At 41.1% G+C, this 53686-nt stretch carries 58 protein-coding genes and 2 pseudogenes (1 of these 60 only partly in view); 43 read left to right on the forward strand and 17 right to left on the reverse strand.

Annotation, left to right across the window (positions count from 1 at the left end; all coding sequences use genetic code 11):
- Window positions 1–304, forward strand: the final stretch of a protein-coding gene (locus ACO1D1_RS10350; RefSeq protein WP_423335874.1) for a TIGR01457 family HAD-type hydrolase. 461 nt of this gene lie to the left of the window's left edge; only the last 304 of its 765 coding nucleotides appear in the window; its start codon lies beyond the left edge, outside the window; it ends in the stop codon at window positions 302–304.
- 35 nt (window positions 305–339) lie between these two features.
- Here ACO1D1_RS10350 and ACO1D1_RS10355 read toward each other — a convergent pair whose 3' ends face one another.
- On the reverse strand, window positions 340–846 hold the full coding sequence (locus tag ACO1D1_RS10355) for a phosphatidylglycerophosphatase A family protein (RefSeq protein ID WP_149871469.1): 507 nt from the start codon (window positions 844–846) through the stop codon (window positions 340–342).
- 202 nt (window positions 847–1048) lie between these two features.
- On the opposite strand from ACO1D1_RS10355, the gene ACO1D1_RS10360 reads away from it, so the two are divergent.
- Together ACO1D1_RS10360 and ACO1D1_RS10365 are read left to right on the forward strand one after the other, a co-directional pair.
- Window positions 1049–1588, forward strand: a complete 540-nt coding sequence (locus ACO1D1_RS10360) for a hypothetical protein (protein WP_423335875.1) — start codon at window positions 1049–1051, stop codon at window positions 1586–1588.
- Between the two features lie 88 nt (window positions 1589–1676).
- Window positions 1677–2063 carry a hypothetical protein gene (locus tag ACO1D1_RS10365; RefSeq protein ID WP_423335876.1) on the forward strand — a complete coding sequence of 129 codons (387 nt, stop codon included), beginning with the start codon at window positions 1677–1679 and terminating at the stop codon, window positions 2061–2063.
- A 91-nt stretch (window positions 2064–2154) separates the two neighbouring features.
- Here the strand turns inward: ACO1D1_RS10365 and ACO1D1_RS10370 are convergent, their stop codons facing one another.
- The gene (locus tag ACO1D1_RS10370) at window positions 2155–2391 is read right to left on the reverse strand and encodes a NifU family protein (protein ID WP_149871467.1); all 237 of its coding nucleotides are present in this window, start codon (window positions 2389–2391) and stop codon (window positions 2155–2157) included.
- A 142-nt stretch (window positions 2392–2533) separates the two neighbouring features.
- On the opposite strand from ACO1D1_RS10370, the gene ACO1D1_RS10375 reads away from it, so the two are divergent.
- Window positions 2534–2860 carry a YuzD family protein gene (locus ACO1D1_RS10375; protein WP_423335877.1) on the forward strand — a complete coding sequence of 109 codons (327 nt, stop codon included), beginning with the start codon at window positions 2534–2536 and terminating at the stop codon, window positions 2858–2860.
- Between the two features lie 38 nt (window positions 2861–2898).
- Here ACO1D1_RS10375 and ACO1D1_RS10380 read toward each other — a convergent pair whose 3' ends face one another.
- Window positions 2899–3966, reverse strand: a complete 1068-nt coding sequence (locus tag ACO1D1_RS10380; protein WP_423335878.1) for an NAD(P)/FAD-dependent oxidoreductase — start codon at window positions 3964–3966, stop codon at window positions 2899–2901.
- Window positions 3967–4175: 209 nt separating this feature from the next.
- On the opposite strand from ACO1D1_RS10380, the gene ACO1D1_RS10385 reads away from it, so the two are divergent.
- Together ACO1D1_RS10385 and erpA are read left to right on the forward strand one after the other, a co-directional pair.
- Complete coding sequence (locus ACO1D1_RS10385) at window positions 4176–4415, forward strand: YuzB family protein (protein WP_149871464.1); 240 nt, start codon at window positions 4176–4178, stop codon at window positions 4413–4415.
- Between the two features lie 185 nt (window positions 4416–4600).
- Window positions 4601–4966, forward strand: a complete 366-nt coding sequence (erpA, locus tag ACO1D1_RS10390; RefSeq protein ID WP_423335914.1) for an iron-sulfur cluster insertion protein ErpA — start codon at window positions 4601–4603, stop codon at window positions 4964–4966.
- A gap of 42 nt (window positions 4967–5008) precedes the next feature.
- Here the strand turns inward: erpA and ACO1D1_RS10395 are convergent, their stop codons facing one another.
- Window positions 5009–6007, reverse strand: a complete 999-nt coding sequence (locus ACO1D1_RS10395) for an NAD(P)/FAD-dependent oxidoreductase (RefSeq protein ID WP_423335879.1) — start codon at window positions 6005–6007, stop codon at window positions 5009–5011.
- Window positions 6008–6478: 471 nt separating this feature from the next.
- Between ACO1D1_RS10395 and ACO1D1_RS10400 the strand changes: the two genes are divergently transcribed.
- The 10 genes from ACO1D1_RS10400 to kapD all read left to right on the forward strand — a co-directional run bounded on the left by ACO1D1_RS10400 (window position 6479) and on the right by kapD (window position 13504).
- Window positions 6479–7696: an NAD(P)/FAD-dependent oxidoreductase gene (locus tag ACO1D1_RS10400; RefSeq protein ID WP_423335915.1), complete on the forward strand. Its 1218-nt coding sequence runs from the start codon at window positions 6479–6481 to the stop codon at window positions 7694–7696.
- Between the two features lie 83 nt (window positions 7697–7779).
- Window positions 7780–8271: an NUDIX domain-containing protein gene (locus ACO1D1_RS10405; RefSeq protein ID WP_423335880.1), complete on the forward strand. Its 492-nt coding sequence runs from the start codon at window positions 7780–7782 to the stop codon at window positions 8269–8271.
- 157 nt (window positions 8272–8428) lie between these two features.
- Window positions 8429–8554 carry a YuiA family protein gene (locus tag ACO1D1_RS10410; RefSeq protein WP_423335881.1) on the forward strand — a complete coding sequence of 42 codons (126 nt, stop codon included), beginning with the start codon at window positions 8429–8431 and terminating at the stop codon, window positions 8552–8554.
- Between the two features lie 107 nt (window positions 8555–8661).
- On the forward strand, window positions 8662–8985 hold the full coding sequence (locus tag ACO1D1_RS10415) for a YuiB family protein (protein WP_423335882.1): 324 nt from the start codon (window positions 8662–8664) through the stop codon (window positions 8983–8985).
- A gap of 96 nt (window positions 8986–9081) precedes the next feature.
- Window positions 9082–9693, forward strand: a complete 612-nt coding sequence (locus ACO1D1_RS10420; RefSeq protein WP_149871459.1) for a 3D domain-containing protein — start codon at window positions 9082–9084, stop codon at window positions 9691–9693.
- A 74-nt stretch (window positions 9694–9767) separates the two neighbouring features.
- Window positions 9768–10151: a DUF309 domain-containing protein gene (locus tag ACO1D1_RS10425; protein WP_423335883.1), complete on the forward strand. Its 384-nt coding sequence runs from the start codon at window positions 9768–9770 to the stop codon at window positions 10149–10151.
- A gap of 62 nt (window positions 10152–10213) precedes the next feature.
- Window positions 10214–11725 carry a leucyl aminopeptidase gene (locus tag ACO1D1_RS10430; protein ID WP_423335884.1) on the forward strand — a complete coding sequence of 504 codons (1512 nt, stop codon included), beginning with the start codon at window positions 10214–10216 and terminating at the stop codon, window positions 11723–11725.
- Window positions 11726–11955: 230 nt separating this feature from the next.
- Window positions 11956–12198 (forward strand): hypothetical protein, encoded by a 243-nt coding sequence (locus ACO1D1_RS10435; RefSeq protein ID WP_423335885.1) that lies wholly within the window; start codon window positions 11956–11958, stop codon window positions 12196–12198.
- Window positions 12199–12307: 109 nt separating this feature from the next.
- Window positions 12308–12691 (forward strand): hotdog fold thioesterase, encoded by a 384-nt coding sequence (locus ACO1D1_RS10440; RefSeq protein WP_149871456.1) that lies wholly within the window; start codon window positions 12308–12310, stop codon window positions 12689–12691.
- Between the two features lie 189 nt (window positions 12692–12880).
- Window positions 12881–13504, forward strand: a complete 624-nt coding sequence (gene kapD, locus ACO1D1_RS10445; RefSeq protein WP_423335886.1) for a 3'-5' exonuclease KapD — start codon at window positions 12881–12883, stop codon at window positions 13502–13504.
- 39 nt (window positions 13505–13543) lie between these two features.
- Here the strand turns inward: kapD and ACO1D1_RS10450 are convergent, their stop codons facing one another.
- Complete coding sequence (locus tag ACO1D1_RS10450; protein ID WP_423335887.1) at window positions 13544–13924, reverse strand: kinase-associated lipoprotein B; 381 nt, start codon at window positions 13922–13924, stop codon at window positions 13544–13546.
- 126 nt (window positions 13925–14050) lie between these two features.
- Between ACO1D1_RS10450 and ACO1D1_RS10455 the strand changes: the two genes are divergently transcribed.
- The 5 genes and pseudogenes from ACO1D1_RS10455 (at window position 14051) to ACO1D1_RS10475 (ending at window position 17656) form a co-directional block, all read left to right on the forward strand.
- A complete protein-coding gene (locus ACO1D1_RS10455) occupies window positions 14051–14800 on the forward strand; it encodes a peptidylprolyl isomerase (RefSeq protein ID WP_423335888.1) in 750 nt (249 codons plus the stop codon).
- 93 nt (window positions 14801–14893) lie between these two features.
- Window positions 14894–15103: a hypothetical protein gene (locus ACO1D1_RS10460; protein WP_423335916.1), complete on the forward strand. Its 210-nt coding sequence runs from the start codon at window positions 14894–14896 to the stop codon at window positions 15101–15103.
- Window positions 15104–15303: 200 nt separating this feature from the next.
- A pseudogene (locus ACO1D1_RS10465) lies at window positions 15304–15856 on the forward strand (superoxide dismutase family protein).
- Window positions 15857–15993: 137 nt separating this feature from the next.
- Window positions 15994–16344: a hypothetical protein gene (locus tag ACO1D1_RS10470; protein ID WP_423335889.1), complete on the forward strand. Its 351-nt coding sequence runs from the start codon at window positions 15994–15996 to the stop codon at window positions 16342–16344.
- A gap of 127 nt (window positions 16345–16471) precedes the next feature.
- On the forward strand, window positions 16472–17656 hold the full coding sequence (locus tag ACO1D1_RS10475) for an alanyl-tRNA editing protein (protein ID WP_423335890.1): 1185 nt from the start codon (window positions 16472–16474) through the stop codon (window positions 17654–17656).
- A gap of 64 nt (window positions 17657–17720) precedes the next feature.
- Here the strand turns inward: ACO1D1_RS10475 and ACO1D1_RS10480 are convergent, their stop codons facing one another.
- Window positions 17721–18884, reverse strand: a complete 1164-nt coding sequence (locus tag ACO1D1_RS10480; protein WP_423335891.1) for a MalY/PatB family protein — start codon at window positions 18882–18884, stop codon at window positions 17721–17723.
- 88 nt (window positions 18885–18972) lie between these two features.
- Here ACO1D1_RS10480 and ACO1D1_RS10485 point away from each other — a divergent pair, with 88 nt between their 5' ends.
- Complete coding sequence (locus tag ACO1D1_RS10485) at window positions 18973–19236, forward strand: DUF1871 family protein (RefSeq protein ID WP_423335892.1); 264 nt, start codon at window positions 18973–18975, stop codon at window positions 19234–19236.
- 175 nt (window positions 19237–19411) lie between these two features.
- Here ACO1D1_RS10485 and ACO1D1_RS10490 read toward each other — a convergent pair whose 3' ends face one another.
- Window positions 19412–19639 carry a helix-turn-helix domain-containing protein gene (locus ACO1D1_RS10490; protein WP_423335893.1) on the reverse strand — a complete coding sequence of 76 codons (228 nt, stop codon included), beginning with the start codon at window positions 19637–19639 and terminating at the stop codon, window positions 19412–19414.
- A gap of 222 nt (window positions 19640–19861) precedes the next feature.
- Between ACO1D1_RS10490 and yugI the strand changes: the two genes are divergently transcribed.
- From yugI to ACO1D1_RS10515, 5 genes are all read left to right on the forward strand, one after another.
- Window positions 19862–20263: a S1 domain-containing post-transcriptional regulator GSP13 gene (gene yugI / locus ACO1D1_RS10495; RefSeq protein WP_149871446.1), complete on the forward strand. Its 402-nt coding sequence runs from the start codon at window positions 19862–19864 to the stop codon at window positions 20261–20263.
- Between the two features lie 139 nt (window positions 20264–20402).
- Window positions 20403–21602 (forward strand): ornithine--oxo-acid transaminase, encoded by a 1200-nt coding sequence (locus tag ACO1D1_RS10500; protein ID WP_423335894.1) that lies wholly within the window; start codon window positions 20403–20405, stop codon window positions 21600–21602.
- A gap of 27 nt (window positions 21603–21629) precedes the next feature.
- Complete coding sequence (locus tag ACO1D1_RS10505) at window positions 21630–22901, forward strand: Glu/Leu/Phe/Val family dehydrogenase (RefSeq protein ID WP_149871444.1); 1272 nt, start codon at window positions 21630–21632, stop codon at window positions 22899–22901.
- Between the two features lie 92 nt (window positions 22902–22993).
- A complete protein-coding gene (locus ACO1D1_RS10510; protein ID WP_149871443.1) occupies window positions 22994–24157 on the forward strand; it encodes an iron-containing alcohol dehydrogenase in 1164 nt (387 codons plus the stop codon).
- Window positions 24158–24269: 112 nt separating this feature from the next.
- Complete coding sequence (locus ACO1D1_RS10515) at window positions 24270–25619, forward strand: glucose-6-phosphate isomerase (protein ID WP_149871442.1); 1350 nt, start codon at window positions 24270–24272, stop codon at window positions 25617–25619.
- A 41-nt stretch (window positions 25620–25660) separates the two neighbouring features.
- Here the strand turns inward: ACO1D1_RS10515 and ACO1D1_RS10520 are convergent, their stop codons facing one another.
- Window positions 25661–26647, reverse strand: a complete 987-nt coding sequence (locus ACO1D1_RS10520; RefSeq protein ID WP_423335895.1) for a potassium channel family protein — start codon at window positions 26645–26647, stop codon at window positions 25661–25663.
- Window positions 26648–26837: 190 nt separating this feature from the next.
- On the opposite strand from ACO1D1_RS10520, the pseudogene ACO1D1_RS10525 reads away from it, so the two are divergent.
- From ACO1D1_RS10525 to ACO1D1_RS10535, 3 genes and pseudogenes are all read left to right on the forward strand, one after another.
- Window positions 26838–28515: pseudogene (locus ACO1D1_RS10525) on the forward strand (DUF6044 family protein).
- Window positions 28516–28532: 17 nt separating this feature from the next.
- Complete coding sequence (locus ACO1D1_RS10530; protein ID WP_423335896.1) at window positions 28533–29573, forward strand: glycosyltransferase family 2 protein; 1041 nt, start codon at window positions 28533–28535, stop codon at window positions 29571–29573.
- Window positions 29574–29681: 108 nt separating this feature from the next.
- Window positions 29682–30308: a LysE family translocator gene (locus ACO1D1_RS10535; RefSeq protein WP_423335897.1), complete on the forward strand. Its 627-nt coding sequence runs from the start codon at window positions 29682–29684 to the stop codon at window positions 30306–30308.
- Window positions 30309–30378: 70 nt separating this feature from the next.
- On the opposite strand, the gene ACO1D1_RS10540 is transcribed toward ACO1D1_RS10535, so the two are convergent.
- Both ACO1D1_RS10540 and ACO1D1_RS10545 read right to left on the reverse strand, forming a co-directional pair.
- Window positions 30379–31731 carry an amino acid permease gene (locus ACO1D1_RS10540; RefSeq protein WP_423335898.1) on the reverse strand — a complete coding sequence of 451 codons (1353 nt, stop codon included), beginning with the start codon at window positions 31729–31731 and terminating at the stop codon, window positions 30379–30381.
- Window positions 31732–31799: 68 nt separating this feature from the next.
- Window positions 31800–31982: a hypothetical protein gene (locus tag ACO1D1_RS10545; protein WP_423335899.1), complete on the reverse strand. Its 183-nt coding sequence runs from the start codon at window positions 31980–31982 to the stop codon at window positions 31800–31802.
- A gap of 197 nt (window positions 31983–32179) precedes the next feature.
- Between ACO1D1_RS10545 and ACO1D1_RS10550 the strand changes: the two genes are divergently transcribed.
- Entirely contained in the window at window positions 32180–32938 is a 759-nt protein-coding gene (locus ACO1D1_RS10550) for a yteA family sporulation protein (RefSeq protein WP_423335900.1), read from the forward strand.
- 50 nt (window positions 32939–32988) lie between these two features.
- On the opposite strand, the gene ACO1D1_RS10555 is transcribed toward ACO1D1_RS10550, so the two are convergent.
- Window positions 32989–33177 carry a YozQ family protein gene (locus ACO1D1_RS10555; protein WP_149871434.1) on the reverse strand — a complete coding sequence of 63 codons (189 nt, stop codon included), beginning with the start codon at window positions 33175–33177 and terminating at the stop codon, window positions 32989–32991.
- A gap of 89 nt (window positions 33178–33266) precedes the next feature.
- Between ACO1D1_RS10555 and ACO1D1_RS10560 the strand changes: the two genes are divergently transcribed.
- The 6 genes from ACO1D1_RS10560 to ACO1D1_RS10585 all read left to right on the forward strand — a co-directional run bounded on the left by ACO1D1_RS10560 (window position 33267) and on the right by ACO1D1_RS10585 (window position 37962).
- Complete coding sequence (locus ACO1D1_RS10560) at window positions 33267–33404, forward strand: hypothetical protein (protein WP_423335901.1); 138 nt, start codon at window positions 33267–33269, stop codon at window positions 33402–33404.
- A 67-nt stretch (window positions 33405–33471) separates the two neighbouring features.
- A complete protein-coding gene (locus ACO1D1_RS10565; protein WP_423335902.1) occupies window positions 33472–34377 on the forward strand; it encodes a cation diffusion facilitator family transporter in 906 nt (301 codons plus the stop codon).
- A gap of 221 nt (window positions 34378–34598) precedes the next feature.
- Entirely contained in the window at window positions 34599–35537 is a 939-nt protein-coding gene (locus ACO1D1_RS10570; RefSeq protein WP_423335903.1) for a magnesium transporter CorA family protein, read from the forward strand.
- 481 nt (window positions 35538–36018) lie between these two features.
- Window positions 36019–37239, forward strand: coding sequence for a helix-turn-helix domain-containing protein (locus tag ACO1D1_RS10575; protein WP_423335904.1), 1221 nt, complete (start codon window positions 36019–36021; stop codon window positions 37237–37239).
- 14 nt (window positions 37240–37253) lie between these two features.
- Window positions 37254–37397, forward strand: coding sequence for a hypothetical protein (locus ACO1D1_RS10580; RefSeq protein WP_423335905.1), 144 nt, complete (start codon window positions 37254–37256; stop codon window positions 37395–37397).
- 169 nt (window positions 37398–37566) lie between these two features.
- Window positions 37567–37962 (forward strand): cytosolic protein, encoded by a 396-nt coding sequence (locus ACO1D1_RS10585; RefSeq protein WP_423335906.1) that lies wholly within the window; start codon window positions 37567–37569, stop codon window positions 37960–37962.
- Window positions 37963–38186: 224 nt separating this feature from the next.
- On the opposite strand, the gene ACO1D1_RS10590 is transcribed toward ACO1D1_RS10585, so the two are convergent.
- Window positions 38187–39701: an MDR family MFS transporter gene (locus ACO1D1_RS10590; RefSeq protein ID WP_423335907.1), complete on the reverse strand. Its 1515-nt coding sequence runs from the start codon at window positions 39699–39701 to the stop codon at window positions 38187–38189.
- Between the two features lie 194 nt (window positions 39702–39895).
- The gene (locus tag ACO1D1_RS10595) at window positions 39896–40459 is read right to left on the reverse strand and encodes an FAD-dependent oxidoreductase (protein WP_149871427.1); all 564 of its coding nucleotides are present in this window, start codon (window positions 40457–40459) and stop codon (window positions 39896–39898) included.
- 295 nt (window positions 40460–40754) lie between these two features.
- Between ACO1D1_RS10595 and ACO1D1_RS10600 the strand changes: the two genes are divergently transcribed.
- The 6 genes from ACO1D1_RS10600 to ACO1D1_RS10625 all read left to right on the forward strand — a co-directional run bounded on the left by ACO1D1_RS10600 (window position 40755) and on the right by ACO1D1_RS10625 (window position 46775).
- Window positions 40755–42341 carry an ABC transporter substrate-binding protein gene (locus ACO1D1_RS10600; RefSeq protein ID WP_149871426.1) on the forward strand — a complete coding sequence of 529 codons (1587 nt, stop codon included), beginning with the start codon at window positions 40755–40757 and terminating at the stop codon, window positions 42339–42341.
- Window positions 42342–42500: 159 nt separating this feature from the next.
- Entirely contained in the window at window positions 42501–43457 is a 957-nt protein-coding gene (locus ACO1D1_RS10605; protein WP_149871425.1) for an ABC transporter permease, read from the forward strand.
- 3 nt (window positions 43458–43460) lie between these two features.
- Entirely contained in the window at window positions 43461–44315 is an 855-nt protein-coding gene (locus ACO1D1_RS10610) for an ABC transporter permease (RefSeq protein ID WP_149871424.1), read from the forward strand.
- 17 nt (window positions 44316–44332) lie between these two features.
- The gene (locus ACO1D1_RS10615) at window positions 44333–45325 is read left to right on the forward strand and encodes an ABC transporter ATP-binding protein (protein ID WP_149871423.1); all 993 of its coding nucleotides are present in this window, start codon (window positions 44333–44335) and stop codon (window positions 45323–45325) included.
- The gene (locus tag ACO1D1_RS10620; protein ID WP_317845670.1) at window positions 45318–46298 is read left to right on the forward strand and encodes an oligopeptide/dipeptide ABC transporter ATP-binding protein; all 981 of its coding nucleotides are present in this window, start codon (window positions 45318–45320) and stop codon (window positions 46296–46298) included. The genes ACO1D1_RS10615 and ACO1D1_RS10620 overlap by 8 nt, the downstream gene beginning before the upstream one ends.
- Before the next feature lie 12 nt (window positions 46299–46310).
- The gene (locus ACO1D1_RS10625; protein ID WP_149871422.1) at window positions 46311–46775 is read left to right on the forward strand and encodes a hypothetical protein; all 465 of its coding nucleotides are present in this window, start codon (window positions 46311–46313) and stop codon (window positions 46773–46775) included.
- A gap of 63 nt (window positions 46776–46838) precedes the next feature.
- Here ACO1D1_RS10625 and ACO1D1_RS10630 read toward each other — a convergent pair whose 3' ends face one another.
- The 4 genes from ACO1D1_RS10630 to ACO1D1_RS10645 all read right to left on the reverse strand — a co-directional run bounded on the left by ACO1D1_RS10630 (window position 46839) and on the right by ACO1D1_RS10645 (window position 53587).
- Window positions 46839–48050, reverse strand: coding sequence for an MFS transporter (locus tag ACO1D1_RS10630; RefSeq protein WP_149871421.1), 1212 nt, complete (start codon window positions 48048–48050; stop codon window positions 46839–46841).
- Between the two features lie 16 nt (window positions 48051–48066).
- Entirely contained in the window at window positions 48067–48480 is a 414-nt protein-coding gene (locus ACO1D1_RS10635) for a MarR family winged helix-turn-helix transcriptional regulator (RefSeq protein WP_149871420.1), read from the reverse strand.
- 174 nt (window positions 48481–48654) lie between these two features.
- Window positions 48655–52104, reverse strand: a complete 3450-nt coding sequence (gene metH / locus ACO1D1_RS10640) for a methionine synthase (protein ID WP_149871419.1) — start codon at window positions 52102–52104, stop codon at window positions 48655–48657.
- A complete protein-coding gene (locus ACO1D1_RS10645) occupies window positions 52082–53587 on the reverse strand; it encodes a bifunctional homocysteine S-methyltransferase/methylenetetrahydrofolate reductase (RefSeq protein ID WP_423335908.1) in 1506 nt (501 codons plus the stop codon). Before ACO1D1_RS10645 ends, metH begins: the two co-directional genes overlap by 23 nt.
- Between the last annotated feature and the right edge of the window lie 99 nt (window positions 53588–53686).

Below are 53686 nucleotides of genomic sequence, written 5' to 3' on the forward strand. Positions count from 1 at the left end.
GAGGGGACTGCTTCCGGGCAATGGATCGCTGACATCCGTGATTACGGTTTCCACACAGACAAAACCGATTTTCATCGGCAAGCCTGAATCGATTATTATGGAACAAGCCCTAAAGGTATTAGGGATCGCGAAAGAAGAAACCCTGATGGTTGGCGATAACTATGATACCGATATTGCAGCAGGAATGAATGCCGGAATGGACACGCTCCTTGTCCATACAGGGGTAACCACGAAGGAATTGCTTGCCGGCTACGGCCGTAAGCCAACCTATGCTATTGATACTTTGGATCAATGGGAATGTTAAAAAGGATGGAAATCTCCATCCTTTTTTGACTTCCTTTATTCCTTCTCTGCACGGGATGCTCGATGTGCCAGCCTGCTGGAAGCAGCGGCGGCGATTGCCCCGACAATATCATCTAAAAAGGTATGACATTCACCTGTTGATTTATCATTTAAATGTGCCAAAATTCCAGGCTTCAGTTTATCAATGTATCCATAATTAGTAAACCCGATGGAACCGTAAACATTCACAATCGAAAAGGCGAGGATCTCATCAACGCCATAAAGGCTTTCATCAGTTCCAATAATCGATTGTAATGGTTCTTCGAGCATTCCTTTTTCGGCGAGCATATCAAGCTGGATTCCAGTTATTATGGCATTTTGTACTTCACGTTTGGAAAGGACTCGTTCCACGTTAGCTAAGCAATCTTCCATCTTTAAATTTTCATGATATTTTTCCTGTAAAAAGAAGACTAAATCGGCCATGTCCTGTACTTCTACGCCTCTTTCTTTCAGCCATCTGCGTGCGGTTTCTTCGGTTAGATCTAGTTTTTTGTCGTCTGCCATCATTAATCACCTTTTCTTTAGTTTTCCACTATATATATACTTCATTTCCATATTATATGCAATTATTATGTAAAAGAGTAATTCAAATCCTTACCTATATTTTTCCGAATTCTTAATCGTAAAAAAACAGGGAAGACAACAAGTTTTTCCATGCTGTTACATATACATGAGTTAAAAAGAGGTACAAAGACGGGGTGGTAAGATGCTTCAGAAAATGCTTGAAAACCAATATGGAATTACTGTGGAGGAATACGTAAAATTAGATGCCTATGATGCACTGAGAGGGAATGGCTGGCTCTATTTAATTTCGAATCCGGCTGGCAAGGAAGAAGCAGATATTTCCGAACTAGAGAAAATTGCTGAGCATTTACGGAATTATGGAGATCCAAACGTGCCTATTTTTTTACCGTCGAAGGAAGGCCAGTTAATTACAACATGGGAACAAAATAAATATTGTGTATTAGCAAGCCGGCAAATCGAAGAGGGGCGAAAAATAAAATTGGGCCGGAAACTGGCGAAATTCCATGAACGCGGCCGGAGGGTTCCTTTTCAAATCGAAAGGTCAAGCCGGATTGGGGAATGGAAGTCCTTGTGGGAAAAGCGTCTTGAGCAAATGGAAAGGGTGTGGAATGGTCTATTGTTTCAAACACCGGAAGATGAATTTGAACGCATGTTTATCGACTCTTTCCCATATTATCTTGGATTAACAGAGAATGCGATCCAATATTTAGTTCGATTCTGAGCTTGATGATGAACCTGCTGAGACAGATAGCGGTACGGTTTGCCATGAGCGTTTTACCAATAAAACGTGGGGCCCTCATAATCAGTACATGATAAAAAATCCGTTTGACTGGGTATTTGACCATCGAAGCCGTGACTTAGCCGAGTGGACTAGGGAGCGGTATTTTCGCAATATCCAAACATATGATATGGAATTAAGACAGTTTTTTGAGGAATACCAAAGCGTTGCGCCGTTATCTTCCTTTTCTTGGCGCTTACTGTATTCCCGTTTAGTCTTTCCATTGCACTATTTCGATTGTATTGAAAGTTATTATATAACGCGTTCCGAGCAGGAAAAGAAGGTATTAGAAGAGAGGCTAAGTAAAATATTGCGGCAATCAAGTGAGTATGAACGATTTTTAGCAGGATTCTTCCAAATTTCAGGAGCGCCGATTAAACGGTTAAACTTGCCCCAGCTCGAATGGCTTTTTCAATAAGAAAAGCGGAAGCGGCCTGGTCAGCGGCGTATGGACTGAAGCGCATATAAATAAAGCGATTGCCAACTTCGGCAATCGCTATTTCCATTTATTAAAATACTTGTTCTACTTCAACGACGCCGGGTACTTCTTCTAAAAGTGCTCTTTCAATGCCGGCTTTTAAAGTGATCGTTGAGCTCGGGCAGCTGCCGCACGCACCTAGCAAGCGGAGCTTAACAATGCCATCCTCTACATCAACTAATTCGCAATCCCCGCCATCGCGAAGAAGAAATGGACGTAATTTATCTAATACTTCTTGAACTTGCTCAAACATTTCTTGTTCTTCCATGTTAATCGACTCCTTTCCTACTTATATTATAATGTCAACCGTGCTAAAAATCCATTCTCAGAAATTAGGAAAATAAAGATTTACAGACATTAGCCTATTATTTATAGTAAAATGAAAAGAAAAACGACGGGAATGGTTTTTTATGAGTATGAATGAAGTGGAAATTGTTCTTTACGGGGCAGAAACCTTATGTCCAAGCTGTATAAATCTGCCTTCCTCCAAAGAGACCTTTGAATGGCTGGAAGCAGCTATTGCCAGGAAGTTCCCCGATCAACCGTTTAAAATGAGCTATGTGGATATTTATCAGCCTTTAGCCGAAAGAGAAAAAGAAATTTTTGCCAAAAGAGTCATTGAAGAAGATATGTTTTACCCGGTTGTTGTCATAAAGGAAAAGATTGTTGGTGAGGGCAACCCAAGGTTAAAAACGATTTTTGCAGAACTAGAGAAATATGGATATAAAGCGATTTAAAGAAAAGGAGCATTCCACTGACGGAATGCTCCTTTTTGTCATCCATTATGAAACTTGTACATCCATAGGATCCCAGACTTTATAAGGCGGGCGACACGTCCTGTAATGGCGTGGTCTGCCATCATTCCGAAGCCTTGCTTTTTTCCAAGAGAGCCAAGGATGCCTTTTAATTTGATCGGCGGGAAACTTTCCGGCAATGGTTCACCATTCCAGCGCTTTTTCAAGACTTCGACCACTTGTTCCGCTTGTCCTTCCGCAAGCTGGGCACTTGGTGCATGTGGTGAGCTTGCGCAGTCTCCGACGATAAACACATGTTCATCCGCTGGCAGGTGATGATGGTTCGTAACGATCAGTCGTCCCGAACGATCCTTTTCCCCATCCATTTCACGGGCGATTTTATTTGCTTGAATTCCTGCCGTCCAAACAATTACATCACAATCAATCGGTTCATCATGATTGTATAACCTTTTTTCTTCCACCTTAGTAATATTGGAATTATTAATAATCTCAACATTATTTCTGACAAACCAATTTTCAACATATTTACTTAACCGCTCCGGAAACGCTGAGAGAATATGTTTTCCGCGATCAAATAATTTAATGTTTAGGTCTTCACGGCTTTCACTTAATTCGCTCGCAAGCTCCACTCCACTTAAACCGGCACCGACAATCCCGACAACAGAACCAGGGCCAAGATTATTTAGCACGGAATAGGTGAGCCGTGCTTTCTCAATGCTTTGGATACTGTAAGTAAATTGGTCTGCACCTGGAACCCCGTGATACTTATCCTCACAACCGAGTCCAATAATAAGGTCATCATATACAATAGGTTGAGCGTTCTTCAAATTAATTGTTCGGTTCGTCCGGTCGATACCGATAACTTCTCCGTACTTTACATCCAAACGAGGATGTTCCGGGAAAGCAACACGGACTTCTTTATCAGAAATCGTGCCGGCAGCTAATGCGTAGTATTCCGTTTTTAAGCAATGGTATGGGACGCGGTCAACTAATGTAATCGTTACGTCCTCCGGTAAATGGTTGGGAAGGAGCTCGTTCAAAATCTTCATTCCGCCATAACCGCCACCAAGAATGACAAGGTTTTTCATTTTTACATTCCCCTTTGTTTAGCCACTTTCATTTAAAAGACAAGTATATTAAGATAATTTTCCGTTTTATTAACCACATACGAGTATATCTAAATTGTGTCCAAATAACAACAATAATCACACTCATCTTGACACGATTGCCATAAACATGGTAATTGACGGAACCCCTTAAATGTAGTAGGATAAATAGTTGTGGAGAGGTGAAGACATTGATAAAGCCGATCATTGAATTTTGTATTAGTAACCTGGCAAACGGTGCACAAAGGGCACTAGAAAAACTACAAAGAGATCCTAACTTGGATATTATTGAATATGGGTGTCTCGGCTACTGCGGGAAATGTGCAATGACTCTCTATGCACTCGTGAATGGTGAAGTTGTAACAGGAAACACACCCGATGAACTGGTCGATAACATATATCAATACCTGGATGAAAATCCGATGTTTTAAAATAGAAAAGCAGAAGGACACTAGCCGCTAGGGCGCTGGTGCTGGACAATTCTCATGAAGAGGGGGGCGTGCCGCTCCCTTTTTTATATTTGTATCATATGTTAATAATAAGAATCTAAACATTTGAGTACTGGACATCAAGTGTATATACTATAATAAAAGCCTCATAAAAAGGGGGAGTAATGATGAGTAAAGAAGTTGTAATTGTTTCAGAAGCTGCGTCCCTGCACATAAAAGAAATGATGAAGCATAATGAAGAAGAAGGTGCTTTTTTACGAGTAAGTGTTAAGGGCGGCGGCTGCAGCGGCCTGTCATATGGCATGGGCTTCGATCATGAGGTAAACGAAGATGACCTTCAGTTCGAGCAGCATGGAATCCAAGTGCTCGTTGATAAAGAAAGTTCCGCCATTTTGCAAGGGACAAAAATTGATTATAAAGAATCGATGATGGGCGGAGGCTTCACGATTGAAAATCCAAACGCCATCGCATCGTGTGGCTGCGGTTCATCCTTCCGTACAGCAACAGCAACCGGAACACCTGAGGAATGCTAGTCCAACAATAAAAGACGCCCAGCAATGGGCGTCTTTTGCAATTTATTTATTAAACATGGAAGAACTGTGTAATGGCTGTACTTTTGCTTTTGGATCAATATAAGATTTGGCGTTGTTAACGGCAGTCGGTGCTTCGCCAAATCCGCAGGCAATTAATTTCACTTTACCATCATATGTGCAAATATCGCCGGCAGCATAAATGCCAGGTGTATTCGTTTCCATTTTTGAATTAACAACAATGGAATTCTTTTCGATCTCCAGACCCCACTCCTTAATCGGGCCAAGTGAAGAAACAAATCCGTAGTTACAGATAACAGCATCGACATCAATTGTGACTTTTTCTTCGCCATTAACTGTTTCAAGTACAACCTGTTTAATTCCGTTTTCATCCCCGATTAATTCTGCAGGAACAAATGGAGTTTTGACATCGACTTTAGAATTATACAAGTTTTCGACGCTATGTTCATGGGCACGGAATTTATCACGGCGATGAACAATGGTCACTTGTTCAGCAATTGGCTCGAGCATTAATGCCCAGTCAACCGCAGAATCTCCTCCGCCAAATACAACTACCTTTTGGCCGGCAAACTGGTTTAAATCCTCAATAAAATAGTAAAGGTTTTTCTTTTCATATTGTGCCGCACTTTCAAGCTCTAGGCGGCGCGGTTGGAATGCCCCATTTCCCGCAGTAATAATAATTGTTTTGGAGTAGTGGACTTCTTTATTAGTCGTTAATTTAAAGGTACCATCTTCCTGCTTTTCCAACTTTTCTACCGATTGCTCAAGTGCAACAGTCGGATCGAACTTAGCCATTTGTTCTTTTAGATTATTTATCAATTCTTGTGCGCGGATTTTTGGGAACCCGGCAACATCATAAATATATTTTTCTGGATAAAGGGCTGACAATTGACCGCCTAGCTGTGGCAAGCTTTCAATGATTTTTACTGATGCTTGTCTCATTCCCCCGTAAAAGGCAGTAAATAGGCCGGCAGGACCGCCGCCGATGATCGTTATGTCATAAACTTTTTGATTTTCTTGCACTCCGTATCCCCCCAACATGTAGTAACAAACTCCATTCATATAATATCACAAAACAAAAAATTCCTCACATCTTTATGTCAAATATTCTGACTGATAAAAAGGTTATCTTAATTTTTCCATGTAATGAATATGTAAAGTTTCCATTAATCTTTGTTAAATTATTTCTATAAATCGCTTGAAAATAGAGTCAAAGTAGCATAAGATGTATTGTGGATATATTGTTAAATATTTGTGACAAAAAAAGCACATTTTTATGAATGACTGGGAAGTTCTAACATCTTTTTGTTTATCAATCTTCTAAATCTTTCTCATTCGCTGTGTGCTTACGATTTAGTTTCTTTTTCTCTATTCCTATTCGTGAATTATCTCACATACATTTTTCCTTGAATTAAAATAAAAATGGTTAAAGCAGTGGAAGATAAGAAAAAGAAGATTTATACAAAAATATATAAAAAGGTGGAAGTGATCACTTTGAGAAAGCCTAAAATTGTAATTCTCGGTGCAGGTTACGGCGGACTTCTAACAACAGTTCGTTTGCAAAAGTTAATTGGTGTAAATGAAGCGGATATTGTATTAGTAAATAAAAATGATTACCATTATGAAACTACTTGGTTACATGAAGCATCGGCAGGTACACTGCATCACGACAAAGTACGGTATGATATTAGTAATGTCATTGATCGCAGCAAGGTCGATTTTGTTCAAGATACGGTAGTTGAAATTAATAAAGATGAAAAGAAAGTGATTTTAGAAAAAGGGGAAGTCAATTATGACTACCTTGTAATCGCTCTTGGCGGCGAGCCTGAAACTTTCGGTATTAAAGGGTTAAAAGAGTACGCATTTGGCATTACCAATGTCAATTCTTCCCGTCAATTGCGTGAGCACATTGAATATCAATTTGCCACTTACAATATGGAAGCAGAGAAGAACGATAACCGTCTATCTATCGTTGTCGGCGGTGCTGGATTCACCGGTATTGAATTCCTTGGTGAATTAACAAACCGTATTCCGGAATTATGCCATGAGTACGATGTAGATTTCCATAAAGTAAAAATTACTTGTGTGGAAGCAGCCCCTACCGTATTACCTGGTTTTGACCCGGAACTAGTGAATTATGCTGTTTCACAATTAGAGCGTAAAGGCGTAGAGTTTTTAATTGGTACGGCTATCAAGGAAGCGAAACCTGGTTCGATTCTTGTCGGAAAAGGCGACGAAGAACCATATGAAATTAAGGCTGAAACCGTTGTTTGGGCTGCTGGTGTCCGTGGAAATGCGATTATTGAAAAGTCCGGTTTCGATGCAATGCGCGGCCGCGTAAAGGTAAATCCTGATCTTCGTGCACCTGGATTTGATAATGTGTTCATTATTGGCGACAGTTCATTAATGATTAATGAAGAAATTAATCGCCCATATCCGCCAACAGCGCAAATTGCGATGCAGCAAGGTGAGGTTGTAGCGCGTAATATTGCGGCACTAATCCGTAACAAGGCAGATCTTGAATCCTTTACTTTTGACAATAAAGGAACGGTTTGCTCATTAGGTGAAGATGATGCTATTGGTGTGGTATTTGGTAAGAAGATTACCGGTACAAAGGCATCCTTCATGAAAAAGGTAGTCGACAACCGTGCCCTTTACATGATTGGCGGCGCAGGTCTTGTATTGAAAAAAGGTAAATTTAACGTTTTCTAAAAAAGTTTTTTTGAGGGGACAGAGATATCTGTCCTCTTTTTGGTATGATTAAATTTAAGATGTATTTTTTAGGGGGTGTTGGGATGAGCAATCGTGAAAAACGAGGCAAGGTGTGGTTAGCTGTTTCCGGATTGGTGAAGTCAAGTGAGGGAAATTGGCTGGTAGTGAAGAAAAGATATGGCGGGCTGAAGGGGCAATGGTCTTTGCCAGCTGGATTTGTTGAAGAAGGAGAAACGGCGGATGAAGCCGTTTTACGAGAAGTAATGGAGGAAACTGGAATTAATTGTACAGTTAAAGGGCTGATCGGCTTACGAACCGGAGTCATCAATGAGGAAATCAGTGATAATATGCTCTTGTTTTTATTGGAACCGTTGGGAGAGCAGCAGGTGATCCATCAGGACTACGAGTTATACGATGCCTGTTTCATGTCACCGGAGGAGCTAATCCGTGAGAAGGATGCGTCCATCCTCTTACACTATTTGCTTAACGAAAGTGCCACTCCCATTAAACCAGGGATAGATGGGGTTAACCCGGGCAATCAATTCGGCTATACAGCCTATAAGTTATATTTGTAATTTTTCGAAAATTTAAGTGACGCTTTGAAAATGAAAGAAAACTTCCTATGTATCCGTTTTCTTTTCTGATTTTGCGTGATTTTCGTTCTTTCCTTTTTTCAGAATCCTTGCTATATTATCAGAAAATTAAGTAAATGATTTTTAGGAGATGATGGGAATGACGAGTAAGAGCATGGAGTCAAAAAACTGCGATTATTGTTCCGGTAATGGATATTTTCAATTGGTGCTTGGAGGCTCGGAAACTTGTTCCTGCTGCTGCGGTACAGGGAAGAAAAAGGAATAGAATCAATTCACTGTGGTTCCTCGAATGAATTTCGAGGGGCTATTTTTATTGACTCCCTTTTCGACATTCAGTACACTAAATGTTGATGTATAAAGGGGGAATCTCAGGTGCAAATGAGCATCGTTGTCTTAATCATATCCATCGTGTTATTTTTTGTCTTATTTTTTGGAATTGGATTTATCTTGAATATGCTGCTAAGAATGTCATGGGTTATGGCGATCGTGTACCCTATTGTCGCCATTTTTATTGTAGATAAAGTGAGTTTTAGCGAATATTTTACAAATAGTAAAGCGGCTTTTCTTGACCTTGGGGAAAGATTCAGTACGTTGGCAACAGCAGATATTCTCATTTTAATCAGCGGACTGGCAGGGGCAATCGCCGCCGGATTTACGATTAAACTGTTACGGAAAAATGGATACCAAATGTTTTAAGGCTTTTACCATTCAGGTAGAAGTCTTTTTTTATTGTCTTTTTGTATAATTCCTTGCTTATTGGGAATGAATATTTTGGGAGGAGTGAAAAATTCAATGAATAAAATGAAAAATTGGATAAAGCGCATTGCCATGACCTGCCTATTCTTTATGGCGTTAGGAGCAACCTTCCAATCCATATCCGGCGTAAATGCAAAAACGCTGATTTTCCAATTTGCTTCAAAAATCTCATCGAGTGAATCCGTTTCAGGGACAACACCGCCGTTGCTGGAGGAGGCATTTGATTGGTCAAAGTACCCTAAGCATACGGTTACAGCCACTGGCTACACTGCTGGTTTTGAATCAACAGGAAAAAGGCAGGGCCATCCTGAATATGGGATCACCTACTCTGGTGTAAAGGTGAAACGTGATTTATTTTCTACTATCGCAGCTGACTTAACTGTTTTTCCAATTGGCACTGTCCTCTTTATTCCAGGTTATGGATACGGGGTTGTGGCTGATAAGGGTGGCGCGATCAAGGGTAACGAACTGGATCTTTATTATGAAACTGTTGAAGATGTTTATAAGCACTGGGGCAAAAAGCAGGTTGATGTCTACGTGGTTCAAAATGGGAATGGAAAGATTACAGAGGATCAATTGCAGGCATTAAACGAGGATAAAACCCTGCAGGTTTTCCGCCAGCAGTATATTAGTTCTGAAAAAAGGTAAAAAGCAGGCACATCGCCTGTTTTTTTGTGTTACTTTATAAAGACAATAGGTAAACTTGGAGGGGGGATCCATTTTTGCTAAATGATTACCCAATTGAATACTATGAGTTTTTTGTTTCGTTTAATGAAGGGGATTATTACACTTGCCACGACTTGCTTGAAGAAATGTGGATGACGGAAAAAGATAATTTATTTTTAAAGGGATTATTGCAAATGAGTGTGGCCATATACCACTATGAGTACGGTAATGTCAAAGGTGCACGCATGATGATGCAAACGGCTCATGACTATTTGCAAGCCTACCGACCTAAATTCTGGGGACTGGATTTGGAGAAGGTCTATCCTTTTATCGAAGAATGTCTGACCATTTTCCCAAAAAATATTGACCGGATTCCATTTGTAATGGTTGGGGATCTGCCAAAGATTCCCCGCCTCCTGCTGTATTTGGAAGATTATTAGTTAGTCGAAATAAATACATTTTTCCGATATAATGGAGAAGAAAATTATGGAGGTGAATGTTTGTGTTTCATGTAAAAAAGCAATGGGAGTTAACTGCCCAGCATGAGGGCTTAATCATCGGACTTTTGGATAAGCCGGAGAAATTTTCAGGGACATTGGCGGTACTGGATGAAAAGTTTGATGGGCAACTGACAGAGCTGGTTAAGTCGGGTGACTTATCAGCAAAGATAAAAAGGATCAATAAAGTACATAGCTTTGAAAAAATTGGCGCAAAACGAATATGGGTTGTTGGACTGGGCAAGGAAAAAGAATTAACCTTTGATAAATTAAGAGAAGCATTTGGCCAGCTTTTTAAGGAAGTTAAGGCTGGCAAGCTTGAAGAAACAGCTATTTATTTAGACTCTTTCATTACGGAGGAATTAGACGGCCTAGACGCAGCACATGCTATGAGTGAAGCATTCGCGCTGTCGACCTATCAATTTGAGGGCTATCGGCAAAAGTCCAATGAGCCGGAGAAAAAACTTGAGAATGTAACTGTTTATAGTGAGGCCTTTGAGGAAGAAGATGTTCAAGCATCGCTGGCAGTGGGCTTTGCATTTGGGAAGGGGACAAATTCGGCACGAACGCTTGTGAATATCCCAGGGAACATGCTAACGGCAACTGAAATGGCTTCCTATGCAACAACACTTGCGGCAAAATATGATTTTGAAGTAGAAATACTTGATAAAGCGGAAATTGAAAAGCTTGGAATGGGGGCTTTCCTTGCGGTAAATCAAGGATCTGTCCAGCCGCCAAAAATGATTGTGCTGAAATATCAAGGAAAAGATGAATGGAAGGATGTCATCGGCTTAGTGGGAAAAGGAATTACCTTTGATACCGGTGGCTATTCGATTAAAACAAAGGCCGGCATCGTTGGCATGAAAACGGACATGGGCGGAGCAGCTGCGGTTCTCGGCGCCATGGAAATCATCGGTGAAATCAGGCCTGAGCAAAATGTAGTCGCGGTAATCCCTTCTACAGACAATATGATCAGCGGCGGCGCCTTTAAGCCGGATGACGTGATTACGTCCATGAGCGGAAAAACAATCGAGGTATTAAACACCGATGCAGAAGGCCGTCTTGTTCTTGCTGATGCCGTTACCTATGCGAAGCATCACGGGGCAGATTATTTAGTCGACGTCGCGACCTTAACCGGCGGGGTGATCACGGCACTGGGCCTACATACGACGGGTGCTATGACGAACCATGAAACATTATATGAACAAGTCCTTGAAGCATCGGTTGAAGCCGGAGAGCAAATGTGGCTCTTGCCGTTATTTGAAACGGAAAAAGAGCGTGTTCGAAACAGTAAAGTCGCTGATTTGAACAATTCACCGGGCAGTGAGGGCCATGCCCTTGTCGCCGGCGCCTTTATCGGTGAATTTGCTGAGGGCACCCCATGGGTTCATTTAGATATTGCCGGCACAGCCACCTCAAAGAAAGCCTATGATCTCGGCCCAGCAGGTGCGACAGGGGTCATGACCCGTACACTAGCATTGTTCGTAGAACGATTTGAGCCGATTGAAAAGAAATAATGTGGAAGGCCTCCGGACTTGTTCGGAGGCTTTTTAAAATCCCACATAGGCGTGATGAAGGACAACTGATAGAAAAACAATCCCACTCAGAAAAAACGTTTGCTTTTCGAGCTTGCCATACGCCGCTGAGCAGGGCGATTGTGCTTTTCTTTTTAGCCCACTCCAAACCCGCGCCTTTCGCATATGAAATAGTGTAGGCAAGTATCGCAGAAAAAAGGAGGCAGTGCGGCATGTACCCTTATCAAAGCCCGTATCTTTATCGAAATGCATACCCGGTGCAGGATCAGAGGTTTATCGGTTTTCTTGGCTGGCCGTTAGCGATAGGAGGGCTTGGCTTTTTAGGAGGATTAATTGGCGGCGGATTGGCCGGCGGATTTGTAGCCAGCCGCCCATTTTATGGCGGTTATGGCTATCCCCCAATGGGCTATCCGCCAATGGGATACCCTCCGATGGGCTATCCAGGATACTATTGATACCAAAGTGAAAAACAGCTCTCGCGGCTGTTTTTTTCAATAAAGGAAAATTTGCCAAACATGAAGAATAAGAATAAGAAGTAGTAAATTACATATTGGAGGAATAAAAATGATCAAAGATACATTAATTGAAGCACTGGGGATTGAGATTACTCTTTTAGAAGAAGGGAAAGTCGTTGCGACCATGCCGGTTGATGAGCGGACGAAACAACCGTTTGGCTTACTGCACGGAGGTGCCTCCGTTGCCTTGGCGGAGACAGTTGCGAGTGTCGGTGCCTATGAACTAGTGGACAAGCAAACAGAAGGTGTCGCGGGTTTAGAAATAAATGCGAACCATGTTCGTCCAAAAACGGAAGGGATCGTCACAGCTGTGGGAACTGTGCTGCATCAAGGTAAATCAACAATGGTTTGGGATATCAAAATAACCGATGAAGAAGACCGGCTGATTTGTGTATCACGGTGTACAATGGCGGTTATTAAACTGAAAAAATAATAGATATGTTAGGTATATGGGATGGGGTATTTTTCCACCTGCCTTCGAATTAATTGTACAAAAATTTAAAAAACTCATACGGAATTCGTGTTATAATGTTAAATATAAAAATAGAGAAAAAGCACAATTTTTTGTACATGTTTCTTTATATAATGGTAGTAAGATGGAAAAGAAAGGGTGGTGAAAACGATGAGAACAAGGCGGCAATATTTATTTATTGATTTTGAGTTCACAATGCCTGAACGAAATGTCCGGATGAAGGATTTTTTCGCGGAAATTATCGAGGTTGGTATTGTGGCTGTAGCGGACGATCAGGTTACAGAGCAATTCTCATCCTATGTTACTCCATTAAAGTTCCCGAAATTATCAGAACGCTGTAAATCATTCCTACATATTTCACAGCAGCAGGTTGACAAGGGGCTATCAATTTATGAACTTGTAAAAAAATTGGCGGAGTTCAATAAAGAACATTATGACACGACCATTGTTACATGGGGAAATATGGACATGAAGGTGCTGCGGCATAATTGTTTAATGGCAGGGGTAGATTTTCCTTTTAATGGTGCTGAATTAGATTTATCGATGGAATATAAACGGTTCTTTGGGGATCAAAATCAAACGGGTCTATGGAAAGCTGTACAGGAATATGGCAAAGAAGGCACTGGCAGACATCATCGGGCACTTGATGATGCCATGACAACGTATAATATATTTAAACTGGTGGAAAAGGATAAACGCTATTTGGAAAAGCCAAAACCAACGACGATTGGGGATCGGGTTGATTTTTCAAAGCTGTTAAATGAATTTGCATAAAAGGCCAAATCATTCAAACTGATTTGGCCTTAAATTTGTCTAAAATTTATAATCCTTCTCCAATGTTTCCAGTGCTTTTAAGCTCATTTCAGCCCATTTTGTCTGGGCCTCCGCCAATTCTGCTTTCATTTTGGCCATAGCCTCTTTTAATGACACCTGATACTCAGGGACTTCATCTTCAAAGTGCTTTACCATCTGTTTTGGGATATTAGCCTGTTCCCGGAAGCTGAGCGCCCGTCTTTCATGAAAAATTAATACATCCGCATCCTTTGGACTGTGTAGATCTCCTTGCATCGGGTGTTTCAAGACCGCCAGCACCCTGACTAAATAATGCTGCGGACGGATCTCTGTTATTTCCCCGATATATTTTCCGGTTTTATAAATCGCCGTTACGACATCCCCAACCTGCAATTCTGCCACTAAAATCACTCCTGCCTGCAATTTTTCCTTCTACCTTTCATTCTATAAGAAAAAGGTCAAAATGAAAAACAAAGTGCAAAAAAACGAAATTTCGGTTAAAGTGTTAAAATGGAGGGATTATAAAAAATGAAAAAGAATTTGAAAATACTATTTACCTTATTAGCGATTGTTCTAGTATTGGCCGCATGCGGAACCGCCGGCACGAAGAAAGAGGAAAGCCAATCAAAAACGGACACTGCTGTGCCAAAAACAGAGCAAAAGGAAGGAGATCAAGAAGTGGCAAATGCTGTTTATCCACAGCTTTCAACAGAGGTAACAGAAAATGAAAAATTAGTTGAAATGGAAACATCAATGGGAAACATCAAGATTAAATTATTTCCTGAATATGCACCAAAAGCAGTAGAAAACTTTGTGAAGCATAGCGAAGAAGGATATTATAATGGACTGATTTTTCACCGTGTCATCAAGGACTTCATGATTCAGGGCGGAGATCCGAGCGGTAACGGTACCGGCGGCGAAAGCATTTGGGGAAAACCGTTTGAAGACGAATTCTCAAAAAATCTTTTTAATCTTCGCGGTGCCCTGTCAATGGCCAATTCAGGTGCAAATACGAATGGAAGTCAATTTTTTATTGTTCAAAGTACAGCCCTTGATCCAGCGATGAAGGCGAAAATGGAAGAGGCCGGCTATCCGGCGGAAATGATTCAATCCTATGATGAAAATGGCGGTACACCATGGCTGGATCACCGGCACACCGTTTTTGGACAAGTAGTCGAAGGTATGGATATTGTCGATAAAATTGCTGAAACACAAGTTGGTGCCCAGGACAAGCCGGAAACAGATATTACAATTAAAAAGATTACCGTTTTAAAATAAGCAGATCTTCTTGGATTGATTCATTGATGTGAAATGTTTTTTGTTGCTATAATAGATAAAGCAGTTCCTTTAAAAAGAAAGGGAGAAGAAAAAATGTTTCAACCGTCAGTTCTAGCCCTGTTTTTGTACTTTCCAGAAGATAAATCAGAATATATACCGGCTGCTATCAGCTTAACGATTTTTATGATTGGCGCCTTTTTTACCATGCGTTTAATCATAAAAGTTTCAAAGCGGGAAGCTGAAAAGGCCAAAGCATTAGAAGAACAATTGAAAAATAATCAGTCTACTCAAAGGAACAGTTAGTCGTCACTGTTCCTTTTTTGGCCGATAAGAAAGTATAACTTTCTTAACAGGCATAAGTGCAACTACGCCTCTGTCTTCGCCTAACTGCTCGCCAATCGGCGAGTTTTCTTTATTTACCTTTAGATCCCAATGATGTTGAATAGGTCAATTCCTAATTGTCCATACTAAAGGCAAATTGTTTAATAGTTGGGGGAATAGAGATGAAGAAAAGCTGGTTAATCATTCCACTTCTCTTGCTTTCAGGGTGTCTGGAAAAGGAAGTCAAAAAGGTTGATGTCGAAATGTTTAATGCTGCCGGGGATACACTCGGGACGATCGCATTAGCTGAACAGTCAAGCGGTGTGAAAATGACAGTAAATGTAAAGGGGCTTCCAGCAGGGGAGCATGCTATTCATATACATGACGCGGGAAAATGTAAGGCGCCAGACTTTAAATCAGCGGGAAACCATTTTAATCCTGAACAGAAAGAACATGGCCTGCTTCACCCTAAAGGGGCACATGCCGGGGACCTGCCGAATTTGATTGCCGATGAGGACGGGACGGCCAAGGCAGACCTAATGGCCCCTGAATGTCACCTTATTGGACGGGAAACAATCACTGTTTACAAAAGAAGGTACGTCCATTGTGATACATGCCGGTAAAGATGATGGGATGAGTCAGCCAGCAGGGGACTCTGGAAATAGAATAGCCTGCGGGGAAATTTCAAAAAATAAAAAAGCTGGCCAAAAAAAGGCACAAGACGAGAAAAAGTAGATGAAAAAGCTATCCGCCGGATGGCTTTTATTTTTTTTGCCGTAAAAAATAAAATTTTTAATTTTATAGGTAGGAATCTAAGCTTATCCAAAAAATGGTTCATACACTAGCAGAGAGAATGTTAGGAGGCGAATGAAATGGAGAAAAGACAATTTGGCGGTTTTCCTGGTCAACAAATGGGCTTTCCGCAGATGATGGGCGGCGGTTTCCAGCAGCCAGGCTTTCAACAGCAAATGGGAGGTTACCCGTATCATGGCAGTCCACAAATGATGGGTGGATACCATGGCTATCCGCAAATGGGCGGCTATCAACATGGCTATCCGCAAATGGGTGGTTTCGGGCACGGCTATCCACAAATGGGCGGTTTTGGGCAGCAGCAGCCAGGCTTCCCGCAAATGATGGGCGGACAGCAGCAGACGGGCTTCCCTCAGGGAATGGGCGGATTTAACCCGGCAACAATAGGGCAGCGGAAAACAGACAAAAAGTAACGGGCAACTTAATTGAGTTAAACCTGTTCTGTAAAAGGGACAGGTTTTTCTATTTCTAACTTGATTAATTGACTTTATTTTTAGACAATAGGTTCATCAGATTAAAAGCAATGGAGGTGCATTTTCGATGAACAACAAACTTTATTATCAAGATGCTTACATACACACATTTACTGCCCGTATTTTGAAGCAGGAGAAAGATGAGGCTGGCAATTGGTATGTTATTATAGACCAAACCGCCTTTTATCCTACAGGCGGAGGGCAACCGCATGATACCGGCGCGATTGCGGGTCAAGAAGTCGTGAATGTGGAAGAAAGGGACGGAGAGATCCGCCATTACCTTGTTAGCCCCTTACAGGAAAGCGAAGGAGAGGTAACAAGCTGGATTGACTGGGACCGGCGATTTGATCATATGCAGCAGCACGCAGGACAGCATATTTTGTCAGCCGCCTTTGAGCATTTGTTTGATTATAAAACCATCGGCTTCCATTTAGGTATGGACAACCTGACAATCGATTTGGAAACGGATAATCTAACTGCCGATGAAGTGCTGAATGTAGAGAAGCTGGCAAATGAAATAATTTTAGAAAATAGGCCTATCGAAATCAAATGGGTAACGGAGGAGGAACTATCCCAATATGCATTAAGAAAAGAAACAAAGGTTAAAGAGGATATCCGACTTGTGATTATTCCGGAGTTTGATTATAACGGCTGCGGGGGCACACATCCAAAGACAACCGGAGAGGTAAGGGCGATAAAAATCCTGGATTGGGAAAGACAACGGAAAAAAGTCCGCGTTCAATTTGCCTGCGGCGATCGAATCATTAAACTGCTTGGAGAGAAGCAAAAGGTACTTCTTGGATTAACGAAGCACCTCAATGCCCCGGAAAAGGAAATGGAAACGGCAGTCAAACGGCTGCTTGAAAATGATAAACGCTTGGAAAAGGAGCTTGAACAAACGAGAGAGCGTTTACTCCAATATGAAGCGAAGGAATTGTTGGCTAAACAGAATCAATTGGTGGCTGAATCGTTTGAATATCGGACCATTCAGGAGCTTCAGAAACTGGCTCGACTTGTTGTAGCAGAGGATGATTCGACATTGGTTGTGTTTGCGTCCGTGAATGATTCCCGGTTGCAGCTGGTTTGTGCCCGCGGCGCATCGCGAACAGAGAATATGAAGAAGCTGATTAGCGATGTTTTACCTCTCATTAACGGTAAGGGCGGGGGCAACGATTCCTTTGCGCAAGGCGGCGGGGAAGCGCTCGTCTCTGCTGAACAAATTTTGGACAAGCTGATAACGATGATCAACTAAGTAGTTTATGAGGACAGGAACAGTGAAAAAAATATGCTAACTGTCCTCATGAAGCTACACTTGTTTATCCAAGAGCTTTTTTCAATCGATCAAGCCCTTCCATTACGTCTTCCCTTGGGCAGGCAATATTCATTCGGACGAACCCTTCTCCTCCTGGACCGTATTTGGTACCAGGCTCTAATGCCAATTTCCCTTTTTCAATTAATAACTGGTGTAATTCAGCATCGCTGACATTCAGCTTCCGGCAATCGAGCCAGAGGAGATAGGTCCCTTCAGACTGAACACAGGTAATCTCGGGCAAATGGTCGTGGAGATAGTCAAGAACATTGTCTTTGTTTCCCTGCAAGTAATCAATCAGCTGCTCAAGCCATGGTTCACCTTCCCTGTAGGCCGCCTCCATGCCTATAATCCCAAAAGTATTTAACGAGAAAATTCCTTGGCGGGTTAAGGTTCCTTGAAATTGATTTCGTAAATCTTCATTTTTAATAATGACTGCAGAAGCCTGCAATCCAGCAAGATTAAAGGTTTTGCTTGGGGCGACTAAGGTAATAACACGCTCAGACAACTTTGAACTTAAAGAAGCAATGGGGATATGCTTAAACTCCCTAAAGATAATATCAGAGTGAATTTCATCTGATAGTATAAGACAATTGTATTTCAAACAAAGCTCACCAATTTTTAAGAGCTCATCACGCCCCCAAACCCTGCCGCCGGGATTGTGCGGGCTGCATAGCAAGAACAGCTTGCAGCCCTGCTGTAATTCTTGTTCAAAACTGGCAAAATCAATCTCGTATCTTTCATTTACCAAGGTTAACGGTGAATTTACCACTATCCTATTATTTTTCTTAATCATGTCAAAAAAGGGAGTGTAGACAGGAGCCTGCAGCAATATCCGATCACCCTCTGCAGTAAACGACTGGATTGCAGCACTAATCGCTTGAACGACACCGCTGCAATATAACAGCCATGTAGGGCTGACCTCCCATTGATGTCTTTTTTGCAGCCAATCAGTAATCGCCCCCGCTGTCGATGGAGGAACAAAGGTATAGCCAAAAATTCCATGATCTACCCGGCTTTTGATTGCATCTATGACCGCTTGCGGCGGCTTAAAATCCATATCAGCCACCCACATTGGCCACAAATCAGCTTCCCCAAAGATGTCTTTTGTAAGTTCCCATTTCACTGATGATGTCTTTAATCGGTCAATCTTCTCATTAAAAATACTCATTTACTCACCGCCAGTTTCGATTTTTCTACTTTCTACCTCTTATGATAGAATATTTTTATCAAATGTAAAAATAATAGGAGATAAAAATATGAGAAAAGAGCTTCAAACTAATTTGCAGTATGTGGATGTATTAAATGAATGGGATCCCTTTCATCTGCAAAATGGGGATTATGATACGGAAATTGCTGATGCAATTCAGGCGGTTCATGAACTAAATGATCCATCAAAGCTGGCTAAAAGAATCCAGGCGATTTACGAATTTTCCTTTGAAGAAGTCATTCCAATGGAAAGCTGCTTAAAAATTGCGTGGGCGTTATTAGCAATAAAAGAAAATGAATCATGTACTTTTTAAAATAAACAGCAAACACAAAAAAAGAGGACAATCCAAATGGGTTGTCCTCTTCAAAAAGGGGGAATACTAGAAAGCCTTATAGCTAAAGGTTTACCAATATTTCCTTTTTTTATACAGGAAAAGCAGAAAAAATAAAAAAGCGGTACATTCACCGCTTTTACATTTTAGGATTCTATTAAGGATTTGTGGAGGAGTTTGTATGAATATGGTGCTTTAATAATTCAGAAGCCGGGATATCTAAAACAGTTGATAACTTCAAGATTGTTTGAGTACTTGGAATTTGTTCCCCGGATTCATACTTTTCAATTGTATGCGTTCCTACTCTTACCTTTTGAGCCAATTCTTCTTGGGTCATATGGAGCATTTCGCGGCAGGTTTTAATTGTTTGACCGATCGAATTCATACTGTTCACCTCGTTTGAAAATATAATTTCTCACTATTAGTATATCATGGGAATAATCCCTATTCTTATTCCGTTTTTGAACATTTTGTTACTATTTTTTCAGTTGAATCGTATAGACGTTTTGTTAGAAAAAAAGCTTTTTTGATTAAAGTATATAAATATGATATAATCTTTTAATGCGTATATAAGGGATAAATAATTCATTTACTTAGGAGTGTTTTCATGACAGAAAAGATTGAAACTGGAAGTATCGTAACTGGTAAAGTAACGGGTATTCAGCCATATGGAGCGTTTGTTGCGCTTGACGAAACTACGCAAGGTCTTGTTCATATTTCAGAAATTACGCACGGATATGTGAAAGATATTAACGACCACCTTAAGGTTGGCGATGAGGTTAAAGTAAAAGTTTTATCAATCGATGAAGGGGCTGGAAAAATTGGCCTTTCCATCCGCGCAACGGAAGAAGCACCTGTTCAACAGGCTGCAAAACCAAAGAAACCTCGCAAACGCACGGCTGCAGCAATTATTCCTGAAGCAGAAGGCCAGCAAGGATTTAACACATTAAAAGATAAGCTTCAAGAGTGGATTGACCAATCGCAGCGTGAAGATTTAATTAAAAAATAATTTTAGAAGCCTGAGATCAATTTTATTGGTCCAGGCTTTTTTTATTAAATATCAGTCAGAAGTGTTCATTCTTTTTTCCTGCTCGGCTACAATAGAAGTATCTATACATAATCAATATTGAAATGGAGGAAATAATTTTATGCCAAGAAATAGTAATACAAACGAATTGATCGAAAAAACAGAGAAATACGGCGCTAATAATTATCATCCGCTTCCAATTGTCATTTCACGTGCTGAAGGTGTTTGGGTAGAAGACCCTGAAGGCGGCAAATACATGGACATGCTTAGTGCCTACTCCGCGGTTAATCAAGGACACCGCCATCCAAAAATTATTCAAGCATTAAAAGACCAGGCTGATAAGGTTACGTTAACCTCACGTGCATTTCATAACGACCAGCTTGGGCCATGGTATGAGAAGGTATGCCAATTAGCGAATAAAGATATGGTTTTACCAATGAACACGGGTGCTGAAGCAGTTGAAACGGCGGTGAAGGCAGCACGGCGCTGGAGCTATGATGTCAAAGGCGTGGAAGAGGATCGGGCGGAAATTATTGCCTGTATTGGTAATTTCCATGGGCGAACGATGACCGCGGTTTCATTATCATCCGACCCTGAATATAAACGGGGATTTGGACCGATGCTACCGGGCATTAAGCTGGTTCCGTATGGTGATTTAGAGGCATTGAAAGCTGCGATTACACCAAATACAGCCGCCTTCTTAATCGAACCAATTCAAGGTGAAGCAGGGATTGTCATTCCGCCTCAAGGATTTATCAAGGCTGCATTTGATTTATGTAAGGAAAACAATGTCCTGTTCATTGCTGATGAAATTCAAGCAGGATTAGCCCGGACGGGAAAAATGTTTGCCTGTGAATGGGAAGGCATTGAGCCGGATATGTATATCCTCGGTAAAGCACTTGGCGGAGGTGTGTTCCCCATTTCCTGTGTAGTTGCCAACAAGGATATTTTAGGGGTATTTAATCCCGGTTCCCACGGTTCTACTTTTGGCGGGAATCCGATGGCATGCGCCGTGTCAATCGCTGCTTTAGATGTGCTTGTGGACGAAAAGCTTGCGGAAAAGTCCTTAGAGCTTGGGGAGTATTTCATCAGCAAATTAAAAGAAATCAAGAATCCTAAAATTAAGGAAGTCCGTGGACGCGGATTGTTTATTGGTGTGGAATTATCGGAATCGGCCCGTCCATATTGTGAACAATTAAAAGATCTTGGGTTATTGTGTAAAGAAACGCATGATACGGTTATTCGATTTGCACCGCCGCTTGTCATCAGTAAAGAGGAACTGGATTGGGCAATCGAGCGGATCAACAAAGTATTGGGGTAGATTGTAAAAAATACTAGGGGTGCCAAAATGGGGACTACTGATGGAGACGGAAAGAAAAAAGAAATTGTAAACCTTCTTACATCAACGCAGATTGTGATTCAGGATGCCTTGAAAAAACTTGGGTATAAACAAGATATGGTTCATTTATTAGCGGAACCTTTAAAAACAGTCCGTGTCAGGATTCCGGTTCGCATGGATGACAGGTCTACGAAAATTTTTACCGGTTTCCGTGCCCAGCATAACGATGCCATTGGGCCGACTATGGGCGGCGTCCGCTTTCATCCCGGCGTAAGTGAAGATGAAGTGAAGGCATTATCCATGTGGATGAGCATGAAATGCGGGATTGCGGATTTACCTTTTGGCGGGGGAAAGGGCGGTATTATCTGTAACCCGCGAACGATGTCATTCGGTGAACTGGAACGTTTAAGCCGCGGTTACGTGCGGGCGATCAGCCAAATTGTTGGGCCGACAAAGGATATCCCGGCACCGGATATGTACACGAATTCGCAAATAATGGCCTGGATGTTGGACGAATACAGCCGTCTCCGGCAAAACGATTCCCCCGGCTTTATTACAGGGAAACCCCTTGTGCTTGGAGGGTCTGAGGGGCGGGAAAAAGCGGGGGCAAAGGGAGTTACTATTTGTATTGAAGAAGCGGCAAAGAAGCGTGAAATGCAGGTCAAAGGGGCTCGTGTGATTATCCAAGGTTTCGGGAATGCCGGTGGTTACATTGCCAAGTTTTTACATGATGCCGGCGCAATAATCATTGGTATTTCGGATGTATATGGAGCCCTTTATGATCCCGATGGATTAAATATTCAATATCTATTGGATCGGCGTGACAGCTTTGGTACGGTGACATCGTTATTTGAAGGTGTAATTACAAACGAGGAGCTGCTCCTGATGGATTGTGATATTTTAGTGCCAGCCGCAGTATCAAATCAAATTACAGCGGAAAATGCCGATAGCATCAAGGCAGGTATTGTAGTCGAAGCAGCGAATGGACCGACAACACTTGAGGCCACAAATATTCTTACTGAGCGGGGAATTTTGCTTGTGCCTGATGTCCTGGCAGGTGCAGGCGGTGTGACTGTCTCATATTTTGAATGGGTTCAAAATAAACAGGGGTATTATTGGTCGGAAGAAGAAGTAGTAGGAAAATTAAAAGAAAAACTTGTGAAATCCTTCAATGAAATTTATGAACTTGCAGAGACTCGCAATGTAAATATGCGTTTGGCTGCGTATATGGTAGGCGTAAGGAGATTGGCGGAAGCGTCTCTCTTTAGAGGCTGGGTATAGGAATAAATCCTTGCATCATTGGTGCAGGGTTCTTTTTTTGCAAAAAAAAAAATTTTCATCAATAATGGTAACAGAAAAGGAAGGTGTTCATTATGCAGAATTTTACTTTTTCTAATCCTACAAAATTAATTTTTGGTAAGGGGCAGCTCGAACAATTAAAAACAGAAATTCCTCAATACGGTAATAAGGTCTTACTCGTCTATGGCGGAGGGAGCATTAAGCGAAACGGCATATATGAGGAAGTTACCTCACTTTTACAAGAAATCGGTGCTGAAGTATTTGAACTGTCCGGTGTGGAGCCAAATCCCCGCATTTCTACTGCCCGTAAAGGAGTGGAAATTTGTAAACAGGAAGGAATTGAATTCCTTTTAGCTGTTGGGGGCGGCAGTGTCATTGATTGCACCAAGTTAATTGCAGCCGGGGCTAAATATGATGGAGACGCCTGGGACTTAGTGGTTAAGAAGGCCTTTGCTAAGGAAGCTCTTCCATTTGGAACAGTCCTGACACTTGCGGCAACCGGTTCAGAGATGAATGCCGGATCGGTGATCACTAATTGGGAAACGAATGAAAAATACGGCTGGGGAAGTGCTGTGACATTCCCGAAATTCTCTATTTTAGACCCGGTAAACACCTTTACCGTACCTAGAAACCAAACCATTTATGGAATAGTCGATATGATGTCACACGTCCTTGAACATTATTTCCACCTGGAAGAGAACACAGATTTTCAGGATCGCATGTGTGAATCGTTATTGATTACGGTGATGGAAACTGCTCCGAAGTTGTTGGCGGATCTGGAGAACTATGAGCAGCGGGCAACGATTCTATACAGCGGCACCATGGCATTGAACGGTATGTTAAATATGGGTTACCGAGGCGATTGGGCGACACACAACCTTGAGCATGCGGTATCGGCTGTGTATGACATTCCACATGGCGGCGGTCTGGCAATTCTGTTCCCGCACTGGATGGAGCATAACCTTCACGTGAAGCCTGAGCGTTTCAAACAGCTTGCTGTCCGGGTGTTTGGCGTAAATGCAGAAGGCAAAAGTGCTAAGGAAGTAGGTCTTGATGGAATACAGCGGCTGCGTGAATTCTGGAATAGTATTGAGGCACCTTCACGTTTAGCTGATTATGATATTGATGTTACGAAGCTCGATGTAATGGCTGACCGTGCGATGGCTAACGGTGCGTTCGGTAACTTTACGAAGTTAAATCGAGATGATGTTTTAGCCATTTATCGGGCATCATTGTAAATGTAGAAAATTATCGAAAGATGGGTGCGCTTTCAAGAGGTGCCCTTCTTGATAATATGTCTGTCATTCGTTAAAGTGAGAAATGAAAATAAATTTTAATGGAGGATCATTCATGACACATGTTCGTTTTGATTACTCGAAGGCTCTCCCTTTTTTTGGGGAACATGAACTTACATATCTAAGGGATGCGGTGAAAGTTGCCCACCATTCCTTAAACGAGAAAACTGGAGCCGGCAGCGATTTTTTAGGCTGGATTGAGCTGCCAACTAACTATGACAAAGAAGAATTCTCACGGATTCAAAAGGCAGCTGAGAAAATTAAGTCAGATTCTGATGTCCTTCTCGTCATTGGAATTGGCGGTTCCTATCTTGGGGCAAAGGCTGCGATTGAAATGCTGTCACACAGCTTTTACAATGCCCTGCCGAAAGAAAAAAGAAAAACGCCGCAAATCATTTTTGTCGGAAACAATATTAGCTCAAGTTACATGCAGGATGTCATCGATCTCCTTGATGGCAAGGATTTCTCTGTTAACGTAATCTCTAAATCTGGAACGACAACGGAACCGGCGATTGCCTTCCGTATTTTCCGCAAGCTATTAGAGGAAAAGTATGGCGCTGCAGAAGCACAAAAACGAATTTATGCGACAACAGACAAAGCAAGAGGTGCGCTCAAGACCTTAGCAACAGAAGAAGGTTATGAAACGTTCGTGATTCCGGATGATGTGGGCGGCCGTTATTCTGTCTTAACAGCAGTTGGATTACTGCCTATTGCTGCTTGCGGCGCCGACATTGAAAAGATGATGGAGGGTGCAAGACAGGCGCAAGGTGACTATAGTTCATCGGAGCTTGAAGAAAATCCTGCTTACCAATATGCAGCAGTAAGAAATGTACTTTATAATAAAGGGAAAACAATTGAAATGCTCATTAATTACGAACCGGGACTTCAATATTTTTCTGAATGGTGGAAGCAATTGTTTGGCGAGAGTGAAGGGAAGGACCAAAAAGGGATTTACCCATCTTCGGCAAACTTTTCAACAGATCTGCATTCACTTGGACAATATGTCCAAGAAGGACGCCGCGATTTGTTTGAAACAATAATTAAGGTGGAAAAACCGCGTCGTGAGTTAAAAATTGAGGCGTTTGAAAATGATTTAGATGGCTTGAATTATTTAGCAGGGCAAACGATTGATTATGTTAATAACAAGGCATTCGAAGGAACAATGCTCGCCCATACCGACGGTGGTGTGCCTAACCTTATTTTATCCATCCCGGCGATGGATGAATATACATTTGGTTACCTTGTCTACTTCTTTGAAAAAGCATGTGCCATGAGCGGTTATCTGCTTGGTGTGAATCCGTTCGATCAGCCGGGAGTAGAGGCGTATAAAGTTAATATGTTTGCTCTATTAGGCAAACCTGGATACGAAGAAAAGAAAGCCGAACTTGAAAAACGGCTAAAATAAAATAAAAAAGAGTGCTGATAACACATGTTTCAGCACTCTTTCTATTTAAAAATTAATAGCTGATCGTCTGCTTCAATTTCAAATGTGTGAGAGGGGTTCAAAATCGTTTCTTCCCCTCTTTTAATGCCAATTAACAGGAACCCGTGTGTTAGTAGCATCAGGCATATTTCATTGAAGGACTTTCCAATTTCATCCCCTGTAGCAGTTGAGGCAGACAATCTGCTTTCCTGCAGTTGATGGACCACGTTTGACAATAGCCCGTCCCCATTAGAATGCAGGCTATTCACCATAAATACGCTCGTCAATTTATTAGATTGAATGACCTCATCCGCACCTGCTCTTATTGCATTAACAACTTGTTCAGCTGTTAATATTTCAACAATGCATTTAACCTTTACACATAATCCTTTGATTGTCAGCAGGGTTAGGATACTATTCATATCCGCTTGAAGCTCATCATTGCCGCGGTCAGCGGTAATCAGTACCTTTTCCGCTTTTTCAATATCACTCTTGATAATTGTTTCATCCACATGTCCTTTTCCTTGAATAAAATGAACAAATCTTGATTTTACTGGATTGGCTTCAAGTGTTTCATCAATTAAGACAATCATTTGCGGATAATGAACATTGGTTAGCTTAGAAATCAGCTCCTTCGACCGTTCATTCCAGCCGATGATGACAATATGGCCATTGCCTTTGAATGGGACTCTCCCTTCAGCAAAGGCATCCTGTTTTGTTACAGCAGCAGCTGCTAACGTTCCAAAATAGGAGGAGACAATTCCAACACCAAGTAATATTAAGATTAAGGCAGTAAGCCTGCCCAAAAAAGAATGTGGGACATAATCGCCATAACCCACTGTGGATGCCGTAATAATCGCCCACCAAATGCCGTCAAAAATCGTTGGAAAGGTCCCAGGTTCTAAGAAGTGAATAGCGATTCCGAATGACAAAAATACAAGCAATGCAATGAATAGGATTCGAACAAGAAGCGGCAATCGCAAGAAACTTATATAAATCCTGTTTGGCACGACGATCACCTCTCTTTTAAACCTATTATTAGCAAAAGGACTTAGTCTCATTATTTTTTGATTAAACAGTATGAAGCGGAACTTTTTTCCAAAGCAGGATTATAAGAGAAAAGGAATAATTTCCATTGTAAAAGTAAAGTGTAAAATCAAATGGACCCTTTATAAGAAGGAAATCTTGAGGTGTAGAAAAGTGGTTATTGAAACGAAGAAAGAACGAAGACTGATCCTCTTCGCTTTACTAGTTCTAGCGATCTATCTCTCCCCATTATTTATTTTGCAAGAAAATGCCCATATCAGAGTTCACGATAATTTAGATTCGAACTTGGCATGGTATAAGGTGTTAGCGAAAAGCGGAGAAATATTTGGCAGCGTCAATGCAGTCATCCCCCAAATTATTAATGGCCAGCTGTCGCGAAACGCCTTTGGGACAGAATACAGCTTGATTGTTTGGTTATATGCTCTTTTTCCAACGATGATTGCTTATGGTTTAAGCCAGGCATTAACAAGAGTGGCAGCTTTCTTTGGCATGTATTTACTCCTAAAGGATCATTTTCTCATTGGTGATAAATGGCTCTCGATTCGCATTGGCAGTGCACTTGCCTTTGCTTTGACCCCATTTTGGCCATCAGGGATGCTTAGCACATTAGGAATGCCTCTGGCACTATGGGCCCTTCTTAATATCCGCAATGGAGAGAGAAGCTGGAAGAATTATCTTGTTCTAACGATGATCCCGTTTTATGCCAGTATTGTGTTAGGGTTTTTCTTTTTTCTAACTGCAATCGGTGTCGTTTGGCTTTGGGATGTTTTACGGGGAAAGGGCTGGAACCTGCGCTTTTTGTTTGCTATAAGCTATATGACCGTCATTTTTATGCTGTTAGAGTACCGGCTTGTTTATTCTTTTTTGTTTTCAAAAGAGCCCAATAGCCGCGATGAATATTTTCATGCCCATTTGCCATTTTGGCGGGCGATACGTTTGTTTGTAAAAAATTACCTGTTGGGACACAACCATGTGATGACCGTACATACTTTATTAATCGTGCCTGCAACCTTTATAGCCATCTACTTTGTGTTTTCGAAAAAAACTTTGGCAGCAGGAAAAACTATTTGTTTTTTTGTTTGGGCTTAATATTTTCTTATCGTTATGGTATGCCTTTTGGTTTTATGAGGGCTGGCTGCCGTTAACAAAAAAGTTCCACTTCATGGATACCTTCAATTTTGCCCGATACCATTTTTTACGGCCGCTTGTGATTTATGCAGGCTTTGCCCTTGCGTTAAAAATTATTTCACAGCAAGGAGTGGACTGGGCAAAAACGGCGAAATGGATGATTGTTTTGCAAATCCTATTCTTAGGATTTTGTAATGAAGAAATCATTTATAAAGATAAGCCCACGGTTAAGGAGTTTTTCGCTGAGGACCTATTCCACGAAATCAAGGAGTATATCGCCCTCCCGCAGGAAGAATATCGGGTTGCAAGTATCGGAATCCATCCCGCTGTTTCGCAGTACAATGGCTTTTATACGGTTGATACCTATAATAATTTTTATCCTTTAAGCTATAAACATCAATTTAGGAAAATAATTGAAAAGGAATTAGCTAAAAATAAAGCCGTTCGAAAATATTTCGATAAGTGGGGCGGCCGTTGTTACATTTTTACAGCACAGCTTGGAAAAAGATATATGCTGAAAAAGGATTCCAAACGGCACTTGAAAAACCTTGAGCTGAACACAGATGTTTTTAAGGAAATGGGCGGCCGTTATATCTTTTCAGCGATTCCAATCGACAATGCTGAGCAAAATCAACTGTTGCTTGATAAAGTGTTTGTATCGAAAACGGCTGCATGGAAAATTTATTTATATAAGACATTGTAATCATCGGGGGTTTTGACATGATGGAACCAGTCCTTACGATTGTTGTGCCATGCTATAACGAGGAAGATGTTTTGCCAGAAACGGTCGACCAGCTCCAGGGGCTATTGAGGGAACTGATTCATGAGGGGCTCGTTTCCAGGCAAAGCAAAATCTTGTTTGTTGATGACGGCAGTAAGGATCATACGTGGGAATTGATTTATAAAGCCGGATTACGAAGCGACCATGTGCGGGGCTTAAAATTATCGCGCAATGTCGGGCATCAAAATGCCCTGCTCGCCGGTCTATTTACGGCTAAAGAGCAATCTGATTGTGTAGTTTCGATTGATGCCGACCTGCAGGATGATATTAGGGTCATCCGTGACTTTGTCATCAGATTCCACTCTGGCTATGAAATTGTTTATGGTGTTCGAAAAGGACGTAATACAGATACTCTGTTTAAACGAAGCACCGCCCAAGGATTTTACAAGGTTATGAAGAAGCTGGGAGTTGACCTCGTCTATAACCATGCGGATTTTCGGCTAATGAGTAAAAGAGCAGTGGAAGAATTAGAACGGTTCCGCGAGGTTAATCTTTTTTTAAGAGGGATTGTTCCGCTTTTGGGCTTTCGTTCGGATATGGTCTTTTATGACCGCTTAGAAAGGCACGCAGGTGATACGAAGTATCCATTAAAAAAAATGCTCGCCTTTGCCCTTGATGGCATTACCTCCTTTTCCATCTCACCCATCCGTTTTGTGTTAATCACAGGGTTTGTTTCCTTTTTCATGAGTCTCGTTTTTGGCGGGTACTTTTTAGCTCTTAAGTTTTTTGGTGATACAGAAACCGGATGGACATCGCTGATTACCTCCATATGGTTAATCGGCGGTCTGCAATTAATTGCGATTGGATTGATTGGTGAGTATGTGGGGAAAATTTATAAAGAAACAAAACAGAGGCCCAAGTATATTGTGGATATTGATTCTTTTACTTTGCCGGCCCCAAGACACCATTTGCTTAGTGACACGTTAGAGGACAGCGGATATAGCCTTGATCTAAGAAAAGTATCAGATACGAACAACTAATGTAAGGGTTTTCCTTTTAGGGAAACTCCTTTTTTTGTCGTACAACCTCTCCCTGCTGAATAGAAATGGATAGACAGGCTTTTATTTACTGATTGGGGAGAGATCTTGATGAATGTTTTTTTAAGCTATATATTACTAGGATTGTCGCTTGCCGCCCCGATTGGCCCGATTAATGCGGCACAAATAGACAGGGGAATTAGACATGGATTTTTACACTCTTGGCTCATAGGAGTGGGTGCGGTTGTTGCTGATGGGGTATATATGCTTGTGGTGTACATAGGAGTTGTTCAGTTTCTTGAAACGGCATTCATGCAAACCTTTCTCTGGTTTTTTGGCTGTTTTGTACTGATGTATACAGGGATTGAAACATTTATGAATGCCGGTAAAATCAACTTAGAGTATGTCAGGGGTAAGGAACCGCTGGTGAAATCGTTTTTCTCCGGATTCTTTATGTCAATTTCTAATCCACTTACGATTCTATTCTGGCTGGGCATTTATGGCTCTGTTCTTGCCAAAACAGCTGTTGTTTATGATACGAGTCAATTGGTGCTGTATAGCAGTGCGATTTTTATCGGACTGTTGATGTGGGATATTATGATGGCGGGGGTTGCAAGCAGCTTCCGCAAGTATTTAACCTCTCGTTTACTTGTGGTCATTTCATTCTTATCAGGTCTTTCTTTGATCGGATTTGGACTTTACTTTGGGGTGCAGGCATTTCAAAATCTTTTTGGATAGAAAAAAATCCAGCAGTGAAAAGCTGGATTTTTTCTAGGCATATGCAGCTGAAAAGGGCGTTGCGCTTTTCTTATGCTGTCGGCCATGGGTTAAGTACTTTGCTCTTTTTCTTTTTCCATTTAAAATTCATCATCAAGGTAATCAACCCAATGATGCCGAGAAAGACCAGACTAATAAAGAATCCCGGCCTGCTCGTATCATGAAACAATGTTCCGGTGACAGCAATTAAAATGAATATTGCTCCAATCGAATACATGATCTTCTCTTTTAGTTTCAACTTTAAAATTTTTCTGGAAGAGGCAAGGATAAAGATCCAATTATACAGCAGCATTAATCCTGCCGCAGTGGTAATATACTCATAAATTCGGTTGGGCATTAGCAATGCTGCTACGATGGAGGCAGTAATCCCCAGCATTGTAACCAATAATGTCGGCCATGGAACCTTTAATTTCCCTTTCTTTGAAAAACTGGCCGGCGCGTCCCCTTCTTCCCCTAAGGTCACAAGGACACTTGTAACCCCGTATAGGGAAGCGGTCATCGTCGAAAAACCGGCAATGATGAGAGCAGCATTAAAAAAATGAGGGACAAACGAAAGATTGTACGCATCTAAAGCAATCACAAACGGGCTTTCTTTTGCGTTAAAAGTATGCCAGGACACCATCATGACAGCCAAACCAATCGAAAGAACATAGATAAAGGTGAGCATAAACAGCATGACCTTTCCAGCCTTTGGAGCTTCTTTGGGATCCTTAAGTTTCGTTGCCATTAAGCCTAATATTTCAATTCCCCCAAAGGCGTAGAAGGCAAAAATGACCGCAGACCATAACCCTTTTAACCCGCCGGGAAGTAATTCCTTTTTACTGTTAGGAAATTGAATTGGCCTGTCACCGTCAATCACGCCAAATATAGCTAAACTAGCTATAATCACAAACATTAGGATCGCAGATATCTTTAAAATGGCAAGAATATTTTCCATTTTATTTAGAAGGTTTACCCCTATAAGGATAACGGCTAATCCTAGAACACCGTAGATTGTAGCAAAAATCCATAAAGGAATTTTCGGGAACCAGAACCGGGAAAAAATCGAAAGTGCCGTCATTTGACTGCCCATAATGAGCACCTCTGAGCACCAATAGACCCAGCCGCTGCTGAAACCGGCCCAGCGCCCGTAAGCCTTTTTGGCATAGGAGCGAAACCCTCCCTCCAATGGTTCTTGGGAAGTCATTTTAGACAGTGCATCAAATACAAAATACGTTCCAACTGCCGCAATGAGGAACGCAATTAAAATGGCTGGACCCGTCATTTTGATCGCTAAACTTGAGCCAAGGAAAAAACCTGTTCCAATCGTACAGCCAACTCCGAATAATGAAAGCTGCCACCACTTCATATTATTTTCCGCTGCACCACTCTTTGATGTACCCATTGATTTTCTCCTTCTTCGAATTTCATTTAAAAAGGTTGAGGAGTGGCCCCAACCTTATTATTCGTATTTTATATTTCACGCCCTGTTGCCCCTGGTGATTTATCGGTATTATCCTGATTGTTGTATTCCGGATCATTCAGTCCCGGCCTTTTGTTTTTGTCGCTTCCGATATATTCTGCCTTATGTTCACGCTGTTCCTGTCTAAACTTTTCAAAGTTATAATTCACCATCTCTATCGCCTCACTTTTCATTATCTTGATTATTCTTAAGATACACGCCTTCGCCATTCTTATTCAGTTTAAGGATGATGTGGACGATTGGTTTTTGATGGAATTATTTTTTCTTTACATAAACAAGCATGAAACAAATGAAAATATAAGGGTACGATATAAACAATCATCATAAATGAATAATATAAATGGTTCTGTTGATGAAAGGGGTTTTGCACATGTTATCGACACAGCAGTTAGCTGAGTTACGGATACAATTGTTGCAGGAAAAAAGTGAGGTGGAAGAACGGCTGGAACAAAATGACCATTTTGGGTTGGAGCGCGGGCATGCCCATGAATCCATGGGAGAGTTATCCAGCTACGACAACCACCCCGCTGATGAAGCAACCGAGCTATATGAACGTGAAAAGGATATAGCCTTAAACGAGCATGTTGAAACACAGTTAGGGAATATTAACCGAGCGTTAGAGGCGATGGAAAATGGAACGTATGGGAAATGTGATGTGTGTGGAAAGGAGATTCCGTTAGAACGGTTACAGGCCATTCCAAATACAACTTTTTGTATTGAACACAGTCAGGATTGGATTACCTCACACAATCGTCCGGTGGAAGAAGGGGTATTAATGCCGCCTTTCGGAAAATTTGATATGGATGAAAAGCATGAGAGTGTCGGCTTTGACTCCGAAGATTCTTGGCAGACTGTGGCAGCCTGGGGAACATCAGATACACCATCAGATTTAGCCTTTCCTCAGGATGATTTTCAGGATATGTATGTAGAAGCAGATGAAAATATCGGCTACGTCGAGGATTATGAAAATTTTGTCGGCAATGATATGTATGGAAATAATATTAAGGTCTATCCAAATCCACAGCACGAGCAGTATGAAAATGCCTTAGACGAAGAAGGAATCATGACCAGTTTCGGGGATTTGCCGGCCTATGAACACGACCCATATGTAGACCATGATGATAAATGATTTAAAAAAAAAGAAAACAGCTTTCGGTGTGAGAGCTGTTTTCTCTAATTTTATACTTCTTCGTGGTTTATTCCTTGAGCGGAACCATCCGTATTCATGCCGCCTTCCATGTACGAATCACTCACTTGCTCATGTGTGTCAGCAAGTCCTGAGGATAGGGTGTCCTTTTCTTGATAATAACTTGGATGATAAAAACTTCCGGCCAGTTCCTTTTTTGGATTAGCGCGTTTATTGTCCATTATAGAATCCTCCTTTTCAATATGGGTACTACAACGGTATTTTTTCTTATTTCAAAATAATTACTCCTATTATTTGAAAGGTGATGTTTATGAATCGAAAAAATGAATTTCCAACAAGAGAAGAATTAGATCAGGCCTTCCATTTTCTTCACGATCAAATCAATAAAATTTCAGTGATGGAAGAAGTAGAAATGATAAAAAAAGACAGTGGCAGGCATGAAGAATAAGGGCAATTAATGCCTGCCTACATAATGGATTGATGATTATTAAAGGGGATTTCAGGGGTGGTTAACAATGGAAATGAGAGAAGCGCTGGCTAAAAAAGTGGCCTGGATTAGCGTCATCAGTAACGTGGTCCTAACGTTAGGAAAAGTAATTATTGGCTGGTACGGGCATAGTGATGCGGTTTTCGCGGATGGGATTCACTCTGCTGCCGATGTTTTCGCCTCTGTGATCGTTCTATTGGTAATTAAAATTGCCAACAAGCCGGCAGACAAGGAACATCCATATGGGCATGGAAAAGCAGAGGTCATCGTGTCAGAAATTATTGGCATTCTGCTCTTGCTTGTTGCCATCTATGTTGCCTACGAAGGGTTTAGCGGTTTTTTCCATGAGGTGGAATCGCCTAGTTTCTTAGCTATGTGGGTCGCGCTTATTTCGTTTATTACCAAGATTATTTTATACCGAAGTTCCTTACGGGTGGCTAAAGAGAATCAGAGTAAGGCGATTGAAGCGATTGCTTTTGATCATAAAGCGGATATTGTCGCATCCATTGCGGCAGCTATCGGGGTGCTTTTGTCAATTATAGGCGAACGGCTGGAAATCCATTTCTTACTATATGGGGACAAAGCCGCGAGTATCTTTGTCGCCTATTTAATTTTTAAAATTGCAAAGGACATGTTGACAGAGGCATTTGATATCTTACTTGAGCGTAATATTAATACAGAGACATTATTAGAATACACTGCCATCGTCAATGGGTTTCAAGATGTAAAGCGGATTGACCGCATCCGGGCAAGAGAGCACGGTCATTATGTATTAGTTGATTTGCGTATTTCCATCGATCATTTTAAAACGATTAAGCAGGGGCATGATCTGGCTAAATCAATCAAACGGAAATTGATGGAACAAAATGATAATATCCATGAGGTATTAATTCATTTAAATCCGTATTTCCCTGATGAAACAAATAAATCCTGAAAAAAACTCCTTTGTACTTTCCGTCTATAGGGTTTATGATAGGATAGGATATAGAAACGAAACGATGAGGGAGTTGATATTTTTGAGTTATTCCGTAGACCCGGACCCTAGTAGGCGAGGGGAAGTCAATGTCTTTGTTTGGATTGAATTGAATAGCAAGAATATCAACTCTAGAAAAGGTTGTTGGCTTCCTCGAACAAAGTGAGTGAGGAGGTTTTTGTATGTTAGAAATTTTTAAAAGCACCGAGGCAAGAGTTTTAGAAAAAGTCGATGTAATATCAAAAGGCTGCTGGATAAATATGTACGCGCCAACGGCAGAAGAAATAAATAAGGTATCAAATGATGCACAGGTAGATGTTGATATTATTAAAGATGCTCTGGACGACGAAGAACGTCCAAGGATTGAACGCGATGACGGCAGAATCTATATTATTGTTGACTTTCCGTATACCGTCCTTGATGAAACGGGCTTTGCAGTCTATGAAACCATTCCAATTGGTATTATTCTGACGGAAGATTGTATCATTACCGTTTCCCTAAAGGATACACCGATATTAGAGGATTTCAAGAAGAACAGGGTGAAAGAGTTTTTCACCTTTAAAAAGACGCGATTTGCACTGCAAATTCTGTTTGTTATTTCCTCCTATTATCTTCGTTACTTAAAACAAATTAACAAGAAAACAAATGAAATTGAACGTGTCGTTCACCAGTCATTAAAAAATAAAGAACTATATGCGTTTCTTGCCTTAGAGAAATCGTTGGTTTATTTTACGACTTCGTTAAAATCGAATAAGGTAGTTCTCGATAAAATCCTCCGCTTTAATTATTTAAAAATGTATGAAGAAGACAAGGATTTATTAGAAGATGTAATTATCGAAAAAACACAGGCAATTGAGATGGCGGAAACCTATCGTTCCATTTTGAATGGAATGATGAATGCCTTTGCCTCGATCATTTCAAATAACCTAAACATTGTGATGAAGTTTTTAACATCGATTACGATTATACTATCCTTCCCGACGATGGTGTTCAGCCTATTTGGAATGAACGTGGAATTACCTTTTGAAAATAATCCACACGGATTTATTTTTACTTTAATAATATGCGGCGTGTTATCTACATTAGCAGCGTTTATTTTTTGGAAAAAGAAATATTTCTAGATTGCCAGCCTTAGATGAGGCTGGTTTTTCTATTGAATGGAACTTATGACATATTTTCAGTTACTTACGACATTTGTTGGATATTGTCTGGGGACCTTCTAAAATATCATGAGCCTTATTGCGTAATTTAAAAAAATGAAAGATTATTTTGGCTTCAATTTTGAAAATAATCAATTTAAACGTTACCTATTTTATAAAAAAACAAAAATTTTCCCAACTTTTTTCGAATAATTATTTGTTATTTTGCTTGCAAAGTCAGAATAGGTTTAAACATCAGCAGAATATTCATTTTGGATGAAGATATTACAATCCAAGAGAGAAAGACGGGGGAAATAGTGAAAAGAGCCATCTGGATCCTGGTCCGGATGGTTTTTAATAAGATGAAACTATTCAACCTTTTACAAATAGTCAGATAAATAGCTGTTAGAAAGGGGGCTGATATAGTAAAATAGTATAAAACGAAAGGCAAGCGGGTGACATTATGGAATTCGGAGCCTTGATCAAATTCTATCGGACACAAAGAGGAATGACACAGACGGAGCTTGCAAAAGGCATTTGCTCTGTCCCACATTTAAGTAAAATAGAAAATAACTCGAAGGAAGCAAACGAGGAAACGGTATCGCTTTTACTAAAAAGACTAGAAATTAGCTTGGAGCAGATGGAGGAGAAAGAAGACCTAATTCAGGTCTTAATTGGTCAGCTTGGAGAAAAGATTAATTACTATTTAAAGGACACGATTGATGAAGTTTATCTGAAGCTTCAAGAACATGAACATATTATACCATTCTCTAAATATATCCATACGTATGAACTATATAAATACCGCTACCTATTATTTAAAGGTAGTTTAAAAGAAGCAGAGATTCAGAGGGACCTGCTATTTAAACAAAAGAAAAATTTTTCCCAACATGAAGAGTATTTATTTCGATACTATAATGCTGTATTTTTAATTATGAAGGGACATTTTAAAGCAGCAGAAGAATTGCTCGATGCTTTATATAGTGAACCAATTCATGATATGCCAAGTGCAGACTTTTTTTACCACCGCGCAATTGTAAAAAGTGCACTGGAGCAATCAGGGCATGCGATCCATTTTGGCAAGATGGCCCTGCAGCTGTTTATGAGCGAACAAAATTTTTATCGAATTCTTCATACATTAATGCTGCTGGGGATTAACTACACCCACTCAAATATTTATGAAGAAGCGGAAGAATGCTTCAGGCATTTGATTCGGAATGCAGATCTACTTAAAGAGGATAGACTGCTGCCGCAAATTTATCATAATATGGGCTACTTACAAAATAAAAAGAAAAATGCAAAAGAGGCTTTGATCTTTTACGAAAAAAGCCTGGCACTTCAGCCCAAAAATAATCCGCATTATCTTGTCACTCTTTATTCGATTGGAGAAATTCAATATGCCCTCCAAGCAACTGATAAAGCGAGGGAGTCCTTCCAAGTAGTAAGTTTATATGCGAAGGAGCTTGGAGTAAAAAAATATCGATTGCTGGCAGATTTTTATTTATTGCATATGGTATCCCCCGGAAAGGCGTTCAAATATTTAGAATCAAAAGTAATTCCTTTTCTGGAGGAAACGAATGAACACCTTAATGACCTCACCCGTTTTTACAAAATGCTTTCAGATTACTATACGCAGCAGGAAAAATACTCTGAAGCAGTTTATTATTTAAATAAAATAACGTAAGGAGCTCGGAAATTATGAAAAAGGCCGCGATTCTATTATTTTCGATTACATTACTTGTTTTCTCATCACCGGTGACTGGAACCAACAGCGCAAAAACATCTGTAAATATAGCAGATGCTGCTTCAACTACTGATCATCCAATCCTACCTCCAGTATAATACCAACCTTTAAACCTCTGATTTAGTCAGAGGTTTCTTTATTGGCAAATGTTTAAAAGAGGAATAAATGAAAACAAATGATTTGCTCCATAATTTTGGATAAAACGAATGAAACCTGCCTGAAAATGGATATCCTAATGACATGTGAGTTAATTTTAAGGAGGATATTATGAAATCATTTGTAGTAGGTTTCCATCAAGAGGATCGTGTCGATAGCATGCAGATTCAAAAACTCAATCAGGAGGAGTTCGATAAAGCAACCGAAGGCGGAACGAGACATTTATTTGAACTCGACACAAATATTGGCTTTTTTGTTTTTTTCGATGCGGCAGATGTCGATGGTGACATCTCCTACATGGTGTTGCAATATGAAGAAGACAATGAAGAACCAGTTGCCTGTTACTCCTTCCAGCTGAAGGACTTTTATGAATTCATGGCCCTTTTCTTAAATGACCTGGAATTCAGCGAGGAAACAGATGAAGAGGACGAGGATTACGGCCCAATCCATCATTTAGCACACCTCTTGTTCCATATTGTAGAAGAAGGAAAAGACCTGGAGGTATAAAAAGTGCTGGCTTCATAAAATCTTTTTGCGAAAATACGCCGTTTTAAGCCAGGAATTTTACTTTTTAGGAAAAGGAATATTACCTCTTTATGGGCGAATTTAGACATTTTATGAGCGAATCAAATAATGGTGTTCAAATTCGCTAGGGGTTCCGGTATAGGAACTGAAAGAAAAGTCTAAAGAATAAAATGCACTGGATCAATTACCGATCCGGTGCATTTTTATTAGTTTTTAGCAGACTCTTTTTTATTAACGACAACCCGGGCATTACCCATAAAGAAGATTGTTACCGCAGCAAGAACGATCGGAATCAATGCAAGCATAAAGGCATGGGTAATGGAATCGGACATTGCATGAACAATTTTTGATAAAATAAAATCCGGAATCTTCGCACGCTCGCTTGCTTGAAATATCTCGCGTGGATCGCCCATCTTAAAATTACCTGCACCCTGCATGCCTGAAAATGCCGCCTTTAATTTATCCTGAAAAACATTGCCCTGGATGGTACCGAAAATCGTTACTCCAAGTGTCATCCCAAACGAACGTAGGAAAGAGTTGGTCGAGTTAGCTGTTCCCCGGTATTGCGGCTCCAAATTATGAATCGATGCAGTCGGCAATAAAGAAAATGAAAAGCCTACCCCGAAGCCGACAAGAATCATATAAAGCGTCAATTGCCAGCGGGCCGTGTCAACGGTCATGCCGCCAAGGAAAAACATCCCTAAACAATAGGAAACAATCGAAATTAACATCAGGTTGCGATATGAAGTCTTGGTCAAAAAGATTCCGCCAACGGAACTTCCTGCCACAGATCCTAACATCATCGGAGTCAAAATCAATCCGGCATTTTTAGCTGTTCCACCATAAACTCCTTGGACGAAAATCGGGATAAATACGGTTAATATAATAAAGGTGCCGCCGTAAAGGAAGGCCAGGATTTGTGAGGTCGCAAACAGTTTTTTCTTAAATAGCCAAAGCGGCAAAATCGGTTCGGCAGCCTTTATTTCGGCAATGAAAAAGGCAATAATAAAGATTATGAAGCTTGCAAACAAAGCAAGAATTTGCGCGGAACTCCAGGCATATTCTTTACCGCCGAGTTCGAGGGCAAACATTAAACTAACAACAGAAATAACAAGCGTAAAGGCACCGACCCAATCAATTTTCTGCTTGGAATGGCTTAATGATTCATGATAAAAACGAATAATTAAGATAAGCGAAATGATTCCAATCGGAACATTTACATAGAAAATCCAATGCCAGCTAATGTAGTCTGTAATGTAGGCGCCTAGTAACGGTCCTAATACACTTGATGCTCCGAATACCGCTCCGAGTAAGCCCGTCATTTTTCCGCGTTTTTCAGGCGGAAAAATATCAAATACGATGGTAAAGGCAATCGGCATGAGCGCACCGCCGCCAATTCCCTGAATGGCACGGAAGATACTTAATTGAATAATGGTTTGGGCAATTCCGCATAGGGCCGAGCCAGCGAGGAATACGACTAATCCGAAAATAAAGAAGCGTTTCCGGCCATACATATCGGAAAGTTTACCGAATATCGGCATACCGGCCATAACGGCAACCATATAAGCTGAAGTTACCCAAATAAATTTGTCAAAGCCGCCCAGGTCGGAAACGATGGTTCCCATTGCCGTCGCGACAATCGTATTATCCATGGCCGACATTAAAATGGCAAGCAAGATACCTGTAACAACAAGCTTAAGATTATTGTCTTTTTTAATCATAAAGTTCTCCTTCTTTTCTTCCGAATAAATTGTGGTAGAGTAAGCCTCCTTGACTATTAGTTTTCTAAAAAAGGTAAAAAATTGCTCTTGGAGATAAAGCAATTTTAAAAGGAAGGATAGGCCTTGTCAATGCAAAATATTAAACACAAAAAGAGGGACTCATAATAGAGTCCCTCCGAATGAAATGAATGGCTTTACGCTTTTAAAATATCATGGTCAACGTAGCGCTCACCGTTGATTTCACTGATTACATTGATGGCTACCTTCGCGCCGTCGCCAGCAGTAACTATGGTATGCATGCTTACTCCCGCGATAGTTCCAGCTGCCCAAATTCCTTCTATATTTGTTTTTCCTGCTGCATCCACATCTAGAATGGTTTTAACTCTTGGTTCGGTGCCAGGCTTAGTAGTTAGACCGGCTTTTTCAGCTAGATCGGCCATCATCCCTGTTGCCATAATGACATGATTTGCTTCATATTCACCTTGATCGGTTTCTACTTTTAAGCCATTGTCCGTTTTGCTAACGTTTGCAACAGTAGCTTGTACAATTTCAGCGCCAAATTTACTAGCCTGTTTTTTCCCTGTCTCTACAAGATCTGGCCCGCTGATTTCTAAGACGCCATAATGATTTTCAATCCAAGCACGCTTGGTAACGCTTTTATCATTATCAATGATCAAAGTTTTCTTTCCAGCCTTTGCTGTAAATAGGGCTGCACTTGCGCCTGCAGGACCGGCACCAATGATAACTACATCAAACATCTCGAAAACCTCCATTTTAAAAGTTATGTCAATAATATCCTATCTTATCCAATTCAGAATGTAAAATTGTCTGCTTGTTTCAAGACTTTAGGACTGCGAAGCACATCGCAGAATTGTAGTTAGTTATCCCAATTTTCCGAATTTAGTTGTAATGAAATGTTTTTATTTACGCTGCTTACTTTATCAGGTAAAATACTTAAAGTAAAACACATAAGAATAGTAGGAATTAAAGAACACTATGTCACTATTATTCTCTAGTTTTTACATAAAACTTCTATTTGGGGGGATATACAAGATGTTTCGTAAAAAGGTTTCAATTTTCGCAGCACTTTTACTAAGTATGGTTTTAGTACTTGCGGGCTGTTCTTCAAAATCTTCGGACACAGCAAGCACTAAAAATAAATCTGAAGAAACCAATAAACCAGATACATTTATTTACGGTATTGACGGGGATCCAGGAAACGCAGTTAACGTCATTACTACTGGTGATCGTTTCGGTTTAATGGAAATCAAAACGGTCTACTCTCCACTATATATGTATAATGGAAAAGACGCTATCGAGTACTTTTTAGCAGAAAGCATGACACCTTCTGATGATTTCTTAACCTATACAGCTAAATTAAGAAAAGACGTAAAATGGCATGATGGACAGCCATTTACAGCAGATGATGTCGTTTTCACGTATGAGCAAATGTTAAAAGAAGAAAATGGCGGGTGGGCTAGAAGTCAGCTGATATTCAACAATCAGCCAGTCAAAGTGGAAAAAGTGGATGAATATACTGTAAAATTCACACTGCCAACGGTAAGTATGGGAGCAATCGAAGCATTAGGCAATATCTTCATCATGCCGAAGCATGTGTACGAGGGTGAAACCAACATTGCTAACAGTCCAAAAAATGCAACACCGGTTGGTACTGGACCATATAAATTGAAAGAATACAAGGCTGGGGAAAGTGTTACATTTGAAAAAAATGATGACTATTTCCTAGGCGCTCCGAACATTTCAAAGGTTGTCTACCGTATTATTATGGATGCAAATACTGCAACGATGGCTTTACAAAAGGGAGAAATCAATGCACTTGTGATTCAGCCTTCAGATGCCAGCAAATTTAAAGGAAACGATAATATTACATTGAAAGAATATGAAGAAGGACGAATTGGCTATTTAGCCTTTAACCTTAGCTCAAAGGCTGTTCAGTCAAAAGATGTAAGAAAGGCAATTGCTTATGGTTTAAATCGTGATGAAATCAATATTGCCAGCTATGTATCTACCGATTTTTCAAAACCTGCCTATTCTTTCTTACCTAAAAAGGCGACCTACTTTACTGATCATGTAGAAAAACATAAATTTGATACGAAAAAGGCAAAAGATCAATTAGCTAAAGCAGGGGCTTCTGACTTGAAATTAAAACTTGCTTTTATTGCGAATAATCCAATTCAGCAAAAGCAAGCGGCAGTTATTCAGCAAAACTTAAAAGCAGCAGGAGTATCAGTTGAACTAGTTGGAATGGATGCAACTGCGCTAAGCCAAAAAATGCAAAGTGTGCACACAGACTTTGATATGTATCTTGGCGGATACATCATGGGAATTGATCCGGATACCTTTAATTCCTTGTTTGTAACCGATGGAGAAGCCAATTACATGCATTATAGTAATCCAAAAGTGGATGAGTTGTTTAATCAAGGCCGCGTAGAGAAAGACGATGCTAAACGAAAAGCTATATATGAAGAAATTCAAAAATTGATTATCGACGATGCAGCATTCTATCCGTTAATGGAAAATAAGCGAATTCTTGCGATTGATTCAAGAATCAAAGGAATCGAGGAAGCAGGCTTGGTTCCGGTTTATACGTTTGAGGATATGTCGAAGCTTTCTTATTAATATCAATAGTTGCATGAGTAGATAAAGATAAACAGGACGCTGTTTATCTTTATTTATTAGCAATAAAAGATTTAGAATAAGAGAGTTATAGGGTAAAAGTATCGGTTTCCTTTTGATTGGTTGTTTCGGCAGCAGGGAACGTAAGGAGTGGAATTCTTTTTGTTAAAGTACAGTATTAAACGATTTTTACAGGCAATTCCTTTGTTATTCATTATTTCGGTTATTTGTTTTACACTCATTCAATTAGCTCCATACGATGCAGTTGATGCAATGACAACACCAAACATGTCGAAGGAAACCATTGAATTGATTAAAGCAAGCTATGGATTAGATCAGCCTGCCTATATTCAGTATCTATATTGGGTAAAAGGAATAGTTAGCGGTGAATGGGGCTACTCCATTGTGACACATGAAAGCATTACAAATGATCTTTCAGTCAGAATACCTAATACCATTCTCCTTGTGCTTCCGGCATATCTTCTTGCTCTTATATTATCCATTATCCTTGGCCTCATCGCCGGAGCGAATAAAGGAAAATGGGCGGATAAAATCATTGATGGTTTAAGTTCATTTGGAATTGCTATTCCTAGCTTCTGGATGGCGATGATTCTTGTATTTATTTTTGGGTATCAACTTAATATTTTCCCCATCCTTGGTATGCATACGATTGGGAACGAAGATTCCTTTGCAGATTTACTCAGTCACATGGTTCTCCCATGTACCGTCTTAATTCTCTCATTTATGCCGGAATTGGTCCGTTATGTGCGCTCCTCAACCATTGGTCAGTTATCCGAAGACTATGTGATGGTGCAACAGGCATACGGGGCTGCCTCATCATGGATTTTATTCAAGCATGTATTGAGAAATGTGCTGCTTCCGATTATTACGATTGTCGGGATGAGCCTGCCGATGTTAGTAACAGGCGCTGTTGTCACAGAGACTGTTTTTGGCTGGCCGGGAATTGGGACTTATTTTGTCAAAGCGATTCAAGGGTTTGATTATCCTGTCGTTATGGCAATTATGCTCCTATCTTCGACATTGGTTATTATTGGTAATTTGGTATCGGATCTGTTATATAGCATTGTTGACCCAAGAATTAAGGGAATGGGGGAATAGAAATTGGCTGGTAAAAAAAATAGAAGAATCGAGCAGTTAAAAAAAGAAGTCAAACGTAATAAACCGGCCGCGATTGCCCTCATTTTTCTTGTGTTTATTATGTTGGTATCGATATTCGCCTTTTTGTCACCATATCCGCCGGATCAGGTAAATGTCATGAATGCCCTCGATAGGCCAAATGCAAAGCATTGGTTTGGGACAGATGAACTTGGCAGAGATTATCTCACACGTGCCTTATATGGAGGACGGATTTCCCTGGCGGTAGGAATTTTAGCCATGCTGATTTCGACGTGTATTGGTGTGATAGTGGGAACGATTAGCGGTTATTTTGGAGGGAAGGTTGACAATTTTTTAATGAGAATGGTTGACGTCATTTCCTCGATCCCGTGGATGATTCTTGTAACGGTTGTCAGTATTTATCTTACCCCCGGTTTAAAGGCTATTGTACTGGTTATCGGACTTTTTACATGGATGAGTACGGCCAGATTAGTTCGGGCCGAAACACTATCAATTAAGGAAAGAGAATATGTATTATATGCGAAATCCTCGGGACAATCGTTGAAAAAAGTCATCTTGAAGCACGTGATTCCAGCCGTTTTTCCAACGTTCATTGTGGCTTCAACTGTCAGTATTGCCAATGCAATTTTAATGGAATCAGCACTAAGCTTTCTTGGGCTGGGGATTCAGCAGCCGTTGTCCTCCTGGGGAAGTATGCTGCAGACGGCCCAAGGAAATTTAGGGAACGCCCCATACATGGCGATCCTGCCTGGACTTCTCATCGCTCTAACAGTGTATTCCTTTAATAAACTTGGTGACCTGTTAAGAGCTGTAATTGAACCGAAAACGAGCGGGAGATAAAAGGGGGTTATATTGAAATGGAAAACAAAAAAATTTTACTCGATGTAAAAAACCTCCATACGAGTTTTTATAATGACAAGGTAAAAACGGAAGTGATCCGCGGAATTGATTTTGCCGTTCAAAAAGGGGAAATCCTGGGGATTGTCGGTGAATCAGGAAGCGGAAAAAGTGTTATGGTGAAATCGATTCTTGGAATTGTTCCGAGTAATGCAAAAGTGGAATCCGGAGAAATTATTTTGGACGGAAAACATATCGAACATCTATCCAAAAAGGAAAAGCGGGCCATCAGAGGCAAAGAAATCGCGATGATTTTTCAAGATCCAATGACTGCCCTTAACCCGTTAAAAAAAGCCGGTGACCACCTAGTAGATCTCTTAACAAGGATTAGAGGCATGAACAAGAAGGAAGCTAAGGCAGAAGCCGTTGAATTGCTTAGAATGGTAGGGATCCCCTCACCTGAAACAAGAGTGAATCAGTATCCGCATGAATTTAGCGGAGGGATGAGACAAAGGGTTTTGATTGCGATGGCACTGGCCTGCAACCCGAAGCTGTTAGTTGCAGATGAACCGACAACAGCCCTTGATGTGACCATTCAGGCGCAAATTCTTGAGTTATTGAAAAAACTGCAGCAGGAAAACGATATGTCTGTCGTTTTCATAACCCATGACCTCGGTGTGGTTGCGACGATTTGCAGCCGAATATTGGTCATGTACGCCGGAATGGTGATGGAAGAGGGATTAGTTCATGAAATCTTTTATTCGCCAAAGCATCCGTACACAAAGGCCTTACTAAATTCTATTCCAAGAGTAGACGGTGAAAAAACAAGATTAAAGCCAATAAAAGGTGCCGCTCCATCATTGCAGCAGCTGCATGCCGGGTGCCCATTCGCCGAACGTTGTGAAGTTGCAATGGATCATTGTTTTACAACGTTACCGGAGTACAAGAGCTTCTCAACAACGCAGAAAAGTAGATGCTTTTTAGCAGGGGAAGGAGTGATGCAGGGTGACTAAACAAAAACTCGTCGAAGTCAAAAATCTAAAAAAATACTTCCCAATAAAATCCACTATGTTTTCAAAAAATAAAGCAGCCGTTAAGGCGGTTGATGATGTGTCCTTTCATATATATAAAGGAGAAACATTTGGTCTAGTAGGGGAGTCTGGCTGCGGAAAATCGACACTTGGCAGGACACTGAATCGCTTGTATGAACCAACAGCTGGAGAGATTCTGTTTGATGGTAAAGACATCGCTAATTTAAATAACAAAGAACTACAGCCTTATCGAAAAAGAATGCAAATGATTTTCCAAGATCCTTATTCATCACTTAATCCGTATATGAATGTGGAAGAAATCATTGATGAACCTTTAGAAATCCATACACAGCTTGGAAAAAATGAAAGAACCGAAATCATTACAAATATCCTGGACAAGGTTGGTTTGAAAAAGGAAGATTTAGAAAAATTTCCTCACGAATTCAGCGGCGGTCAACGGCAGAGAATTGGCATCGCCAGAGCGCTATCCATTAATCCGGAATTTGTCCTTTGCGATGAAGCGATTTCTGCGCTTGATGTATCGATCCAGGCGCAAGTCATTAATATGTTAGAAGATTTACAAAGAGAAATGAACCTTACTTATTTATTCATTGCCCATGATTTATCAATGGTTCGTCATATTTCTAATCGGATCGGTGTTATGTATCTTGGACAAATGGTTGAAATCTCCAAGAGTGAAGAGTTATACGATAAACCGCTGCATCCTTATTCCCAAGCGCTGTTGTCTGCGATTCCTATTCCAGACCCGATCAAAGCACAAACGAGTAAACGCGATATTATCAGTGGAGAGCTTCCAAGTCCGATTGAGATGGATCAGGGCTGCCGTTTCAGGTCACGCTGCCCATTTGCTAAACCCATTTGCGCAGAAGCAGTTCCACAATTGAAGGAAGTGGATCGGGAGCATCTGGTCGCCTGCCATTTATTTGAAAGTTAGGGGAAGAATGAAATGGAAAAAGTAAAACTAGCATTAAATTATGCCCTCATGCTGGAAATGATGAAAGCAAAAGGTCATAATCAAGAGTCGATTGTTGCCCTTTTAGATGAAGGGAAAGACGAAACCCTAGAAAAAATCGGTGAAGGAATTCCAGATTGGAAAACGCTAGTGGACTTCTATCAGTCGGAAAAATCAAAAGTAGTTCAAGCATTGCAAGAGGGCTATGAAATTTCCTTTTTGACGAAAGGGGCTCTCAAGTCCTTATTGTCAATTAAGTTCAATATGAAGGAGGGCGTGGATTTCGTCGATACCGGAGTGTTTTTAGATTGTGTCAAGATGACAACAGAACATCTTCAAATCCTTCGTGATGTAATGGCAAAAAATTGGTCGATTGTTATGGTGGAAGAGGAACATGAACAAGAAATACATGTGGTGAAAATAGAACTCACGCATCAACCGAAATTCAATATACATTGATAAAGACAAAAGAACCATCATTCCTTTAGGGGAGTGATGGTTCTTTTGTTAGTATGATCGATTTTACATTTCTTGAACATTTGCCTGCTGCTGTTTTTCTACTTTTACGGAAGAATTCTGCTTCTTTGTATGAAGGAAGAAATAGAGAATTGCTCCGAATAAAATATAGAAGGAACAGAAGAAATATAAAGTACTATAATCCATTTTTACGGCAATGATTCCGACAAGGAAGGAACCTAGGGCAATGCCTGTATCATAGATGGATAAGAAGGTTGCTGTAGCTAACCCTCTTTTTCTAGGTTCAGCATCCTGAATGGCAATCGTTTGGAAGGTAGGAAAAAGCGTTCCCCATCCTAACCCGATCATGCCTGCAGCAAGGAGAAACGTGAAGGCACTGTTGCTTTGACTTAAAACTAACATACCGATGGCAAAAAGGACAATACACGGAAAGCTAATCACATTTGGTCCATATTGATCGAGCCATTTGCCTGTAAACGGTCTAGAAATTAATAACACAACCGCATAAACAACAAAGAACAGACTCGCTACATTTTCCAAATGGATTTCATTTGCATAGATCGATACGAAGGAAAGAAGTGCTGAATAGACAATAGCCATAAAGCTTCCCACAATTGCGATAGGAACAGCAGTAGCTTCGAAAAGACTTCGGAATGAAAAGGAGGAAGAAACCTTTACTGGAAGCTCCTCAGTTTTGTTAATCTTGACACTTAAGCCTGTAATCAATGCACCCATTGCGACAATGACACTTATGATGAACAATATTTTTGGACCCCACTGTTGGATTGCCAGCAAGCCGACAAATGGACCGATAACCATTGCCATGTTGGTTGACATGACAAAATAGCCCATTCCTTCACCCCGGCGCGCGGCGGGAATGATATCAGCAACGATGGTCCCTACAGCGGTAGTCGCCATTCCAAAGCCAATCCCGTGCAGCAAGCGGATAACAAGAAAACCACTGATTGTTGTTGGAAAAAAGTATAAGAGTGATGCGGCGGCAAAAAGGATTAGTGCTGTTAATAATACCTTTTTATGGCTTCCACGTTCAAGCCATTGCCCAGCAATCGGGCGTGAAACGATGGCAGAAAGCAAAAATACCGTAGTCATAAGTCCTGCCATAGAAGAACTGCTATGTAATTCGTCCATTGCGTACGATGGCAGTGTTACTAACAGAATATAAAAAGTTAAAAATAGAAAAAAGTTACTAAGAGAAACGCTGATAAAATCCTTCGTCCATAATTTCCCCTTATTCATGTAATGCACCTCTCTGTTATAAAATTTGCTGTAACCAGTTGCTTTGCAGTTTGAGAAGTTCTTCTTGTGAAACCTCTGGAAAGTTCTTTAACAATCCCCGATTCACTTCAGTCACTACACTTTCCCACCTTGGATATTCCTTTAATGCTTCTTCCGTTAATTGAACATGCTTTTCTCGTTTGTCTTGACCAGGAACTTGTGTTACATAGCCCTGTTTGACGAGTCGTTGAATCGTGCGAGTCATCGGCGGTGCTTCAACGAATAGATAATCACAAAGTTCCTTTTGCGTAAGTGACCCTTTTGTTTGGAGAACAAAAATAACGGCCCACTGGGCACTGTATAAACCTAATGGTTTTAAGGCTTCATTAAGCCTGTTGGTGAGCTGGCGTGAAAGCTGGTGAAGAGTATGGAATAATTCGTGGCTAATCATAATACACTCCATTTTTCGAAATTAGTTACCTAGGTAACTATAAGGGATATAGTGAAAATTGTCAAGGAATGTTCATAATTCAGCATTGAAATAATCATCTAGAAGAGTTGGAGGAAAAACGCAAAAAAATTCCGCGGAATCACTAGACACTTTCCGCGGAATTACCTAAAACTACTATCTTAATACATTAAAATACCGTGCTTCCGGATGGGCGAAGACAATCGCCGAGACGGATGCCTCTGGTTCCATCATACAGCCTTCTGTTAACTGAATGCCAATTTCCTCTGGCTGCAGGAGCTTGAACAGTTTCTTTTGATCCTCTAAATCAGGGCAGGCAGGGTAGCCAAACGAGAAACGCTGTCCTTGATATTTAGCGGCAAACCGATCCTGCATGGAAAAATCGAGCGGATCAGGGAAGCCCCAGCGGTCGCGCATCTGCCGGTGAATCAATTCGGCGAAGCCTTCAGCGGTCTCTAAAGCAAGTGACTGGAGCGCGTGGCATTCAAGAAAACGACCTTCTGCTTTCAATTGGTCGGCTTTTTCGCGAATGCCTTTTCCGGCAGTTACCGTAAAGAATCCAACGTAATCTTTCTCACCGCTGTCGACCGATTTAAGGAAGTCTGCTAAACAAAGATGCGGTGCGGACTCCTGCCGAGGGAAATCAAACGTTTCAATCACAACCTCCGGGTTTTCCGGGTCATAGATATAAACCTTGTTTCCATCAGATTGGGCCGGGAAAAATTGATATGCAGCGGCCGGGGTAATCCAATTATTCCGACTGGCATCTGCTAACAATTGGTCCACGACTTCTTTTACTTTTACTGCCTTTTCATCTCGCTCAGCAAGTAATTTTGCAATTTTTCCTTTCACACCCAGGTGGTGACCCAGCAGCATTTGCATATTGATATACGGTTCAATATGGGATAGGGAATAGGACCTCAATACATGTCTTTTCGTATCAAGCGGCGTAAAAACAGGCGCAGTAGTAGAAATGGCCGGCTTTACCTTAACAGCCACAGACCCGCTCGCCCGAATTGGTAATTCCCTTGGGATATCTAATGCTGCCAGCTTTTCAACCCGTTCGTCCAGAAGCCTTTGATGCTCATCTGGTGATTGCAGTTGATTGGCAAGTGATAAGCCATTCATCGCATCCTTCGCGTAAAGGACTAGCCCGTCATATTCTTTCGCAATTTTCCCATCCGTGAATTTTCGTGAAAGGGCAGCGCCGCCAACTAGGATCGGCAATGAGATACCCGCTTCTTTCATGTCTTGGGCGGTTAACACCATTTGCTGCGCGGATTTTACTAATAATCCGGAAAGCCCAACCATATCCGGCTGTTCCTCACGAATAGCCTTAATTAATTCGGCAGGTGTCACCTTAATTCCAAGGTCATGCACCTGGTAACCATTATTGCTTAGGATAATATCGACTAAATTTTTGCCAATGTCATGCACATCGCCTTTAACTGTTGCTAAAATAACTTTTCCTTTAGAGGCAGATACATCGCCTTTTTCCATGTGCGGCTCTAAATGTGATACCGCCGCTTTCATTACTTCCGCACTTTGAAGCACTTCGGCAACAATTAACTGGTTTTCATTAAAAAGCCGGCCGACTTCTTTCATTCCATCCATTAATGGACCGTTAATAATATCAAGCGGTGCCGGGTAGGCTTCAAGGGCAAGATCGAGGTCAGGAAGCAGGCCTTCTTTCGTCCCCTCAACCACATAATAGCCAAGCCGCTCTTCTAAGCTCATATTAGGAACAGTTACTTTCGCTTCTTTCTTTTTGCCACGATAAAATTCAGTAAAAGTTGCCAGTGTTTCATCGGTTGTGTCAAAAAGCAGGGCTTCTGCCAACTGAACTTCTTCTTTAGAAATTGAAGCAAAACGCTCCAATTTCTCCGTGTTGACAATCGCATAATCCAGCCCGGCCTGGGTACAGTGATAAAGGAAAACAGAGTTTAAAATTTCCCTGCCTACCGGAGGCAGCCCGAATGATACATTACTAATCCCCAGAATAGTTTGTACTCCTGGAAGATTTTCTTTAATGAGCTTAATCCCTTCGACCGTTGCTTTTGCAGAACCAATATATTGCTCATCCCCCGTGCCGACTGGAAAAACCAATGGATCAAAAATCAAATCCTGTGATTTAAGCTTATATTTATTTACCAGCAAGTCGTGGGACCGTTTGGCAATCTCCAGTTTCCGCTCTGCCGTCACACCCATTCCTACCTCGTCAATGGTACCAACGACGACTGCAGCACCATAGCGGTGGATTAATGGAACAACGGCTTCAAATCGCTCTTCACCATCTTCAAGATTGATTGAATTGATAATTGCCTTTCCTTGTGAGTATTTCAAAGCACGCTCAATGACTTTTTCATCGGTCGAATCAATCACAAGAGGAACTTTGATTTTCTTCACGACTTCTTTGATAAAATTCTCCATATCAACAAGCTCTTCACGGTCAGGGTCTGCTAGGCAAAGATCAATGACGTGTGCTCCGCCTTTAACCTGTGCACGGGCAATTTCTGCTGCCTCTTCAAATTTCCCCTCTGTTATTAACCGTTTGAATTTTCGAGAACCGATAACATTTGTTCTTTCGCCGACCATTATCGGCCGTAACGTTGGATCATCGTAAACGAAAGGATCGATACCTGAAACCATATGAACCGCCGCTGATTTCACTTCCCGCGGCTGATATTGTTTCATCGCTTCGGCAATTGCCTTAATATGTTCTGGAGTCGTACCGCAACAGCCGCCGACAATATTCAGCCAGCCGTGGGCGGCAAAATCGGACAGCTTTTTCGCGAGTGTCTCCGGTGTTTCATGATAGTGACCTTCTTCATCAGGAAGGCCGGCATTCGGATAACAGCTGACAGCAGTAGAAGCCAGCCCTGCAAGTGAGCGGATATGATCCTGCATGAATTCTGGGCCAGTGGCACAGTTCAAACCAACGGCAACTGGATTCATATGCTCAACAGAAATAAAGAACGATTCAATCGTCTGCCCGGCAAGTGTTGTCCCCATTGGTTCGATTGTTCCTGAAATAAATAACGGCAGTGTTTTGCCTGTTTTTTCAAAAGCGTTTTGAATTCCGACAAAGCCCGCTTTCACATTTAACATGTCTTGGCTCGTTTCTAGCAGGAGTAAATCAACTCCGCCGTCAATCAAGCCAATCGCTTGTTCTTCATATGAAGCTGAAAGGGCATCAAAGGTTGTTCCACCGGTGACACTTAATGTTTTCGTTGTCGGTCCCATTGCGCCTGCCACATAACGGGGCCAATCATCCGTGGAAACCTTCATGGCTTCTCTGACGGCAATCATCGCGGCAATTTTATTAATTTCATAGGCTTTATAGCCAAGCTGATATTCATCAAGGACAATGCTAGTAGCCCCAAAGGTATTAGTTTCAATGATGTCTGCACCGGCCTCTAAATATTCCCGGTGAATATCGGCGATAACAGCAGGAGCGGTTAAATTCAAATTTTCGTTACAGCCATCATACTGTTCGCCGCCAAAATCATCAGGCGTAAGCTCTGCCCGCTGTAGCATGGTACCCATTGCGCCATCCATTACGAGGATGCGACTTTTTAGTTGATCAGTAAACGGTGTTTTCGGCATAGCTGTTCCCCCTTAAGTATCTGGCACGTTTTTTCGTATATAGGGCCAGCTCAGTTGTTAGTTCATATCGTAAAAATGGTGTAATTAAATAAATCCCGTTAAATAAATCCATTGCTGCATCAATCAATGACTTGGTAATGTCAATTCCTTCCCTGGCAGCCTGAAGCGGGTTATCATTCAGACCTGCCATTCGCTCCCGGATGGAATCAGCAATTTTGATTCCTGGAACTTCATTGTGAAGAAACTCGGCATTCTTACTGCTGGTCAGCGGCATCAAGCCAATATAGATCGGTACATCTAAATGTTTCGTATGTTCATAGACTTCTAATAACTTTTCCTCGGAAAAAACGGGCTGCGAGATAAAGTAATCTGCACCATAGTGGATTTTCTTCTCAAGCCGTTTGACTGCTTTTTCAACTGAGCGAACATTCGGGTTAAAGGCAGCAGCAATACTAAAGGCTGTTTTTTGACCTAAATCCTTGCCGGAAAAAGAAAGACCTTCATTTAACTGTTTAATCATTTGAATTAATTCAAATGAAGAAACGTCGTAAACGGACGAGGCACCTGGAAAATCGCCGACACGGGCTGGATCGCCGGTAATGGCAAGGACGTCATTCAGCCCAAGTGTATGCAGCCCCATTAAGTGAGACTGCAAGCCAATAATATTGCGATCGCGGCAGGATAAATGAATGAGCGGCCTTACGTTCAATCGCTCTTTTATCAGGTAACCTAGAGATTCATTGGAAATCCTAACGGTCGCAAGTGAATTATCCGCAAGCGTGATTGAATCAATTCCGGCCTCTTTTAATGCTTTAGCCCCTTCGAAAAACTTGGTTGTATCAAGCTTTCGCGGCGGATCCAATTCTACAATCACCGACGGCCTTTCTTTCACGATTTCTTGCAGGGGAGAGAACTCCCTTTTAGCCGTAGAAGATTCGACCGCAATCTTCTTTGGTTTTAATTGTACTACCTTTTCTGTCACCGGAACACTATTCTTTAGTTCATCCGCAAAGGCTTTGATATGTGCCGGAGTGGTACCGCAGCAGCCGCCGAGAAGGCGTACCCCTTGATTGCGGAAGGCACGGGCAGATTGACGAAAATAATCGGCATCCCCTTCATAATGAAACTTCCCATCTGTATAGGTTGGCAGACTGGCATTTGGATAGGCAGATAAAAAGGCATGCTTCGGAAGTTCAATCTGCTCAAGGGCAACGAGCATATGATGCGGTCCAAGCCGGCAATTTAGACCAAGACAATCGGCTCCAAGACCCTCAAGCCTCGTTAAGGCCTCGTTGACTGGCAGTCGATTTTGCAAAATTTCCGGCTCTTGCAGAGAAACTTGTGCAACAATCGGCAGATTCGTTTCCTTTCTCGCAATTGTCAACACCGTTTCAAGCTCTTCTAAGTCGTAAAAGGTTTCCAGCAATAAGCCATCAACCCCTTCAAGCAATAAACAATATAATTGTTCACGGAAGCTGCGCACGAAAAACGCGAAAGCGTTTCACGATAAATGCGAAAACGCCTATCTAGGTTGTTGGGTTTTGGTTAATATCGGCTGGCATAACCGAACGAAGTACAGGAC

The sequence above is a fragment of the Neobacillus sp. 19 genome, from assembly GCF_049463095.1.
Taxonomy (GTDB): domain Bacteria; phylum Bacillota; class Bacilli; order Bacillales; family Cytobacillaceae; genus Neobacillus.

Bases quoted from the DNA above. Each gene is read 5' to 3' on its own strand.
- ACO1D1_RS10635 (WP_149871420.1), bottom strand. From the start codon at position 48,480: ATGATTAGCCACGAATTATTCCATACTCTTCACCAGCTTTCACGCCAG.
- ACO1D1_RS10545 (WP_423335899.1), bottom strand. From the start codon at position 31,982: ATGAAAAGTGAGGCGATAGAGATGGTGAATTATAACTTTGAAAAGTTT.
- ACO1D1_RS10360 (WP_423335875.1), top strand. From the start codon at position 1,049: ATGCTTCAGAAAATGCTTGAAAACCAATATGGAATTACTGTGGAGGAA.
- yugI (WP_149871446.1), top strand. From the start codon at position 19,862: ATGACAGAAAAGATTGAAACTGGAAGTATCGTAACTGGTAAAGTAACG.
- metH (WP_149871419.1), bottom strand. From the start codon at position 52,104: ATGCCGAAAACACCGTTTACTGATCAACTAAAAAGTCGCATCCTCGTA.
- ACO1D1_RS10515 (WP_149871442.1), top strand. From the start codon at position 24,270: ATGACACATGTTCGTTTTGATTACTCGAAGGCTCTCCCTTTTTTTGGG.
- ACO1D1_RS10470 (WP_423335889.1), top strand. From the start codon at position 15,994: ATGGAGAAAAGACAATTTGGCGGTTTTCCTGGTCAACAAATGGGCTTT.
- ACO1D1_RS10510 (WP_149871443.1), top strand. From the start codon at position 22,994: ATGCAGAATTTTACTTTTTCTAATCCTACAAAATTAATTTTTGGTAAG.
- ACO1D1_RS10570 (WP_423335903.1), top strand. From the start codon at position 34,599: ATGTTAGAAATTTTTAAAAGCACCGAGGCAAGAGTTTTAGAAAAAGTC.
- ACO1D1_RS10460 (WP_423335916.1), top strand. From the start codon at position 14,894: ATGTTTCAACCGTCAGTTCTAGCCCTGTTTTTGTACTTTCCAGAAGAT.
- ACO1D1_RS10530 (WP_423335896.1), top strand. From the start codon at position 28,533: ATGATGGAACCAGTCCTTACGATTGTTGTGCCATGCTATAACGAGGAA.
- ACO1D1_RS10540 (WP_423335898.1), bottom strand. From the start codon at position 31,731: ATGGGTACATCAAAGAGTGGTGCAGCGGAAAATAATATGAAGTGGTGG.
- ACO1D1_RS10365 (WP_423335876.1), top strand. From the start codon at position 1,677: ATGATAAAAAATCCGTTTGACTGGGTATTTGACCATCGAAGCCGTGAC.
- ACO1D1_RS10405 (WP_423335880.1), top strand. From the start codon at position 7,780: ATGAGCAATCGTGAAAAACGAGGCAAGGTGTGGTTAGCTGTTTCCGGA.
- ACO1D1_RS10375 (WP_423335877.1), top strand. From the start codon at position 2,534: ATGAGTATGAATGAAGTGGAAATTGTTCTTTACGGGGCAGAAACCTTA.
- ACO1D1_RS10475 (WP_423335890.1), top strand. From the start codon at position 16,472: ATGAACAACAAACTTTATTATCAAGATGCTTACATACACACATTTACT.
- ACO1D1_RS10590 (WP_423335907.1), bottom strand. From the start codon at position 39,701: ATGATTAAAAAAGACAATAATCTTAAGCTTGTTGTTACAGGTATCTTG.
- ACO1D1_RS10500 (WP_423335894.1), top strand. From the start codon at position 20,403: ATGCCAAGAAATAGTAATACAAACGAATTGATCGAAAAAACAGAGAAA.
- ACO1D1_RS10410 (WP_423335881.1), top strand. From the start codon at position 8,429: ATGACGAGTAAGAGCATGGAGTCAAAAAACTGCGATTATTGTTCCGGT.
- ACO1D1_RS10440 (WP_149871456.1), top strand. From the start codon at position 12,308: ATGATCAAAGATACATTAATTGAAGCACTGGGGATTGAGATTACTCTT.
- ACO1D1_RS10355 (WP_149871469.1), bottom strand. From the start codon at position 846: ATGGCAGACGACAAAAAACTAGATCTAACCGAAGAAACCGCACGCAGA.
- ACO1D1_RS10490 (WP_423335893.1), bottom strand. From the start codon at position 19,639: ATGAATTCGATCGGTCAAACAATTAAAACCTGCCGCGAAATGCTCCAT.
- ACO1D1_RS10625 (WP_149871422.1), top strand. From the start codon at position 46,311: ATGGAAAAAGTAAAACTAGCATTAAATTATGCCCTCATGCTGGAAATG.
- ACO1D1_RS10600 (WP_149871426.1), top strand. From the start codon at position 40,755: ATGTTTCGTAAAAAGGTTTCAATTTTCGCAGCACTTTTACTAAGTATG.
- ACO1D1_RS10555 (WP_149871434.1), bottom strand. From the start codon at position 33,177: ATGGACAATAAACGCGCTAATCCAAAAAAGGAACTGGCCGGAAGTTTT.
- kapD (WP_423335886.1), top strand. From the start codon at position 12,881: ATGAGAACAAGGCGGCAATATTTATTTATTGATTTTGAGTTCACAATG.
- ACO1D1_RS10380 (WP_423335878.1), bottom strand. From the start codon at position 3,966: ATGAAAAACCTTGTCATTCTTGGTGGCGGTTATGGCGGAATGAAGATT.
- ACO1D1_RS10560 (WP_423335901.1), top strand. From the start codon at position 33,267: ATGAATCGAAAAAATGAATTTCCAACAAGAGAAGAATTAGATCAGGCC.
- ACO1D1_RS10630 (WP_149871421.1), bottom strand. From the start codon at position 48,050: ATGAATAAGGGGAAATTATGGACGAAGGATTTTATCAGCGTTTCTCTT.
- ACO1D1_RS10595 (WP_149871427.1), bottom strand. From the start codon at position 40,459: ATGTTTGATGTAGTTATCATTGGTGCCGGTCCTGCAGGCGCAAGTGCA.
- ACO1D1_RS10485 (WP_423335892.1), top strand. From the start codon at position 18,973: ATGAGAAAAGAGCTTCAAACTAATTTGCAGTATGTGGATGTATTAAAT.
- ACO1D1_RS10575 (WP_423335904.1), top strand. From the start codon at position 36,019: ATGGAATTCGGAGCCTTGATCAAATTCTATCGGACACAAAGAGGAATG.
- ACO1D1_RS10585 (WP_423335906.1), top strand. From the start codon at position 37,567: ATGAAATCATTTGTAGTAGGTTTCCATCAAGAGGATCGTGTCGATAGC.
- ACO1D1_RS10550 (WP_423335900.1), top strand. From the start codon at position 32,180: ATGTTATCGACACAGCAGTTAGCTGAGTTACGGATACAATTGTTGCAG.
- ACO1D1_RS10565 (WP_423335902.1), top strand. From the start codon at position 33,472: ATGGAAATGAGAGAAGCGCTGGCTAAAAAAGTGGCCTGGATTAGCGTC.
- ACO1D1_RS10370 (WP_149871467.1), bottom strand. From the start codon at position 2,391: ATGGAAGAACAAGAAATGTTTGAGCAAGTTCAAGAAGTATTAGATAAA.
- ACO1D1_RS10615 (WP_149871423.1), top strand. From the start codon at position 44,333: ATGGAAAACAAAAAAATTTTACTCGATGTAAAAAACCTCCATACGAGT.
- ACO1D1_RS10455 (WP_423335888.1), top strand. From the start codon at position 14,051: ATGAAAAAGAATTTGAAAATACTATTTACCTTATTAGCGATTGTTCTA.
- ACO1D1_RS10535 (WP_423335897.1), top strand. From the start codon at position 29,682: ATGAATGTTTTTTTAAGCTATATATTACTAGGATTGTCGCTTGCCGCC.
- ACO1D1_RS10435 (WP_423335885.1), top strand. From the start codon at position 11,956: ATGTACCCTTATCAAAGCCCGTATCTTTATCGAAATGCATACCCGGTG.
- ACO1D1_RS10480 (WP_423335891.1), bottom strand. From the start codon at position 18,884: ATGAGTATTTTTAATGAGAAGATTGACCGATTAAAGACATCATCAGTG.
- erpA (WP_423335914.1), top strand. From the start codon at position 4,601: ATGAGTAAAGAAGTTGTAATTGTTTCAGAAGCTGCGTCCCTGCACATA.
- ACO1D1_RS10420 (WP_149871459.1), top strand. From the start codon at position 9,082: ATGAATAAAATGAAAAATTGGATAAAGCGCATTGCCATGACCTGCCTA.
- ACO1D1_RS10505 (WP_149871444.1), top strand. From the start codon at position 21,630: ATGGGGACTACTGATGGAGACGGAAAGAAAAAAGAAATTGTAAACCTT.
- ACO1D1_RS10580 (WP_423335905.1), top strand. From the start codon at position 37,254: ATGAAAAAGGCCGCGATTCTATTATTTTCGATTACATTACTTGTTTTC.